Raw genomic sequence first — 57,671 nt, 5'->3', positions numbered from 1 at the left:
CGCGTCGGTGCCCCGCAGGTCGACGAAGAGCTGCCCGTCGGGGAAGCGTGTGCTCAGGCCGTGTGCCACGTGCACGGCGAGAGCGGTCTTGCCGACACCGCCCATACCGCTCACGGCGCTGACGGCCACGACCCGGCCGTGGTCCAGCGCGGTGCGCAGGTGGTGGATGGTGTCCTCGCGCCCGGTGAAGTCGGCGGTCCCCGGCGGCACGCGGAGGGCCGTCAGGCCCCCGGCCGTCGCGGGGGCCGCGGCTCCGGTGAGGATGCGCCGGTGGATCCGCTCCAGCCTGGGGCCCGGCACCGCGCCCGCCGCACGCAGCGCGCGGCGGGCGCGGGCGTGCACCTCGAGGGCCTCGGCCTGCCGGCCCGCCTCGTACAACGCCGTCATCAGCAGTTCCTGCGTCCGCTCCCGCAGCGGATGGTCATCTGCCAGGGCTTGCAGCGGGCTGATCGCCGCGGCGTGCCCGTCCAGCTGGAGTTCCGCTTCCCAGCGCGCCTCGACGGCGGCGAGGCGCCGCTCGGTGAGCCGGGCCCGCTGGGCGGCGGCGTACGGACCGGGTACGCCCGACAGGGGCTCGCCGCGCCACAGTTGAAGTGCCGCGTCCAGCAGGGAGCGCGCTTCCTGCGGCCGGCCGGCGGAGCGCGCCCGCTCGGCCGCGTCCGTCAGCCGGTCGAACTCCGCGAGGTCGAGGGCACCCGGCTCCAGCCGCAGCGCGTACCCCTCGCCGTGGGAGACCAGGATCCGGGCCGGGGTGCGCGCGGCGCGCCCGGGCTCCAGCATCCTGCGCAGGCGGGACACGTGGGTGCGCAGTGCGCCGAGCGCGTGCGGCGGCGCGGCGTCTCCCCACACGTCCTCGATGAGCGCCGACGCGGAGCCGGGCCGTCCTTGCCGCAGCAGCAGAGCGGCCAGGACGGCAGCGCACAGTGGCGGCCGGATGTCGGTCTCGGCGCCGTCGGTGACGGTCTGTACGGGGCCCAGAACGCGGAAGGAAAGCTGGGGCCGCGGGTCATGGGCGGTGCGGGTGGGGGCGGGATGGGGCACGTCGAACTCCGGATCGCTGGGGTGGTGCGGGGACGGGAGGCCCGCCCGTGGTGTCGGCCTCCGGGCCCGCCACGTTGGGGGACCTACTGGAGGGGGCGTCTCCCAGGGCCTGCCTGATGGTCAGGGGCGGAAGGCTCCTAGGAGGCGCAGTCGGTGCACGAAGCCCACTCGGACGGTGCGGCCGGGCGCGAGGGCGTCGGGCGTGGCATCGCCTCGCACTCGGAGCGGACTCGCGCGGCGGCGCGCGCGTACCGCACCGCGTTGAGCCGGTGGCTGCGCGGGATGCGCCGGACCGGGGCGGCAGCAGGCGGCCCGGGGGCGGGATACCGCCGCCCGGGGTCGGCTGCCGCGTGCACACCGGTGTCGTCGTCGGCCCGGGTGCGGGCGAACTCGGCCAGCAGGCTGTGGAAGCGGTACCGGCCGGGCTCCGGTGACTCCAGGAGGCTGAGGTCGACCAGCGACTCGCACAGCTCTTCAGCGCCCTGCGGAGATCTGCCGAGGGAGGACGCGATGCCGGCGGCCCGGAAGGCGGCGTCCGGCTTGTCGGCCGGCGGGAGCAGCCGGAAGGCCCGCCGCAATGGCTCGGGCAGCTGTCCATACTCCCGCCGGAAGACCTCTTCCACGGCGAGGCCGCCGACCTTGAGCTCGGCCAGTCGTCCTTCCCCGTCCGCCATGCGTGCAACGAGCGAGGCGACGGTCCACGAGGGGCGGGTGGCCAGGCGAACGGCCATGATGCGCACGGCCAGCGGCAGGTGGCCACACCTCTCCACGAGCCGGGCGCACTCCTCCGGCTCGGCGGCGGCCCGCTCCGGGCCGACCACCCGCCCGAGCAGAGCCAGTGCCTCGTCGGGCGCCATGGCGTCGAGGTGTACGAAGCGGGTGCCGGGCAGCCCGGCCGGCTTGGGGCCGCTGGTGACGAGGACGGTGCTGGAGGCGGTGCCGGGGAGCAGGGGGCGGATCTGGTCGGTCCCGGCGGCGTTGTCCAGGACGACGAGCATGCGCCGGCCCGCCATCCGGGCGCGGAAGAGGGAGGTGCGCTCGGCGGTCCCGGCGGGGATGTCGGCGTCGGCGACGCCGCATGCCCGCAGGAAGGATTCGAGTGCCGTGGCCGGGGCGACGGGGTGACCGCACGGGTGCCGAAGGTCCGCGTACAGCTGCCCGTGCGGGAAGCCCGCCCGCGTCCGGTGCGCGGCGTGCAGGGCCAGCGCGCTCTTGCCGACCCCGGCCAGGCCGGACACCGCCACCACGGCGGCTCCGGTTTCCGCGGGCGCGGCGAGCAGTTCGCACACCGCGCGTACCGCACCGGCGCGACCCGTGAAGTCCGCGATATCGCCGGGGAGCTGGGCGGGGCAGGGGAGGCGGTCCGGCTCCCCGCCCTCCCGATCGGCAGGGTGCGACGACGCGAGGGTGCCGTCGGCGGCGATGTCCCGGGCGAGGGCGGCCAGCTCGTGCCCGGGGTCGAGGCCGAACTCCTCGGCCAGGGCACGGCGTATGCGCGCATAGGCGGCCTGCGCCTCGTCCGGCCGGCCGCAGAGGACCAGTGCCCGCATCAGCAGCGCGTACAGCGGCTCCCGCAGCGGGTGTTGTTCCGCGAGCGCCGCCAGCTCGCTCAGCACGGCGGTGTGCCGGCCCAGTTCGAGGTCGAGTACGAGCCGGCTCTCCAGCACCGCCAGCCTGCGGTCGGCGAGCCGGGCCCGCTGTGCCTCGATGCCGGGCCCGGCCAGCCCCTGCAAGGGCTCCTCGCCCCACAGCGCGAGGGCAGAGCCCAGCAGGTCACGGGCCCCGGCCGAGCGGCCGGCTAAGCGCTCGCGCTCGGCGGCGGCCACGAAGGACTCGAACTCCCCCAGGTCCAGGGCGTCCTGTGGTGTGCGGACCGCGTAGCCGTCGGAGACCGAGACGAGGACGCTCGGGGCCGACCCCGCATCCCGCTCGGGCTCCAGGAGCTTGCGTAACCGCGACACGTACGTGCGCAGCGTGCCCTCAGCCCGCGCCGGTGCGTCCTCCCCCCACACCTCGGCCACCAGCCCACTGATCGTCACCGGCCGGCCCTGCCGCAGCAACAGCAGCGCGAGGAGGGTCCGCTGCTGCCGTGAGCCGAGCTCCAGCTCGCTGTCGCCACGCCAGGCCCGTAGCCGACCGAGCACGGCGAAGCGCACCATGCCGACTGTCATGACTCTCGCCCCTGTCCTCCCCGTCGTGCAGCGCGGCGCGCGCTACGGCGGCCGCCCCCTCATCAGTATCATCAAACAATCCTTCTCATCGGTTTTCTTTCGGCCGTCTTCGTGGCGCGAGCGGATGGGACCGTGCTCAGGACGGGGCCGGTCAGCGAGGTGCGGCGTTCTCCAGATCGGCGCTCCCCGGCTCGGCACCTGGCCCCGGCCCGGCACCGGGTCCCAGCGCCGAGTGCAGCCGGGCGTAGGCCCCTTCGGCGGCCAGGAGCTGGTCGTGGGTGCCGCGCTCGACGATGCGGCCGCCTTCCATGACGAGGATGAGGTCCGCGTCGCGGATGGTGGAGAGCCGGTGGGCGATGACGAAGCTGGTGCGGCCCGCGCGCAGCGAGTGCATCGCGCGCTGGATGAGGGCCTCCGTGCGGGTGTCGACGGAGCTGGTCGCCTCGTCCAGGAGCAGGATCGAGGGCCGGGCCAGGAAGGCGCGGGCGATGGTGAGGAGTTGCTTCTCACCCGCGCTGACACCGGCCGACTCCTCGTCCAGGACCGTGTCGTAGCCGTCGGGCAGGGTGCGGATGAAGCGGTCGGCGCAGGTGGCGCGGGCGGCGGCCACGATGTCCTCGCGGGTGGCGTCGGGGCGCCCGTAGGCGATGTTCTCGGCGATGGTGCCGGAGAACAGCCAGGCGTCCTGGAGCACCAGGCCGATGTGGGAGCGCAGCTCTTCGCGGGCCAGGGTGGTGATATCGGTCCCGTCCAGGAGAATCTGGCCCTCGTCGGTCTCGTAGAACCGCATGAGGAGGTTGCCCAGGGTGGTCTTGCCCGCGCCGGTCGGACCGACGACCGCCACGGTCTGGCCGGGTTCGACGGTGAGGGAGAGGTCCTCGATGAGGGGGGTGTCGGGGGAGTAGCGGAAGCAGACATTCTCGAACCGGACGTGTCCGCGGGTGTTCTGGAGCCGTGCGGGGCGATCGGGGCCGGGGCGTTGTTCGTCGGCGTCCAGGAGGTCGTGGATCCGCTCCGCGGAGGCGAGGGCGGACTGCAGGCGGGCGGCGATACCGGCGACCTCGACGATCGGATGACTGAACTGCCGGGAGTAGAGGATGAACGCCTGGACGTCGCCGATGGACAGGGCGCCGGCGACCACGCGCAGCGCACCGATGACCGCCACGACGACATAGCCGAGGTGGGAGACGAACGTCATCAGGGGTTCGATGGCGCCGGAGACGAACTGGGCCCGCGCGCCGGCGCGGTACAGGGCGTGGTTGTGCTCGTCGAAGGCCCGCTCGGCCTCCTCGCGCCGTCCGAAGCCCTTGACCAGCGCGTGTCCGGTGTAGACCTCCTCGACCTGGGCGTTCAGCGCTCCGGTGGCGGACCACTGCTGCGCGAACCGCGGCTGTGCGCGCTTGCCGACCAGGGCGGCGAGCACGGCCGACACCGGAACGCAGGCCAGCATGACCAGAGCCAGCAGCGGCGAGATGACGAACATCAGCACCAGCATGGTCAGCACGGAGAACGCCGCCGTGATCAGCTGGCTGAGGGTCTGCTGGAGGGTCTGCTGGAGGTTGTCGACGTCATTGGTCACCCGGCTGAGCACCTCGCCCGCCGGGTGGCGGTCGAAGTACCGCAGCGGCAGGCGGGCGAGTTTGGCGTCCACGGACCGGCGCAGGGTGAACACCGCACGCTGGACGACGGCCGCGACCAGCCGCCCCTGGAGGAGGGTGAGGAGGGATCCGGCGCCGAAGAGCGCGAGCGCGATCAGCAGTACCCGCGCGATACCGTCGAAGTCGACTCCCCCGGATCCATGGGTGTGCCGGATACCGTCGAAGACGAGGTCCGTGGCCCTGCCCAGGAGCATCGGGCCCGACGCGTTGAGCGCGACACCGCCGATGCCGAGGACGACCGCCACGCTCACCCGGGCACGGTGCGGGCGCAGCAGTCCCAGCGTGCGGCGGATGGGGCCGGGCGGCCGCCCCCGGCTGGCGCGGACGGGACCGCGTCGCCCACGGCTAGTGTCCGCCGGGACCATGGACAACCTCCTGAAGAGTCGTGGCGGCTCCGGCATCCGGGCCGGAGCCGCGGTAGCGGCCGGTGAGCGTGGTGAGTTGGGACCGGGCGATCTCCTGGTACGTCGTACTGGTACGCAGCAGTTCCTCGTGTGTTCCGGTGGCGGCCACCCGCCCCGCGTCCAGGACCACGATGCGCTGTGCGTGCCGGACGGTGCTGACGCGCTGGGCGACGGTGAGCACCGTCGCCCGGGAGAGCTCCGGCTCCAGTGCGGCCCGCAGCGCGGCGTCCGTGACGTGGTCCAACGCGGAGAAGCAGTCGTCGAAGAGGTAGATGTCCGGCCTGCGCAGCAGGGTGCGAGCGATCGCCAGGCGCTGCCGCTGTCCGCCGGACACATTGGTGCCGCCCTGGCTGATCGGCGAATTCAGCCCCTCGGGCAGGCGCTGGACGAAATCCCGGGCCTGGGCGATCTCCAGCACGCGCCAGAGTTCGTCGTCGGTGGCGTCCGGATCGCCGAAACGCAGATTGCCGGCGACGGTGCCGGAGAAGAGGTACGGCCGCTGCGGTACGAAGCCGACGGTGCGGCGCAGGACCTCCGGTGCCAGTGCGCGGACGTCGACGCCGCCTACGCGGACGGAGCCGCCGGTGGCGTCGAAGTGCCGGAGCACCAGATTGAGCAGGGTGGTCTTGCCGCTTCCGGTGCTGCCGAGGATCGCCACCGTCTCGCCGGGACCGGCGCTCAGATCGATCCCGCTCAGCACCGGCTCCTTCGCTCCCGGATAGCGGAACTCGGCTCCCTGCAAGGACAGTTGGCCGATCGCCGGCATGGCGTGTACGGGCTCGGGCGGCGCCGACACGCTCGGCTCGGCCGCCAGCACCTGCTGGATGCGCTCGGCCGAGACCCGCGCCCGCGGCATCGCCAGACACACGAAGGTCACCATCACCACCGACATCAGGACCAGCATCAGGTAGTTGAGAAACGCGCTGAGCGCGCCGAACCGCAGCGCCCCGGCCTCGACGCGGTGGGCTCCGAACCACAGCACGGCCACCATGAAGGCGTTCAGGGCCAGCAGTACGACGGGAATGACGGTGGCCAGAAGCCGGCCGACGCGCAGTGAGATGTCGCGCAGTTCGGAATTGGCGCGGCCGAATCTCGCGCTTTCATGGGAATCGCGCACAAAGGCCCGTACGACGCGGACTCCGGTAATGCGCTCGCGCAGGAGCCCGTTGATGTGGTCCAGGTATTTCTGCATACGGGCGTAGAACGGATCGGTGCGGCCGAGAATGAGTCCGAAGGACATTCCGAGGACCACCACCAGTGCCACCAGGAGGAGAGCGAGTTCGATGTCCTGCTGGAGTGCGAGCGCGACGCTGCCCAGACACATCAGGGGTGCCGATACGGCGACGCCGAACGCGGAGAGCGCCAGCATCTGAACCTGCTGCACATCGTTGACGGTCCGCGTCATCAGCGACGGAGTGCCGAACTGCCCGACCTCGCGGGCCGAGAAGTCCAGCACCCGGCGGAAGACGGCCGAGCGCAGGTCGCGGCCCATCGCCATGGCCGTACGGGCGCCCAGCGACACCGCGCCCACAGACGCCGCGATCTGGACGAGCGCCACGGCCAGCATGGCCAGGCCGGTCCGGGTGATATAGCCGCTGTCGGCCTTGACCACGCCGTTGTCGATAACCGCGGCGCCCAGTGTCGGCAGGGCCAGCGTGGCCAGGATCTGCACCAGTTGCAGGAGTCCCAGCAGGGCGAGGGAGCGCCGGTGGGGCCGCAGGTGGATTCGCAGAAGTCTGAACAGCACCGGGCGACGCTCCAGGAGACGGGCAGGCTCGTCCGGCGGCGGGGATGAGGGCGCCGGCCGGGCCTACGGGGGCACACCCGGACAGTGCAGCGCACCGCACACCCGAAATCCCCTAGTGTCCCGTCGGCGGGGTGTCTTTTTGCCGGGCCGTACCGGGTCCGGCGGTTCGGCGTGGCCCGGCAGCGGTCTCAACAACCGGCAGTGAAACGGTGGTTGGGACTCAGGAATTCCCTAGTGTGCCCGGAATTTCTTGACATCGCGACCGGCCGCTTGGAAGCGTGCGATTACCCAGCGTCCGGACCGCGGCGTTTTCGATGCCACCCGATGCCAAGAGGCCACGTAGCCGACTCGGCTCTGCGTTTGGGCGGTCTGTTCTATGCGGAGGAGAGGAATGAGATGTCCAAGCGTGCGCTGATCACCGGCATTACCGGGCAGGACGGCTCGTATCTGGCCGAGCACCTGCTCGCGCAGGGGTACCAGGTGTGGGGCCTGATCCGAGGGCAGGCGAACCCACGGAAGTCGCGGGTCAGCCGGCTCGTCTCCGAACTGTCCTTCGTCGACGGCGACTTGATGGATCAGGCAAGCCTGGTCTCCGCCGTCGACAAGGTGCAGCCCGACGAGATCTACAATCTCGGTGCGATCTCCTTCGTACCGATGTCCTGGCAGCAGGCCGAACTCGTCACCGAGATCAACGGCATGGGTGTCCTGCGTATGCTCGAGGCGATTCGCATGGTCAGCGGCCTGAACGGCTCGCGCGGCGCCGGCAGTGGCCAGATGCGCTTCTACCAGGCCTCCTCGTCGGAGATGTTCGGCAAGGTCGCCGAGACCCCGCAGTGCGAGACCACCATCTTCCGGCCACGCAGCCCCTACGGCGTGGCGAAGACCTACGGGCACTTCATCACCCGCAACTACCGCGAGTCCTTCGGGATGTACGCGGTCTCCGGCATGCTGTTCAACCATGAATCCCCGCGCCGCGGAGCGGAGTTCGTGACCCGGAAGATCTCCCTCGCGGTGGCGCGTATCAAGCTCGGCTACCAGGACAAGCTCTCCCTGGGCAACCTCGACGCCGTACGTGACTGGGGCTTCGCCGGAGACTACGTCCGCGCCATGCACCTGATGCTCCAGCAGGACGAGCCGGGCGACTATGTGATCGGAACCGGTGAGATGCACTCGGTCCGCGACGCCGTCCGTATCGCCTTCGAGCACGTGGGCCTGAACTGGGAGGACTACGTCAGTATCGACCCCTCGCTGGTGCGCCCGGCCGAGGTGGAGATCCTGTGCGCGGACGCCGAGCGCGCCCGCAACCAGCTGGGCTGGGAGCCCAGCGTCGACTTCCCCGAACTGATGCGCATGATGGTCGACTCCGACCTGCGCCAGGCGTCCCGCGAGCGCGAGTACGGGGACCTGCTGCTGGCCGCCAGCTGGTAGCCGGGCACACGGGACACCCGGATTCCCGGGTGACGGCAGGGCCCGGCCCGGGTGTATCCCGTACGGCTCCGGCCCGGCGGGCCCGCCGTCACGCGGACCACGGACGCTACGGAGCACGGACACTGCGGACCACGGACGCTATGTACCACGGACACTAGGTGATTTCCCGCATTCCTCCTTGTGGAATGGGTGTGGACCACAGGCGCGGTGACCGGCCGCCGTATCCCGGCGGACCGGTCCGGCGCCCTCACGAGGAGGAGGAACCCGCACCATGACGACGACCACGGCGGAAGGGCTCTGGGCCCGGTGCTACCACCCCGCGCCGGACCGCCCGCGCCAGCTCGTCTGCTTTCCGCACGCGGGCGGTTCGGCCCCCTTCTTCTTCCCCGTGTCGGCAGAGCTCTCGCCCGTGGCGGAGGTGCTGTCGGTGCAGTACCCCGGCCGCCAGGACCGGCGTGCCGAGACCAGCCCCGGCGACATCGCGGCCATGGCCGATCAGGTGTACGCGGCCCTGCGGGGCCGGCTCACGTCGCGGCCGACGGCGTTCTTCGGGCACAGCATGGGCGCGATGGTCGCGTTCGAGGTGGCCCGGCGGCTGGAGGCCGACGGCGGCGAACTGACCCATCTCTTCGCCTCGGGGCGGCGTGCCCCCTCGCGCTACCGCGCGGAGAGCGTGCACCGGCGCGACGACGACGGGATCGTCGCCGAGCTGAAGCTGCTCTCCGGTACGGACGCCTCGCTGCTCGGCGACGAGGAGCTCCTGCGCATGATCCTCCCGGCGATCCGCAGCGACTACACCGCGGTGGAGACCTACCGCTGCGACCCCGGGGCGGCGATCAAGGCGCCGATCACCGCGTTGACCGGTGACAACGACCCCAGGACCACGCTGGAGGAGGCCGAGGACTGGCGCGCACACACTACGGGCGCGTTCGACCTCCGGGTCTATCCGGGCGGTCACTTCTTCCTCAGCTCCCAGGCCCCCGCCGTACTGGCGCTGCTGCGTGAACGCCTCACCGCTTCGGAGGAGTTCACCCAGGAGGGCACGCACTGACCTGCCTTCCTGGCCACCGAGTCTGTTGATCATGTACTCTGGCGCACGTCGGACATCACTCTTTAGGGTGATTTACAGCACGATGTGGTGAGCTTTCGTCGCATCCGTTGTGTCCCGAGGTGCGAGGAGCCAGCCCTATGGTGCGAGACCGGAGCGCGAATTCCTCGTTAGACAGCCCTTTGTCGGACGGAACCCGGTTGGACGGCGCCTTGGTCGGCCGGACCGACGACGTGGGGACACTCAATGAGCTTGCCCGCGCGGCACGTTGGGGAAGCGCGAACTCGGTAGTTGTGACCGGTCCGACCGGAATCGGCAAGTCTGCCCTCCTGAGTACCTTCCTGGGTGGGGACGCCTGCCGACACGCGACGGTTCTGCACGGGGTCTGCGCGGAGGGCACCTCGGATGACTCTTCGGATGACTCCTTAAGTGGCGTACGCACCCTGCTCGGCCCCGTCGCGACCGTGCGGGACGCCTCCCCCGAAGGTGCCGCCCGCGACGCCCTCCTCGCCCTCACCCCTGGCGTACTGGCCGGCGAGCCGCCGCACGCCCCCGCCGTCCAGCGCGCGTTCCACGACTTGTACCGCCTCGCGGCGGACGAGCTGAGCCGCCGCCCGCTCGTCCTGGCCCTGGACGACGTCCACCACTGCGACGAACTCTCCCTGCGCTGGCTGGACTTCCTGCTGCGCCGGGCCGACGGCCTCCCGCTGCTCGTCGTCCTCACCCAGCGGACCGAGGCCGCCGCCCTCGCGCCCGGTGCCCCGGCCCACCGCGCCCTGACAGACCTCACCGCCCACCGTCGCACCACGACGCTGCGCCTCGGGCCGCTGACCGAGACAGATGTCGCCGAGGCCGTACGGCAGTTCTTCCCGGCACCCGCCGCCCTCGCCTTCGTCACCCGCGCCCGTGCCGTGACCGGTGGCAACCCCCGCCTGCTGGGCCGCCTGCTGCGCGAACTGCGGGCCGAGGGCGCCGGTTCGGGCGTGGGCGGCGCCGACCGGATCGCCGAGACCGGCGGTCGCGTACTGGCCCACTGGGCACGTGAACTCCTGGACCGCCGGCCGCCCTGGGTCGGTGAGGTCGCGCGGGCGGTGGCGGTCCTCGGCGAGCGGGGTGCCGACCACATCGGCCCCCTGGCTGCCGTCCCCGCCGAGGTCGTCGAGGACGCCCTGACGGTGTTGCGGGAAGCCGGCCTGCTGATGCCCGGCGCCAGGCACCTGGCGGACGGCGCGGTGCGCGCCGCGGTGCTGGAACCCTTGGACACCCAGGCGCTGTCGGGCCTGCGCACGCGGGCGGCCCTGCTCCTGAGCGACGCCGGCCGGCCCGCCGAAGCGGTCGCCGAACACCTCCTGCCGCTGCCCTCCCTCTCCGCACCATGGATGCCCGGCGTCCTGCTGGAGGCCGCCGCCCGGGCCGGGGCGCGCGGCGCGCCGGAGACCGCGGCCCGTTACCTGTACCGGGTACTGGAGGTGGATCCCGACAGCGTGGAGGTGCGCGTACGGCTGGCCGGAGCGCTGGCCGAGACCGACCCGCCCGAGGCCATCGGCCTGCTCCGCGGAGCGCTGGCGCCCGGCGTCGACATCCGTACCCGGGCGCGGATCGCCGCGCAGTTCGGCACGACCTGCCTGGCCGCGCGCGAAAGCTGCACGGCCCTGGGCATGCTCGAAGACGTCCTGGCCGCTCTCGACGCCGAACTCGGCCCCGACCCCCTGCCCGCCGACCGGGAACTGTGCACGCTGCTCGAGTCGGTGCTGCTGATCGTCGGCTCACACGGCCGCAGCACGATCGCCGCGACCCGGGAGCGGGCCGCGGCGATGACCGTGCCCGAGGGCGACACCCCCGCCCAGCGCCAGAAGCTGGCCGCGATGGCCGTACTGACGGCGCTCGGCGACCAGGCCCCCGAACCGGCGGTGAAGTGGGCCCTGCGCGCGGCCTGCTCACCCCAGCTTCCCCTGAAGAGCTGGTCCCTGATCAACTCCGCCTTCGTCCTGGGCCTCGCCGACCGCACCGAGGACGCGCTGCACGTGCTGGACCGTCTCCTGCGCCATGGCCGGGAGAACTCCGCCGTATGGACCTACTCCGTGGCCCTCTCCACCCGTGCCCTGCTCCTGCACGGCCTGGGCGCGCTCCCGGACGCGCTCGCGGACGCCGGGACGGCGGTGCAGATCAGTGGCGCGGAGCGGTGGGGCGAGCGGCTGGTCCTGCCGCGGGTGGCCCTGGCGGGCGTCCTGGTGGACCGGGGCGAGGCCGCGCGTGCCGAGAAGCTGCTGACCAGCACCGGACCCGCCGGGCGTGATCAGTACGTGTGGACCTACCACCGCTACCTCATGGCCCACGGCCGTGCCCGCCATGCCTTGGGGGACGCGGAGGGCGCGCTGGCGCTGTTCCGCGAGTGCGGCAGGTCACTGGCGGAGGCCGAAGTACACCACGCGGCATACCTGCCCTGGTGGGTGGAGGCGTCCTGCGTGCTCGCGGAACTGGGCCGCACCGAGGAGGCCCGGGAACCCGCCGCGCACGGCACGCGGCTCGCACGGCGCTGGGGCACCCCCCGCGTCCTCGGCCTGGCCGCCCTGGCCCGCGGCGTGGCCGCCCCCGGCGAGGAGGGCGTCGAACTGCTGGGGGAGGCGGTGCGGGAGCTGTCCGCCTCACCGGCCCGCGTCGAACACGCCCGTGCCGAACTCGCCCTGGGGCAGGCGCTGCTGGCGGCCGACGACCGCCCCGCCGCGCGGGAGCACCTGCGCGCCGCGGCCGACCTCGCCCAGCGCTGCGGCGCCCTCGCGCTGGGCCAGAACGCCCGCGGCGCCCTGCTGGCGGCGGGCGGCCGCATGCGGAAGATGACCGCCTCGCCCCTGGACCTGCTCACCAGTATGGAACGCAAGGTCGCCGGCCTCGCCGCGGGCGGCGCCGGAAACCGTTCGATCGCCCAGTCGCTGTATGTCACCGTACGGACGGTCGAGACCCATCTGACCAACGTGTACCGCAAGCTGGACATCGCCGAGCGCGCCCAGCTCGCCGCGGTTCTGCGCTCCCCGGGCGTCCGCGGGGCGGGGGCGCCATGGCAGGCGCCGCGGCCGCGCGGACAGCGCTGAGGGGCGGCCAGGTGACATCTGCGAAGGGGCTGAAGGGTGAGCAGCTATACGCTGGGTTTATACTGGAGGGGCCTCGACGCACCGACCCGCCCCTGCTCGAACGCGAGGAGGAACAGGCCGAGTTGAGGCGCGTGGTGGTCGCGCTCGGCGAAGGCCGCCCCGCCGTGGTCTCCGTGACCGGCCGCCCCGGCTTCGGGCACAACGCCCTGCTGCGCTGGACCGCCCGCCTCGCCGAGGAGCGCTCGGTACGCGTCCTGCGCGTCACCGGCTCCCTGGTCGAACGCGACCTGCGCCACGGAGCGGTGGCCCAACTCCTCACCCCGCTGGGCGAGGTGGCCGAACGCTCCCTGCGGGTCCTGCGCGGGCCCCGCGAGCCGGACGGCCTGCCGGGCCTGCCGGAACTCCTGCACACCGCCCGCCGCACCCCCACGCTGGTGACGGTGGAGGACGCGCAGTGGCTGGACGCGGCCTCCCTGCACTGGCTCCAGGCCCTGGTACGCCGCCTGTCCACCGGCATCCCCCTCGCCCTGCTCATCGGCCGCACCGGCCTGGATCCGCACGGCCCCGACTGGCTGGCCGACGCCGCTCCCTCCGCGCGGCTGACCCGCCACCTCACCGTCCGTCCACTGAGCCCTCGCGCGGTCGCCGTCCTCGCCGAGCAGATCTGCGGCACCCCCTGCGACGAGGCGTTCGCCGCCGCGGCCAGCCAGGCGTCCGGCAGCCCCGCCGTGGTGCACGCGGCCCTGCGCTGCTTCGCCGACGCCGGCCACCGCCCGACCGCCGACCGCGTCCCGCAGCTGCGCACCCTGATCACGGCCATCATCGGCGACCGTGCGGGGCGCGCCCTGCGGGGGCTGACCGACGAGACCACCGCCGTGCTGCGCGCGCTGGCCGTCGGCGGCGACCTGCTGGACTTCTCCCTGGTCTGTGCGCTGGCCGGGCTGCGCACCGTACGCGAATCCCGGCTGCGCGCCGCGCTGGAAGCGGCCGGCTTCACCGTCCCCGACGGCTCCTACGAACGCATCCGCCTGCCCGTCGTCCGGGACCGCGTCCTGGAGGACACGCCCGCCGCCGAACGCGCCGCCCTGCACGCCGATGCCGCCCGCCTCGCCTACCGGGCCGCGGCCGACGACGAGGACATCGCCCGCCTGCTCCTCCAGGCACCGCCCATCGGCGAGCCCTGGGCGGTCCACACCCTGCGCGGCAGCTTCGGCGCGGCCCTGCGCCGCGGCGACTTCACCCGCGCCGCCAGCTACCTCCACCGCGCACTCGACGAGCCCCAGGACCCCCTGCAACGCGCACACCTCGGCCTCGACCTGGCCTGCGCCGAGGCAGCGGCCGCCCCCGAAGCCGGCGACCGCAGGCTCACCGCCCTCATCCACGCCCCGGGCGAGGGCGAACCCTGGGCCCAACTGCGCGTACGCGCCCTGGACGTGGGCCTGGCCCGCGGCGACGAGACCTGGGGGCGCCGCACCGCCGCCCAGGCCCTCGCCACCGCCCACGGCAGCGAGCGCGACGATCTGATCGCGCTCTACTGGTACGCCGCCCGGACCGAGCCCGAGGTCACCGAGGTCCCCGCCCCCGGCGTCCCCGCCCTGCCCGAACATCCCCGCGCGCCCGCCCAGGCCGGTATCCGCGCCTGGCAGCTCGCCGCCCGCGGCCGGGACCGCGCACGGTCCGCGGAGCTGGCCCGCCAGGCGCTGACGGCAGGCGGCGCCGCACCCGTGATGCCCCGCCTGGTCGCCGCCAGGGCGCTGTGGCTCACCGACGCCGCCGTCGAAGCCGAGGACCGCCTCGCCGCCCTCGTCGCCGAACTGCGCCGCCGCCACTGCCAGCCCCCTCTCGCCCGCGCCCTGGTCCTGAGCGCTGAACTGCACCTGCGCGGCGGCCGCGTGGACGCCGCCGAACGCGCGGTGGACGCCGCCGAACGGGCACTGCCCGCCGCCGCCTGGCACCCCTTGGCCGTCCCGTACCTCATGGCCGTACGCACCCTCATCGCCCTGGAGACCGGCCGCCGCGACGACGCCCGCGCCCTGGTCGGCACCCCCATGCCGCCCGGATCCGAATATGGCGCCCACTGGCCCTCCCTGCTGTATGCCCGCGCCCGTGTGGCCACCGACGAAGAACGCTGGGACCAGGCCGTCGAACTGTTCAAGGAGAGCGGACGCTGGCTGCTGCGCAAACAATGGGCCAACCCCGCCGTGCTGCCCTGGCGTTCGCTGGCCGCCCGCGCCTGTGTCGCACTCGGCGACCAGGAACAGGCCCAGCGCCTGATCCGCGAGGAACTCACCCTCGCCCGCCACTGGGGCGCCCCCAGCGCACTGGGCCTGGCGCAGCTGTGTGCCGGATTCCTCGCTCACCGGGAACCGGGCGCCGGCGTCCGCACATCCCCCCGCGTCCCCCGCGAGCTGCCCGCCCGGCTCGGCTACACCTGGGCCCTGGCCGAACTCGCCACCGAGGAGACCACCAAGGGTGACCACGCCACCGCGGCCCGCCTGCTGACCGAACTGTCCCGCCTCACCGGCACCCACACCTCCCGTCGCCTCGCCGAACGCGTACGGTGGCTGACCACCCGGCTGGAACAGCCCACCACCCCCGACGACGCCCCCCTCCCCGAGGAGTGGGCCGCCCTGTCGCCCGCCGAGCGGCGGACCGCCGAACTGGCCCGCCGCGGCCTGGGAAACCGAGAGATCGCCGAACAGCTCGCGGTGAGCCGGCGCACCGTCGAGCTCCGGCTGAGCAGTACGTACAAGAAGCTGCGCATCACCTCACGCAAGGAACTCCGCGCGCGGAGCCTGCCGACGAAAGGGATGTAACGGATGCTGTATGAGCGGGAATCCGAACTGGCCCGTATCGACGCCGCGGTACATCGGGCCCGGGCAGGCCGCTCCTCGGTAGTGCTGCTGACCGGCCCCCTGGGCATCGGCCGGTCCACGCTCCTCCAGGAGGCCGGCGCCCACCCCGCCGACACCCTACGGGTCTTACGGGCCAACGCCGCCTCCATGGAGCAGGACTTCGCCTTCGGCATCGTCCACCAGCTCCTCGGACCCCTGGTGGCCGGTGACCTCACCGTCCCCGGCGACCAGGACGCGGGCGGCGCCGCCCCGCCGGGCCCCACCGGCCGCCTCCCCGCTCCCGGAGACCAGGACGACCCCGCCTCCGAAGCCGTCCTGCACGATCTGCGGTCCCTGCTGGCCGAAGCCTGCGCCACCGCCCCCGTACTCCTCCTCGTCGACGACCTTCAGTGGGCCGACCTCCCCTCCCTGCGCTGGCTCGCCTACCTGGCCCGGCGCCCGCACGGGCTGCGGGCCGTCCTCGTATGCACCCTGCGCGACGGCGACCCCCGCGCCCAGCACCCGCTCATCCGCGACCTCGCGGACGCCGCCGACGTCCTGCGCCCCGCCCCGCTCTCGCTCGACAGCACCCGGGCCCTGATCCACCGCCACCTGGGCGAACCCGCCGACGACAGCTACGCCCACGCCTGCCACGACACCTGTGCCGGCAACCCCCTCTTCCTCCAGTCCGTCCTGCGCGAGCTGGCCCTCAGCGGCCACCCTCCCACCGCCGAACACGCCGGCCGGGCCCGCGCGCAGCGCCCCGCCCAGCTCCGCGACCGCCTGGCCGGCTGCCTGTACACCCAGCCCGGCCCCGTGCGCGACCTGGCCGCGGCCATCGCCGCCTTCGGCGACCACGGCGAGCCCGACCTCATCCGGCGCCACGCGCGACTGGACACCATCGGATACCAGCAGGCCCTGCGCACCCTGCACCACCTCGGCCTGCTTGCCGCCCAGGACACCCCGCGCTTTGTCCACCGCGTCGTCCGCGACGCCGTCGAATCCGCCCTCACCGTCGCCGAACGCGAACGCGCGCGGGACGCCGCGGCCGAACTCCTCCACCAGGCCGGCCGCCCCGCCGAACACGTCGCGGACCTGCTGATGGCCGTCACCGCCACCCAACGCCCATGGGCCGTAGGCGTATTGCGCACGGCCGCGGAAGCCGCGCTGCGTCGCGGCGCGCCGGATACGGCCGCCCGCTGTCTGCGGCGTGCCCTGCTGGAGAGCACCGGGGGCGACGGCGAACGAGCCCGTCTGCTGATCGAGCTGGCCAACGCCGAGCGCGGCATCGACCCCGCCGCCTGTGAACGCCACATCAGCCAGGCCGTCCGCCTCCTGCCCTCGGCCACCGACCGGGCCGCCGCCACCCTGCGCATCCCGCCCAGCTTCCTGGGGGAGGGCCCCGCTTCGGCGGTGGACCTGCTGCGCCACGTCTCCGAAGACCTCGACCCCATGGCGCCGCACCAGGGGTGTGCCCGCGAAATCGCCCTGCGTCTGGAAGCACGCCTGTGGCACGCCGGGCACGAGAACCCGGCGGAACTGACCGGTGCGGTGGAACGGCTGCGCGCACTGGGCGCCCCGCCCCCCTTGGATACCGGCGGCGCCCGCGAACTGGCGGCCGTCCTGATCAACGCGGGGGTCCTCTCCAGCGCCTTGTCGGCACCCGAGGTCGCCGACCTGGCGGGACAGATCCTGGAACGCGAGCCGGTGACCTCCGCACGGGCCTGCACCGCTCTCCCGCTGGTCGCGGTGGCCCTGTACGCCGCCGACACCGTGGCGGGCATCAACACCCGCCTCTCCTGCGAGCAGCACTCCGACCGCCCGCACGCGGTGGTGCACGCCGAGAACGCCCTGATCCAGCTGGCCTGCGGCCGCCTGATCCAGGCCCGTGAACAGGCCGACCGGGCCGCCGCGTTGGCCGATGCGGACTGGCGCGAGCCCACCGCCGCCGTCCGGGCCGCGGTGGCCATGGAGTCCGGCGACATCCAGCTGATCGAACGTCTCCTCGCGGACGCCGGGCAGCGCTGGCCGGACAGCCTCGCCCTGACGGCGATGCTGCAACTCCTCAAAGCCTCACTCGACGCCCGCCGCGGCCGCGGCTCCGACGCCCTGCAGTCGCTCCTGGCCTGCGGCCGCCAGCTGGAAGCGGTCGGCTGGCGCAACTCCGCCCTCTTCCCCTGGCGGCCGCGCGCCATCGTCCTCCACCACCGCCTGGGCCGGCCCCGCTCGGCCCTGGCCCTGGCGGAGGAAGAGCTGGCCTGGGCGCGGCAGTGGGCGGCCCCCGCCGCTCTCGGGCGCGCCCTGCGCCTGAAGGCCCTCCTGCCCGGCGGAGGGGGCGTCCCCACCCTGCGCGAGTCCGTCGCGATCCTCCGCACGTCCGCCCACCGACTCGAACTGGCCCGTACGCTCCTCCAGTTGGGCCGGTCCCTGGAGGACGGCAAGGAATCGAGGGTGGTGCTGCGCGAGGCCGTCGATCTCGCCACCGCCTGCGGCGCCCCCTGGCTGACCGAACGCGCCTGCGCGGCCCTGGGGACCGCTGCCCCGGGAGTGGAGGCGTCGCTCACCCACAGCGAGCGCAAGGTCGTCTCGCTGGTGGGCCGGGGCCTGACCAATCAGGAAATCGCCGATGAACTGGGTGTGAGCACCCGTGCGGTGGAGAAGCATCTGACGTCGTGCTACCGGAAGTTGGGTGTGGTGGGGCGCCGGGAGCTGCTGGGAGGCCGGAGTGCGGGCGGGGCGCTGGTCCCGCGCTGAGTACGCCGTGTCGAATGCCCGCTGACGGTACGGCTTACCGGCGGTAAGCAATGCGGGATCTTCGAGGGGGCCGAAAGGGCAACGGCGGGGCATTCTGGGGGGCCGAAAGGGCAATGGCGGGGCGGGGTGTTCGGGGGGACCGAAAGGGTGGTGCGGGACCGTACCGTGGGGGAGTGCGACCACAGGTTTAGCGGCAGGGGCCTGGTGAGCGTTGACGCTTGTCCGGATCGCTCCTTAGTGTCGTATGCGTCGGGGAGATCGCAATTCTCTCCCGACGGTTTCCGGGCCCTCGGATTCTCGGCCCGATGTATTCCCCGGATTTCTCTTTCTCACTCGATCTCTTGATTGCTGGTTTGCAGACGGGGGGTTGGAAAGGATGACGGTCCCTTGAAGTCTTCTGCTCTGATGGATTCTCCGCGTATTTCCACGGACCGGAGTGCGAGTGCGGCGGGACGGGGGGAAGCGCGGCCGTCGCCCGACCAGCCGGGCGTGTGCATGGCCGTACTGGACACGGGGCTGACGATACGTCAGGCCAACCAGGACTTCTTCCGCCACTTCGCGACCCCTGCCGCGGCTTCCGCCGACGTGCTCGCCGCTTCCCCCTCCGAATCCTCGACCACGGCACCCGACGTCTGCGGGCGCAGTTTCCGCGATCTGGTGCATCCCAGTGTGCGGCAGCCGCTCATGCGGCAGTTCGAGCGGCTGCTGAAGGGCCGCCGCGACCGGTTCGCCGCGGATGTAGTGGCACTGCGGCCCACAGGTGACCCGTTCACCGGCAGCCTCACGGCCGCCGCCGTGAGCGGCTACGCCCCCGACCCGGCAGCGGTTCTCGTGCTGATGCGGTCCGGGCAGAGCGCGGAGGGCGACGCGGTGCTGGCGCCGCGGAAGAAATTGCTCAGCGAGATCGACGCGCGCATTCTGGAGGGGATCGCGGCGGGTCTGTCCACGATTCCGCTGGCATCCCGGCTGTATCTCAGCAGGCAAGGGGTGGAGTATCACGTCACCGGACTGCTGCGGAAACTGAAGGTTCCCAACCGTGCGGCTCTGGTATCCCGCGCGTACGCGATGGGGGTGCTGACGGTGGGCACCTGGCCACCCCGTGTCGTGGACGACTTCATCAAGTAACACACTCGCAAACACCCGGAATCCCGAGGTTCGCCGCACGGACTCGCGGCGCGAGGCCTGCTTTTCGGACCTTTCCCTGTCCGGAAGCGAACCCAGGGGACACAAGGCGCCGGGGGCGCCGCGGACCATCCGCGGCGCCCCCGGCGCCTCGGCGTACGGCCGGCCCCGGGTCCGGCCGACACTAGGGAATTCCATGGCCATCCCCGTCGAGACTGAACGTGTGGCGTGCGGAAGTCGAGCTGCCTCGTGCAGGGCACGCAGATAACTCAGTCGCTGTGGAACGCCGTCCCCAGTGCCGGATGCCCACATCGAAATCCTCTGCTGTCCGCCGGTCTTGAGATGGGTTGGGTTGAACGTGGCGAAGATGGACCAGGAACAGAAACTCCGCGACTACCTGAAGCGGGCCAGCGCCGATCTGCGGCGCTCCCGGCAGCGGGTGGGCGAGCTGGAGGCGGCGGCCCGCGAGCCGATCGCGATCGTGGGCATGAGCTGCCGCTTCCCGGGAGGGGTGCGCAACCCCGAGGAGCTCTGGTCCCTGCTCGTCGCCGACGGGGACGGCATCACGGGCGCCCCTGCCGACCGCGGCTGGGAGCAGGCGGCCGAGGACGCCGGGGAGTTCTCCGGCGGATTCCTGCACGACGCGGCCGAGTTCGACGCCTCCTTCTTCGGAATCTCCCCCCGTGAGGCGCTCGCCATGGATCCGCAGCAGCGACTGCTGCTGGAGTCCTCCTGGGAAGCCTTCGAACGCGCCGGCATCGACCCGGCGGCGGTCCGGGGCACCAGGACGGGCATGTTCGTCGGGGCGATGCCCCAGGAATACCGGGTGGGCCCGGACGACGACGTCCAGGGCTTTGCCCTCACGGGCACCACCACCAGCGTCATCTCGGGCAGGCTCGCGTACTTCTTCGGCGCCGTCGGCCCGGCGGTCACCGTCGACACCGCCTGCTCGTCCTCCCTCGTGGCCCTGCATCTGGCCGCCCACTCCCTGCGCCAGGGGGAGTGCTCCCTGGCGCTGGCCGCCGGTGTCACCGTGATGTCCAGCCCCACCACCTTCGTGGAGTTCAACCGCCAGGGCGGGCTCTCCGCCGACGGGCGCTGCCGTTCCTTCGCCGACTCCGCGAACGGCACCGGCTGGGCCGAGGGCGTGGGCGTCCTGGTCCTGGAACGCCTCTCGGAGGCCCGTCGCAACGGGCACGAGATCCTGGCCGTCATCCGGGGCTCCGCCGTCAACCAGGACGGCGCCTCCAACGGACTGACCGCACCCAACGGCCCCTCGCAGCAACGGGTCATCGAGCAGGCGCTGGTCAGCGCGCGGCTCTCGGCCGACGAGGTCGACGCCGTCGAGGCGCACGGCACCGGCACCACCCTGGGCGACCCGGTCGAGGCCCAGGCGCTGCTGGCGACCTACGGCCAGGGCCGCGACGCCGACCGTCCGCTCCTGCTGGGCTCCGTCAAATCGAACCTCGGCCACACCCAGGCGGCGGCCGGTATGGCCGGCGTCATCAAGATGGTGCTGGCCATGCGGCACGGCCTGCTCCCGCGCACCCTCCACGTGGACGCGCCGTCCTCGCACGTGGACTGGACACAGGGAGCGGTGCGCCTGCTCACCGAGCAGGCCCCGTGGCCGCAGGGCGAGCGGCCGCGCCGGGCCGGCGTCTCCTCGTTCGGGCTCAGCGGCACCAACGCGCACACGATCCTGGAGGAGACCCCGGCCGCCCCCGAGGAGGACACGGAGCCGGACGCGGCCGAACCCGTGGCGGCGGGCGCCGTCCCGTGGCTCCTCTCCGGCCGTACCCGCGAGGCGCTGCGCGCCCAGGCGGCGCAGCTCCTCGAACACCTCACGTCCCGCCCCGGCCCGGCACCCGTGGACGTGGCCTACTCCCTGGCCACGGCCCGTTCCGGCCTGGAGCACCGCGCCGCGTTCACCGCGGCCGACCTGGACCGGGCCCGCGCCGCCCTCACCGCGCTCGCCGACGGCGCGCCGGCCTCGGGCCTGGTCCAGGACACCGCCCGGACCCGTTCCAAGCTCGCCTTCCTCTTCGCGGGACAGGGCTCCCAACGGCCGGGCATGGGGCGTGAACTGGCCGCCCGCTTCCCCGTCTTCGCCACCGCCCTCGACGAGGTCCTCGCCCACCTCGACCAGGGTCTGGAACGGCCCCTGAAGGACGTGCTGTTCGCCGCCGAGGGTACGCCCGAAGCCGCCCTGCTCGACGAGACCGGCTACGCCCAGCCCGCGCTGTTCGCGATCGAGGTCGCGCTGTACCGGCTCGCCGAGTCCTTCGGCATCAAGCCGGACTTCCTCGCCGGGCACTCCATAGGCGAGATCGCCGCGGCGCATGTCGCCGGCGTCTTCACCGTGGCCGACGCCGCGGCACTGGTGCTCGCCCGCGGCCGCCTCATGCAGGCACTGCCCGAAGGCGGCGCCATGATCTCCCTCGAAGCGACCGAGGACGAGGTCCGGCCCCTGCTGGAGGACCGGCCGGACCGCGTCTCGATCGCCGCGGTCAACGGGCCGGCCGCCGTCGTGGTCGCCGGTCGGGCCGACGACGCCACCGCCGTTGCCGAGCACTTCGCCGCGCTGGGACGCAAGACCAAGCGGCTGCGGGTCTCGCACGCGTTCCACTCCCCGCTCATGGAGCCCATGCTGGAGGAGTTCCGCGCCGTCGTGTCCCGGCTCACTCCGCGGGCACCCGTGATCCCGGTCGTCTCCGGCCTGACCGGCACCCTCGCCACGGTGGAGCAGCTGACCTCCCCCGACCACTGGGTGGACCACGCCCGCCACGCGGTACGGTTCGCCGACGCCCTCGCCTGGCTCGACGGCCACGGCGCCGCCACCTTCCTGGAACTGGGCCCCGACGGCGTCCTGTCCGCCATGGCCCAGACCTGCCTGACCGCCGCCGACGGAGCCTCCGGACCCGCCACCGAGATTGCCCCCGAATCCGCCGACGGTGTTCCCGCGACGCTCGCCGTGCTGCGGCCGGGCCGCCCCGAGGCCGAGACCCTCACCGCCGCGCTGGCGGGGCTGCACACCCGCGGCGTGGCCGTCCAGTGGGAGCCGTACTTCCAGGGCACCGGCGCCCGGCGCACCGACCTGCCCACCTACGCCTTCCAGCGCCGCCGCTACTGGCCCAAGGGCGGGCCCGCGGCGGGCGGTGACATGCGCGCCGCCGGCCTGGGCGCGGCACACCACCCGCTCCTGACGGCGGCCGTGTCGGTCGCCAACTCCGACGGCCTGCTGCTGACCGGCCGGCTGGCGCGGCGCACCCACCCCTGGCTCGCCGACCACGCCGTGCGCGGCACCGTACTGTTGCCGGGCACCGCCTTCCTGGAACTGGCCGTGCGCGCCGGGGACGAGGCCGGCTGCGGCAGAGTGGAGGAACTCACCCTGGCCGCCCCGCTGGTGCTGCCCGAGGAGGGCGGCGTCCAGGTGCAGGTGTGGGTGGGCAGCCCGGACGAGTCCGGCCGCCGCGCTGTGAGCGTCCACTCCCGCCCCGACGGGCCGGAGGAACTCCCCTGGACCCAGCACGCCGCCGGCACCCTCGTCGCCGACGAGCACCGCGCCGCCTTCGACGCCACCGTCTGGCCCCCCGCCGACGCCCGCCCGCTGGACCTCGCCGGCTTCTACGACCGCATGGCCGGCACCGGCTTCGGATACGGCCCGCTGTTCCAGGGCCTGTGTGCCGCCTGGCGCAGCGGCGACGACGTCTACGCCGAGGTGACGCTCCCTCAGGCCGACGGCGCCGACACCGCGTCCGCCGAGTCGTCTGCGGCGTTCGGGATCCACCCGGCCCTGCTGGACGCCGCGCTGCACGCCGCGGTCTTTGTGGACCTGGGCGAGGACGCCCGCGGCGGCCTGCCCTTCTCGTGGCAGGACGTCACCTTGCACGCGAGCGGGGCGAGCACCGTCCGCGTGAAGTTGACCCCGGCCGAGGACGACGCGGTGGCCATCGCCGTCGCCGACACCACCGGCGCCCCCGTCGCCTCCATCGGCTCGCTGGTCCTGCGCACCCTGCCAGACGAGCAGATCGACACGGCCAACTCCCTTGTCCGCGACGCCCTGTTCGCGCTGCGCTGGAGCGAACCGCGCCAGGCCGTCCAGGCGGCGCCCGCCTCGGCCGCCGTCCTCGGCCCTGACCTCTTCGGCCTGGAGCGGGCCCTTGCGCCGACGGACCTCACGGTCACGGCGCTGCCCGTCCCGGACGCGGCCACCCATGCCCCGGACGTGGTCCTCGCCCCCGTGGAGGGCGCGGCCGAGGGCGACGTCGTCACTTCCGTCCACGCCCGCACCGCCCACGTCCTGGAGCGGCTGCGGACCTGGCTGGAGGACGAGCGGAACACCGCGTCCAGGCTGGTCTTCGTCACCCGTGGCGCGGTCGCCACCGACGACCGGCAGGCACCCGACCCGGTGGCCGCCGCCGTCTGGGGCCTGGTGCGGGCCGCGCAGAGCGAACACCCCGGCCGCTTCGGGCTGCTGGACCTCGACCCCGACACCGCCGAGCCCGCCGCGGAGCCGGTGCTGCGGGCCCTGGCCCTGTCCTCGGACGAGTCGCAGACCGCCGTCCGCGGCACCTCGGTGCTCGCCGCGCGGCTCGCCCGCGCCCAGGCATCGCCGACCGGTACGGAGTGGGACCCCGAGGGCACCGTGATCCTCACCGGAGCCACCGGCGGCCTGGGCCGCGTACTGGCCCGGCACCTGGTCGCCGAGCGCGGCGTACGGCACCTGCTGCTCGCCGGCCGCCGCGGCGCCGACGCCGACGGCGCCAGGGAACTCGTGGCCGAACTGGCCGGGCACGGCGCGCAGGTGGCCATCACGGCATGTGACCTGGCCGACCGGGACGCCGTGCGGCGGCTGCTGGCCGGAGTGCCCGCCGAGCACCCCGTCACCGCCGTCGTGCACAGCGCCGGCACCCTCGACGACGGCGTGATCGAGTCGCTCACCCCCGAGCGGATCAGCGCGGTCCTGCGGCCCAAGGCCGACGCCGTCTGGCACCTCCACGAGGCCACCCGGGACCTGGATCTGGCCGCCTTCGTCGTCTTCTCCTCCCTCTCCGGCACCGTTGGCGCGGCCGGCCAGGGCAACTACGCCGCCGCCAACTCCTTCCTCGACGCGCTGGCCCAACTGCGCCGCGCCCAGGGCCTGCCCGCGCTCTCCCTGGCCTGGGGCCCGTGGGAGCCCACCACCGGAATGACCGGCGGCCTGACGGACGAGGACCTCGACCGCCTGGCCCGTATGGGCACGCCCGCGCTCACCGTGGAACAGGGCATCGCCCTCTTCGACGCGGCCACCGCCACGGACGCCGCCGTCCTGCTGCCGACCCGGCTCGACCTGTCCGTCCTGCGCGCCCAGGGCCTTCAGAGCCTCCAGGGCGAAGTAGCGCCGCTGTGGCGCGGCCTGATCCGCACGCCCGCCCGCCGCGCGGTGGTCTCGGGCGCGGAGACCGCCGTCCCCCTCGTACAGAAGCTGTCCCGGCTGGCGGAGACCGACCGCCGCGAGGTCGTGCTCGACCTCGTGGCCGGCCAAGTGGCCGCCGTACTCGGCCACGCCGACACCGCCGACATCGACGCGCGGCGCCCGCTGCGGGACCTGGGTTTCGACTCGCTCACCGCCGTGGAACTGCGCAACCGGCTCAGCGCGGCCACCGGCCTGCGCACCGCCGCGACGGTCGTCTTCGACTACCCGACCGTCGACGCCCTCGCCGGGCACCTCCTCACCGCACTCATGGGCTCCGAAGCCGCCGCCGCGGCCGACGCGCCCCGTAGCGCGGCGGACGACGACCCCGTCGTCATCGTCGGCATGAGCTGCCGCTACCCGGGCGGCGTCGCGTCGCCGGAGGACCTGTGGCGGCTGGTCAGCGAGGGCACCGACGCCATCTCGGGCCTGCCCGCCGACCGCGGCTGGGACCTGGACGCGCTCTACGACCCGGACCCGGACCGCACCGGCACCTCCTACTCCCGCTTCGGCGGATTCCTGCACACCGCCGCCGACTTCGACCCCGCCTTCTTCGGCATGAGCCCCCGCGAGGCCCTGGCCACCGACTCCCAGCAGCGGCTGCTCCTCGAAGCGTCCTGGGAGGCCGTCGAGCGGGCGGGCATCGACCCGGTGTCCCTGCGCGGCAGCCAGACCGGCGTGTTCGCGGGCGTGATGTACAACGACTACGCCACGGTGCTCTCCGGCGGGCAGTTCGAGGGACACCAGGGCAGCGGCACCGCCCCGAGCGTCGCCTCCGGGCGGGTCTCGTACACCCTCGGGCTCGAAGGCCCCGCCGTCACCGTCGACACCGCGTGCTCGTCCTCGCTGGTCGCCATGCACTGGGCGATGCAGGCCCTGCGCGCGGGGGAGTGCTCGCTCGCGCTGGCCGGCGGTGTCACGGTGATGTCGACGCCGGGCGCCCTCATCGAGTTCTCCCGGCAGCGCGGCCTGTCCCCGGACGGCCGCTGCAAGGCGTTCTCCGACGGCGCCGACGGCGTCGGCTGGTCCGAGGGCGTGGGCGTCCTCGTCCTGGAACGCCTCTCCGACGCCCGCCGCAACGGGCACCGGGTCCTGGCCGTCGTACGCGGCTCCGCCGTCAACCAGGACGGCGCCTCCAACGGCCTGACCGCACCCAACGGCCCCTCCCAGCAGCGAGTGATCCGGCAGGCGCTGGCCGCCGCCGGCCTGTCCGCCACGGACATCGACGCGGTCGAGGGCCACGGCACCGGCACCACCCTCGGCGACCCCATCGAGGCCCAGGCCCTGCTCGCCGCCTACGGCCAGGACCGCGACCCGGACAGCCCGCTGCTGCTGGGCTCCGTCAAGTCCAACATCGGCCACACCCAGGCCGCGGCCGGCGTCGCCGGTGTCATCAAGATGGTCATGGCCCTGCGCCACGGCGTGCTGCCCCGCACCCTGCACGCCGACGAGCCGTCCTCGCACGTGGAGTGGGACAGCGGAGCCGTACGCCTGCTCACCGAGGAGACCCCCTGGCCGCGGGCCGGCCGGCCGCGCCGCGCCGCCGTCTCCTCCTTCGGATTCAGCGGTACCAACGCCCACCTCATCGTCGAGGAGCCGCCGGCCGCCCCCGAGCAGCGCGAACAGCCGGCGCTCACCCCGGCCGTCGTGCCCTGGACGCTGTCGGGCAGGAGCCGGGCGGCGCTGCGGGACCAGGCCGCCCGCCTGCGGTCCTTCCTCGACGAGCGCCCCGCCCTCGACCCGGCCGGCGTCGGGCTCTCCCTCGCCACCACCCGCACGGCCTTCGAACAGCGCGCCGTCGTCATCGGCGGCGACCGCGACGAACTGCTGCGCGCCCTCGCCGACCTGGCCGCCGACCGGCCGGGCTCCGCGCTCACCGAGGGCGAGGTCGGCGGCGCGGGCAAGCTGGCCATGGTGTTCTCAGGGCAGGGCAGCCAGCGCCCCGGCGCCGGACGTGAACTCGCCGCCCGCTTCCCGGCCTTCGCCCAGGCCCTCGACGAGGTGACCGCCGTCCTGGACCCGCACCTGGACCGGCCCCTCAAGGACGTCCTGTTCGCCCCGGAGGGCAGCCCCGAGGCGGCGCTGCTGGACCGCACCGAGTGGACCCAGCCCGCGCTGTTCGCCTTCGGGGTGGCGCTCCACCGGTTGTTCGCCACCTGGGGCATCCGCCCCGACGTGCTGATGGGCCACTCCATCGGCGAGATCACCGCCGCGCATGTCGCGGGCGTCCTGTCGCTGCCCGACGCGGCCCGCCTGGTGATCGCGCGGGGACGGCTGATGCAGGCGCTGCCCGCCGACGGCGCGATGATCTCCGTTCAGGCCGCCGAGGACGAGACCGCGCCGCTGCTCGCCGGGCGCGAGCACGAGGTCTCCCTCGCCGCCGTCAACGGCCCGCGCAGCGTCGTGGTCGCCGGAGACCTGGCCGCCGCCGAGGAGATCGCCGCCCACTTCGCCGCCCAGGGCCGCAAGACCAAACGCCTGCCGGTCAGCCACGCCTTCCACTCGCCGCTCATGGGGCCCGCGCTCGACGGGCTGCGCGAGGTTGCCGCCGAGCTGACCTACCATGCGCCGGACGTGACCGTGATCTCCGGTCTCACCGGACGGGCCGCCACCGGCGACGAACTGCGTTCCGCCGACTACTGGGTCGCGCACGCCCGTGGCGCCGTCCGCTTCGCCGACACCCTGCGCGCCGCGCACGACTGCGGCGCCGGCACCTTCCTCGAACTCGGCCCCGACAGTGTGCTGTCGGCCGCCGCCCAGGAGGCCCTCGGCGACGACGCGGACGCGTCCATCGTCCCGCTGCTGCGCGCCGGGCGCGGCGAGGAGCGCTGCGCGGCCACCGCGCTGGCCCGCCTGCACGTCCGCGGCACGGCCGTCGACTGGCCGGCGTACCTCGCCGGTACCGGAGCACGCACCACCGACCTGCCCACCTACGCCTTCCAGCACGAGCGCTACTGGCCCGAGCCGGCCCCGGCCCGCCTCGCGCAGGCCGCCGCCGACCCCGCGGACGCCGAGCTGTGGGGCGCCGTCGAACGCGGCGATGCCACGGAACTGGCCGCGCTCCTGGGACTGCGAGACGAACAGCACGCCTCCCTGTACGCGCTGCTGCCCGCGCTGTCCTCCTGGCGCCAGCACCGGCACGAGAAGGCGCTGCTGGACTCCACCCGCTACCGCGTCACCTGGCGCCCCGTGCAGGCCGCCGCCGCGCCCGTCCTCGACGGCACCTGGCTGCTCGTCACCACCGACGGCATCGACAGCGACGAGATCCTCGACGCGCTGCGCGGCCACGGCGCCCAGTTCGAGACCCTCGTCCTGGACGACGCCTGCCGCGACCGCGCCCACCTGGCCGGCCGGCTCGCCGCCGTACGGGACCAGGACCGGCCGCTGACCGGCGTGCTGTCCCTGCTCCCGCTCGCCGACCGCCCCAGGGCCGAGACCGGCGCCGAGACCGGGGCCGAGCCCTCCACCGGGCTCGCGCTCAGCCTCGTGCTGATCCAGGCGCTCGCCGACACCGACCTCGCCGCGCCCCTGTGGACCCTGACCCGCGGTGCCGTCACCACCGGTGCCGACGACCCGCTCACCCACCCCCTCCAGGCCGCGGTCTGGGGTCTGGGCCGGGTCGCCGCCCTGGAGCACCCGCAGCTGTGGAGCGGCCTGATCGACCTGCCGCCCGTCCTCGACGCCCCCGCCACCCAGCATCTCGTCAGCGCGCTGGCCGCCGAGGGCGGCGAGGACCAGATCGCTCTCCGCGCCACCGGGGCGCTCGCCCGCCGACTGGTGCGCCACCCGCAGGCCGAACTGCCCCCGGCCGACGCCTTCACCGCGCGCGGCACCGTACTCATCACCGGCGGCACCGGAGCACTCGGCGCCGAGGCCGCCCGCTGGCTCGCCCGCAGCGGCGCGGAGCACCTCCTCCTCACCAGCCGCCGCGGCCCCGACGCCCCCGGCGCAAGCGAACTGGCCGCCGAACTCGAGGAGTTGGGCGCCCGCGTCACCCTCGCGGCCTGCGACACCGCCGACCGCGCCGCACTCGCCGCGCTGCTGGACTCCGTACCCGACGAGCACCCGCTGACCGGCGTCGTGCACGCGGCCGGTGTCGGCCAGGCGGCCGCCCTCGCCGACACCCCGCTGGCCGACGCCGCCCAGGCGATGGCCGCCAAGCTGCTCGGCGCGGCCCACCTCGACAGCCTCCTGGACGGCCACGACCTGGACTTCTTCATCCTGGTCTCGTCGATCGCCGGAGTCTGGGGCAGCGCCGGGCAGAGCGCCTACAGCGCCGCCAACGCCTACCTCGACGCCCTCGCCGAGCACCGCGCGGCCCGCGGCCTGCCCGCCACCTCCGTCGCCTGGGGCCCCTGGGCCGAGGCCGGTATGGCCACCCACGAGGCCGTCACCGACGAACTGCGCAAGCGCGGACTGCGCTTCCTCGCACCCGCGACCGCCCTCGCCGAACTGCGGCGCGCCGTCGTCCAGCAGGACGTCACCGTCACGGTCGCCGACATCGACTGGGAGCGCTACCACCCCGTCTTCACCTCCACCCGCCCCAGCGCGCTCTTCGACGAACTGGCCGAGATCCAGGCCCTGACGCGCGCCGAGAGCGAAAGCGCCGCGCCGGAATTCGCCGCGCGCCTGCGAGGCCTGGACGAGGACGGGCAGGAGCGGCTGCTGACCGACCTGGTGCGCGCCGAGGCGGCCATCGCCCTCGGCCACGACTCCGCGGACGCCATCGCCGAGCGGCGTGCCTTCCGTGACGCCGGCTTCGACTCGCTGACCGCCGTGGAGCTGCGCAAGCGGCTGGCCGCCCTCACCGGCCTGGCCCTGCCCGCCACCCTCGTCTTCGACTACCCGACCCCCGCCGTCCTCGCCCGCCATCTGCGCGAGGAACTCCTGGGCACCGGCGGTGCCCAGGCCGCTCCCGCGGCGGTGTCATCGGGCGGCTTCGACGAGCCCATCGCCATCGTCGGTATGAGCTGCCGCTTCCCCGGCGGCGTCCGCTCCCCGCGGCAGTTCTGGGAGCTCGTCTCCGAAGGCGTCGACGCGATCACCGACTTCCCCGTCAACCGCGGCTGGGACACCGGCCTCTACCACCCCGACCCGGACAACCCCGGCACGACGTACTCCAGCCAGGGCGGCTTCCTGCACGACGCGGGCGAGTTCGACGCCTCCTTCTTCGGCATCTCGCCGCGCGAGGCGCTGTCCATGGACCCCCAGCAGCGGCTGCTGCTGGAGACCACCTGGGAGGCGTTCGAGCACGCCGGTATCGACCCCACCACCGTCCACGGCTCCGCGACCGGCACCTTCATCGGCTCCACCTACCAGGAGTACGGCCTCGGCGTCGAGGACGGCTCCGCCGGCCACCTGGTGACCGGCACCAGCCCCAGCGTGCTCTCCGGGCGCTTGGCCTACCTCTTCGGCCTCGAAGGACCGGCCGTCACCGTCGACACCGCCTGCTCCTCGTCCTTGGTCGCGCTGCACCTGGCCTGCCAGTCGCTGCGCAACGGCGAGAGCTCCCTGGCCCTGGCCGGCGGCGCGACCGTGATGACCCACCCCGACCCGTTCGTCGCCTTCAGCCGGCAGCGGGCCCTGGCCGACGACGGCCGCTGCAAGGCGTTCTCCGACGGCGCCGACGGTATGACCCTCGCTGAAGGCGTCGGTGTCCTCGTCCTGGAGCGCCTCTCGGACGCCCGGCGCAACGGGCACGAGATCCTCGCCGTCGTCCGAGGCTCGGCCATCAACCAGGACGGCGCCTCCAACGGCCTGTCCGCCCCCAACGGCCCCGCCCAGCAGCGCGTCATCCGCCAGGCCCTGGCCAACTCGGGGCTGACCCCGGCGGACATCGACGCCGTCGAGGCCCACGGCACCGGCACCGCCCTCGGCGACCCCATCGAGGCCCAGGCCCTGCTCGCCACCTACGGCCAGGACCGCGACCCGGACAGCCCGCTGCTGCTCGGCTCCGTCAAGACCAACATCGGCCACACCCAGTCGGCGGCCGGCGTCGCCGGTGTCATCAAGATGGTCCTGGCCCTGCGCCAGGGAGAGCTGCCGCGCACCCTGCACGCGGACACCCCCTCCCACCACATCGACTGGACCCCTGGCACCCTCGCCCTGCTGCACGAACCCGCCGACTGGCCCGAGGGCGAGCGCCCGCGCCGCTGCGCCGTCTCCTCCTTCGGCATCAGCGGGACCAACGCCCACACCATCCTCGAAGAGGCCCCCCGCCCCCAAGAGGCGGCCCCCGCGCGGCCGGTGCCCCCGGCAGGTGGCGTCGTCCCCTGGGTGCTGTCCGCCCGGACCCCGGGCGCGCTGCGCGCCCAGGCAGCCGCCCTCGCCGCCCACCTCGACGGCGAGCAGGCACCCGGTGCGCTGGACGTCGGCCACAGCCTGGTGGCCTCGCGCACCCTCTTCGACCACCGCGCCGTCGTCGTCGGCACCGACGACCGGACCCGGCGCGCGGCCCTCGACGCCCTCGCCGCCGGCGGCTCCGCACCCGGCGTCGTCCAGGGCACGGCCGACACCGACGGCAGGACCGTCTTCGTCTTCCCCGGCCAGGGCTCCCAGTGGGCCGGCATGGGCGCGCGGCTCCTCGACGAATCCCCGGTCTTCGCCGAGCGCCTGGCCGAATGCGCCACCGCCCTCTCGGAGTTCGTCGACTGGTCCCTGCTCGACGTGCTGCGCCAGACCGACGGCGCGCCGACCCTGGACCGCGTCGACGTCGTCCAGCCCGCCTCCTTCGCCGTCATGGTCTCCCTGGCCGCGCTGTGGACCTCCCACGGCATCACCCCCGACGCCGTGGTCGGCCACTCCCAGGGCGAGATCGCCGCGGCCGCCGTCGCCGGGGCGCTCTCCCTCGAAGACGCGGCCCGCGTCGTCGCACTGCGCAGCCAGGCCATCGCCCGCGGGCTGGCCGGATCCGGCGGCATGCTGTCGGTCCCGCTGCCCGCCGCCGACGTCGAACAGCGCCTCGCCGCGTACGAGGACCTCTCGATCGCCGCCGTCAACGGCCCCCGGTCCCTCGTCGTCTCCGGCGCCACCGCGCCGCTGGACGCCCTCCAGGCCGAGCTGGTCGGCGAGGACATCCGCGCCAAGCGCATCGCCGTGGACTACGCCTCGCACTCCGCGCAGGTCGAGCGGGTGCGGGACGAACTGCGCACCGTCCTCGCGCCGGTGCGCCCGCGCCCGGCGCAGGTGCCCTTCTTCTCCACCGTCACCGGCGACTGGCTGGACACCACCGGCATGGACGCCGACTACTGGTACACCAACCTGCGGCAGACCGTCCGCTTCCAGCCCGCCGTCGGCGAACTCCTCGCCCAGGACCACCACTTCTTCATCGAGGTCAGCTCCCACCCCGTCCTCGCCATGGGCATCCAGGCGACCGCCGAGGAAGCCGGCGCCACGGCCGCGGTGCTCGGCACGCTCCGGCGCGACGCGGGCGGCACCGACCGCTTCCTGACCTCCCTCGCCGAGGCCTTCGTACGGGGCGCGAGCGCCGACTGGGCCGGTGTTCTCGCCGGCACCGGCGCCCGCCGCGTGCCGCTGCCCACGTACGCCTTCCAGCGCGAGCACCTGTGGGCGATCCGCGACCGGTCCCAGAACTCCGGGTCCGCGGCGGACCCGGCGGACGCGGAGTTCTGGACGGCGGTCGAGGAGGAAGACGTCGACACCCTCGCCGCCAGCCTGCGCCTGGACCGCACCTCCCTGGCCCCGGTCCTCCCGGCCCTCTCCCACTGGCGCAAGCGCCGCCGCGACCTGTCCACCGTGGACTCCTGGCGCTACCGCGCCACCTGGAAGCCGCTGACCAGCCTGCCCACGGCGGCCCTGACGGGCACCTGGCTCGTCATCGCCCCCGAAGGGACCGACACCGACAACCTCACCGGTGTCCTCGCCGCCCACGGCGCCGACCCGTGCGCCCTCGTCCTGGACGACGCCTGCGCCGACCGCGCCACCCTGGTCGCGCGCCTGACCGGCCTCGGCGACCCGGCGGACCTCACGGGCGTGGTGTCCCTGCTGGCCGAGGCCGAGGGGCACAGCGCGGTGCACCCGGCGCTCACCCGCGGGCTCGCCCTGAGCCTCGCGCTCGTCCAGGCGCTCGGCGACGCCGGAATCGGCGCACCCCTGTGGTGCCTGACCCGAGGAGCCGTCTCCACCGGCCGCGCGGACCGGCTGACCCACCCCGAGCAGGCCCCGATCCTCGGCCTCGGCTGGACCGCCGCCCTCGAACACCCGCAGCGCTGGGGCGGCCTGGTCGACCTGCCCGAGCAACTCGACCAGCGGGCCGGTGAGCACCTGGCCGCCGTCCTGACCGGCCGCACCGGCGAGGACCAACTCGCCCTGCGCACCTCGGGTGTCCTCGCCCGGCGCGTCGTACGCGCCACCGGTGCGGCCCCCGCCCCGGCGAGCCCCTGGACGCCGAGGGGCACCACCCTCGTCACCGGCGGCACCGGCACGCTCGCCCCGCACCTGGCCCGCTGGCTCGCCCAGCAGGGCGCCGAGCACATCGTGCTGACCAGCCGCCGCGGCCCGGCGGCACCCGGCGCCGCCGAACTCATACAGGAACTGGCCGAGTTGGGCTGCGAAGCCGAGGCCGTCGCCTGTGACCTCACCGACCGCGACGCGGTCGCGCAGATGCTGGCCGCACTGGAGGCCGAGGGCCGCACCGTACGGACCGTCGTGCACACCGCCGTCACCATCGAGCTCGCGCCGCTGGACGAGACGACCCCCGACGACTTCGCCAAGGTCATGGACGCCAAGGTCACCGGCGCCCGGCACCTGGACGAACTCCTCGGCGACGGCCTCGACGCCTTCGTCCTGTACTCCTCCACCGCCGGTATGTGGGGCAGCGGCGCCCACGCCGCCTACGTCGCAGGAAACGCCTACCTCAACGCCCTGGCCGAACACCGCCGCGCCCGCGGCGCCCGTGCCACCGCCGTTTCCTGGGGCATCTGGGCCGACGACCTCAAGCTCGGCCGCGTCGACCCCGGCCAGATCCGCCGCAGCGGACTGGTCTTCATGGACCCCCAGCTGGCTCTCACCGGCCTGCGGCAGGCCCTCGACGACGACGAGACGGTCCTGGCCATCGCGGACGTGGACTGGGAGCGCTACTACCCCGTCTTCACCGCCGCCCGGCCCACCCCGCTCTTCGACGACCTCCCCGAGATCAGGGAGGCGGCACAGCAGGGCACCGAAGGCCCGGACTCCGGAAACGAGTTCACCACCCGGCTGCTGGGCCTGGCCGCCGTCGAGCAGGACCGCATCCTGCTCGACCTGGTCCGCACCGAGGCGGCCACCGCACTCGGCCACGCCTCACCCGACGTGCTCTCCGAACACCGCGCCTTCCGCGACGTCGGCTTCGACTCGCTGACCGCCGTCGACCTGCGCAACCGGATCGCCGCCGTGACCGGGCTCGCCCTGCCCAGCACCATGGTCTTCGACTACCCCAACCCGCTCGCCCTCGTCGCCTTCCTGCGCGAGTCCCTCGCCGGTTCCGCCACGGGCACCACCGCCACGATCACGACCACGAACACCGCCACCGCCGACGACGAGCCCCTTGCCATCATCGGCATGAGCTGCCGCTACCCCGGCGGCATCGGCTCCCCCGAGGACCTGTGGCGCCTGGTCGTCGAAGGCGGCGACGCCACCGGCGAGTTCCCCGCCGACCGCGGCTGGGACACCGAGGGCCTGTACGACCCCGACCCCGACCGGGCCGGCCACACCTACTCGACCCGGGGCGGCTTCCTCCACGACGCCGCCGACTTCGACGCCTCCTTCTTCGGCATCTCGCCCCGCGAGGCCCTGGCCATGGACCCCCAGCAGCGCCTGCTGCTGGAGGCCTCCTGGGAGGCGATGGAGCGCGCCGGGATCGACCCCGCCACCCTGCGCGGCAGCAGCACCGGTACGTTCATCGGCGCCAGCTACCAGGACTACGGAGCCTTCGGCACGAGCCCGGAAGGCACCGAGGGACACCTGATCACCGGCACCATCTCCAGCGTCCTGTCCGGCCGGCTCTCCTACACCTACGGCTTCGAGGGCCCGGCCGTCTCCCTCGACACCGCCTGCTCCTCGTCCCTGGTCGCCCTGCACCTGGCCTGCCAGTCGCTGCGCAACGGCGAGAGCACCCTGGCCCTCGCGGGCGGCGTCAGCATCATGTCCACCCCCGGTGCGTTCGTCGGCTTCAGCCGGCAGCGCGCGATGGCGGCCGACGGCCGCTGCAAGGCGTACTCCGACCAGGCCGACGGCATGAGCCTGGCCGAGGGCGTCGGCCTCGTCCTCGTCGAGCGGCTCTCCGACGCCCGCCGCAACGGCCACCAGGTCCTGGCCGTCATCCGGGGCTCCGCCGTCAACCAGGACGGCGCCTCGAACGGCCTGACCGCGCCCAACGGTCCGTCCCAGCAGCGCGTCATCCGCCAGGCCCTGGCCAACGCCAAGGTGGACCCGGACGGCATCGACGTCATCGACGGGCACGGCACCGGCACCGCCCTCGGCGACCCCATCGAGGCCCAGGCCCTGCTGGCCACCTACGGCCAGGGCCGCGACCCCGAGCACCCGCTCCTCCTGGGCTCCGTCAAGTCCAACATCGGCCACACCCAGATGGCGTCCGGCGTCGCCAGCGTCATCAAGATGGTCATGGCCATGCGCCACGCCACCGTGCCGCGGAGCCTGCACATCGACCGGCCCTCCTCGCACGTCGACTGGAGCTCCGGCGCCATCCACCTGCTCACCGAGCCGCTGCCCTGGCCGACCACCGGACACCCGCGCCGTGCGGGCGTCTCCTCCTTCGGACTCAGCGGCACCAACGTCCACACCATCCTCGAACAGGCCCCGGAGGACCGGCCCGAGGAAGACACCGACACAGGCACCGCACCGGCCCTCCCGGCCGACCCGGCCCCCGTTCCCCTGATCCTGTCCGGACGCACCGAAGCGGGCCTGCGCGCCCAGGCCGGACGGCTCCTGACCCACCTCGCCGACCACCCCCGACTCCCGCTCACCGACCTCGCGTTCTCCCTCACCACCTCCCGGGCCGCCCTGGAACACCGCGCGGCGGTCGTCACCGACGACCCCGACACCCTCACCCGCGCCCTGACCGCGCTGCGCGACGCGACCCCCGACGGCGGCCTGCTCACCGGCCGCCCGGACCGCGGCCGACTGGCCTTCCTCTTCACCGGCCAGGGCAGCCAGCGTCCCGGAATGGGCCGCGAGCTCTACGACCGCCACCCGGTCTACGCCCAGGCCCTGGACGCCGTACTGGCCCGATTCGACCTCGAACTCGACCGCCCGCTGCGGGACATCCTCTTCGCCGGCCCCGGCACCCCCGAGGCCGCACTCCTGGACGACACCGGCTACACCCAGCCCGCCCTCTTCGCCCTCGAAGTGGCGCTGTTCCGGCTCGCCGAGTCCTGGGGCCTGCGCCCCGACTACGTCGCCGGCCACTCCATCGGTGAGTTCGCCGCCGCGCACGCCGCCGGAGTCCTCTCCCTGGAGGACGCCTGCTCCCTGGTCGCCGCCCGCGGCCGGCTGATGGCCGCACTGCCCTCGGGCGGCGCCATGGCCTCCGTCGAGGCCACCGAGGAAGAGGTGGCCGCCGTGCTCGCCCCCTACGAGGGACGGGCCGCGGTCGCCGCCGTCAACACCCCGGCATCCCTGGTCGTCTCGGGCGACGAGGACGCGGTACTCGCCGTGGCGGCCCACTTCCAGGAGCTCGGCCGCCGCACCAAGCGGCTGCGCGTCAGCCACGCCTTCCACTCGCCGCACATGGACCCGATGCTGGCGGACTTCGCCCGCGCCGTCGGGGCCGTCACCTGCCACGAACCCACCGTGCCGCTGGTGTCCACCGTCACCGGCGCACTCCTCACGCACGACGAGCTCGCCGCGCCGGAGTACTGGACCGGACAGGTCCGCGGCACCGTCCGCTTCGCCGACGCCGTACGGCACCTCACCGAGCACGGTGTGACGACCTTCCTCGAACTCGGCCCGGACGCCGTCCTCAGCGGCGCGGTGCGCGAGAGCACCGCCGAGCAGATCAGCGGTGAGCAGATCGCTGGTGAGCAGACCCACGCCACCGCCATCCCGGCACTGCGCCGCGACCGGCCCGAGGCCCCGGCACTGACCACCGCACTGGCCCGGCTCCACCTCCACGGGGTACGAGTCGACTGGGACGCCGTGTTCGCGGGCAGCGGTGCCCGGCGGACCGACCTGCCCACCTACCCCTTCCAGCGCGAGCGCTACTGGCCCGAGGCAGCCGCCGAAGCCGCCGCACCCGCACACCCCGCAGACACGGCGGACACGGAGTTCTGGTCGGCCGTGGAGCGCGCGGACCTGCGCTCCCTGAGCTCCTCGCTGGACCTGGACGACGACACCCTCACCGCCGTCGTGCCCGCCCTCTCCTCCTGGCGGCGCAAGAGCCGGGAACGCTCCGCAGTCGACGGCTGGCGCTACCGGACCACCTGGAAGCCCCTCACCGGCACGGCCGCCGCCGGACATCCGGCCGGGACCTGGCTGGTGCTCGCACCGGCCGACGGCGAGCGGGCCTGGCTGGACCCGGTCGTCGGCGCCCTGGGCGCCGGCGCCGACTCCGTACGGGTCGACGTCACCGCCCCGCAGCGCCGGGAGCTGGCCGAGCAGCTGGCCGAACTGGCCGCCGAACACGGTGAGTTCACGGGAGTCCTGTCCCTGCTGGCAACGGCCGGCGAAGGGGCTGAGGACACTGAGAACGCCGAGGGCGCGGAGGGTGACGAGGATGCCACGACCGCGGGCCTGCTGCTGACGGCGACCGCCCTCCAGGCCCTCGGCGACGCGGGCATCGAGGCCCCCATGTGGTGCGTGACCCGCACTGCCGTGGCCGTCGACCGCGCCGAACACCCGGCCCGGCCCGGCCAGGCCGCCGTCTGGGGCCTGGGCAGAGTGGCCGCACTGGAGCACCCGCAGCGCTGGGGCGGCCTCGTCGACCTCCCCGACGAGCTCGACGGCACCACCCTGCGCCGCCTGACTACCGTCCTCACCGACAGCGGCGGCGAGGACCAGCTCGCCCTACGCACCACCGCGACCTTCGTCCGCCGCCTGGCACACCACCGCACCGCACCGGCCCCCGAGACGGGCACGTTCAGCCCCACCGGAACTGTGCTGGTCACCGGCGGCACCGGCGCCCTCGGCGGCCACGTCGCCCGATGGCTGGCCGAAGCGGGCGCCCGGCACCTGCTGCTGGTCAGCCGCCGCGGCGCCGAAGCCCCGGGATCCGGTGAACTGGCCGCACAGATCGATGAGTTGGGCGCCGAGGTCACCCTCGCGGCGTGCGACACCGCCGACCGCGACGCGCTCACCGCCGTCCTCGCCGCGATCCCCGACGAGCACCCGCTCACTGCGGTGTTCCACACCGCCGGCATCGTCGACGACGGCACCCTGGACACGCTCACTCCCGAGCAGTTCCGCTCCGTCCTGCGCGCCAAGGTCACCGCCACCCTCAACCTGCACGAGACGACCCGCGACCGGGACCTGACCGCCTTCGTGCTCTTCTCCTCCGTCGCCGGCACCCTCGGCGCACCCGGCCAGGGCAACTACGCCGCCGCCAACGCCTTCCTCGACGCCTTCGCCGAACACCGCCGTGCCCACGGCCTGCCCGCGACCTCGCTGGCCTGGGGCCCCTGGGCCGAGACCGGAATGGCGGCCGACGGCACCGGCATCCAGGACCGCGTCCGCCGCGGCGGCTTCACCCCCATGGCACCCCGACTCGCCCTCACCGCCCTGCGGCAGGCGATCGAGCACGGAGCCACGACACTGACCCTCGCGGACATCGACTGGCAGCGGTACGTGGACGTGTTCGCCGCCACGCGCCCCGCCCCCTCCGTCGGCGACCTGCCCGAACTGCGCCGGGCCACCCCGCCCGCCGGGACGCCGGGAGCCGCCCTGCCGGAACCGGCCCTGCGCCGGCGCCTCGCCGGACTCTCCCCGGCCGCGCGCCCGCGCCTCGTCCTGGACCTGGTACGCACCCAGGTGGCCGCGGTCCTCGGACACTCCGGCACTGCGGACATCGGCGCCGAACGCGCCTTCAGCGACCTCGGTTTCGACTCGCTGACCACCGTCGAACTCCGCAACACCCTCACGGCCGCCACCGGCCTGAAACTGCCCGCGACCCTCGTCTACGACTACCCGACCCCGGCCGCCCTGGCCGCGTTCCTGCTCACCGAACTCCTGGGCGCCCTGCCCGAGTCCGGCACCGGCACCCCGGCCCCCGCGGCCCGGGCGGCGGACGACGACCCCATCGCCATCGTCGGCCTGAACTGCCGCTTCCCCGGCGGCGTACGGTCCCCCGAAGACCTCTGGCAGCTGCTGAGCCGGGGCGAGGACGCGATCAGCGGATTCCCGGCGGACCGCGGCTGGGACCTCGACGCGCTCGCCCGCGGCGCCTCCGCCACCCTCGAAGGCGGATTCCTCGACGGCGTCGGCCTCTTCGACGCCCCCTTCTTCGGCATCGCGCCCCGCGAGGCCCTGGCCATGGACCCCCAGCAGCGCCTGCTGCTGGAGACCACCTGGGAGGCGTTCGAACGCGCCGGAATCGACGCGACCACCCTGCGCGGCAGCCGCACCGGCGTCTTTGTCGGCACCAACGGCCAGGACTACGCCACGCTCCTGCGCCAAGGCACCGGCACCACCGACGTACGCGGCCACGTCGCCACCGGCAACAGCGGCAGCGTCCTGTCCGGCCGCCTCTCCTACGCCTTCGGCCTGGAAGGCCCGGCCGTCACCGTCGACACCGCCTGCTCCTCCGCGCTGGTCGCCCTGCACATGGCCGCCAACGCCCTGCGCAACGGCGAGTGCACCCTCGCACTGGCCGGCGGCGTCTCGGTCATGTCCAGCCCCGGCTCCTTCACCGAATTCACGGTCCAGGGCGGGCTGGCCCCCGACGGGCGGTGCAAGCCGTTCGCCGAGGCGGCCGACGGCACCAGCTGGTCCGAGGGCGTGGGCGTGCTCGTCCTGGAACGGCTCTCCGACGCCCGCCGCAACGGCCACGACGTATGGGGCATCGTGCGCGGCACCGCCGTCAACCAGGACGGCGCCTCCAACGGGCTGACCGCGCCCAGCGGACGGGCCCAGCAGCGCGCCATCCGCCAGGCCCTCGCCGACGCCGACCTCGCCCCCGCCGACGTCGATGTCGTCGAAGCCCACGGCACCGGCACCACCCTCGGCGACCCCATCGAGGCACACGCCCTCATGGCCGCCTACGGACAGGACCGGCCGGAGGACCGCCCGCTGCTGCTCGGCGCCGTCAAGTCGAACCTGGGCCACACCCAGGCCGCCGCCGGCGTCGCCGGCACCATCAAGATGCTCCTGGCCATGCGCCACGGCGTCCTGCCCAAGACCCTGCACACCGACTCCCCGTCCTCGCACGTCGACTGGACGGACGGCACGGTCTCGCTCCTCACCGAGCAGCGGGAGTGGCCCGAGACCGGGCACGCCCGGCGGGCCGGCGTCTCCGCCTTCGGCGTCAGCGGCACCAACGCCCACGTCATCATCGAGCAGGCGCCGGAGGCGGCCGAGGAGCCCGTCGTACCGGACCCCGCCACGGTGCCGGGCATCGTGCCCTGGCCGGTGTCGGCCAAGTCCGAGGCCGCGCTGGCTGCACAGATCGAGCGGATCTCGACGCTGACCGGCCCGTCAGGCCCGTCCAGCCCGTCCAGCCCGTCACCGGTCGACGTGGGCCACACCCTCACCACCGGCAGGGCGGCGTTCGCCCACCGCGCGGTCCTCGCGGCCGACGGACAGGGAGCAGTACGGGAACTCGCCCGCGGCGTCACCCAGGAGGTCGACGGGAAGCTCGCGGTGTTGTTCTCGGGTCAGGGTGCGCAGCGGGTGGGGATGGGTCGGGAGTTGTACGGCCGGTTCCCGGTGTTCGCCGAGGCGTTGGATGAGGTGCTGGGGCACTTCGACGCGGGGCTGCGGGAGGTGATGTTCGGTGCTGCGGAGGGCCTGGACGAGACCGGGTTCACTCAGCCTGCGCTGTTCGCCGTTGAGGTGGCGCTGTTCCGTCTGGCGGAGTCCCTGGGTGTTCGGCCGGACTTTGTGGGCGGGCATTCGGTCGGTGAGGTCGCTGCGGCGTATGTGGCCGGGGTGTTCTCGTTGGCGGATGCGTGTGTGCTGGTGGCGGCTCGTGCGCGGTTGATGCAGGCGCTGCCGGCTGGTGGCGCGATGGTCGCGGTCGAGGCGGCGGAGAGCGAGGTGGCGGGTCGGCTGGTTGAGGGGGTGTCGCTGGCGGCGGTCAACGGGCCGGATTCGGTGGTACTAGCGGGGGAGGAGTCTGAAGTCCTGCGGATCGCTGATGAATTGGCGTCCCAGGGGCGTAGGACGCGTCGTCTGTCGGTGAGTCATGCTTTCCACTCGCCGTTGATGGATCCGATGCTGGAGGAGTTCCGGCGGGTGGCTGAGGGGCTGTCGTACGGGGCTCCGCAGATCCCGGTCGTTTCGAACGTGACCGGCGAACTGGCCACCGAGGAGCTGCTGTGCTCCGCGGAGTACTGGGTGCGGCATGTGCGGGAGACCGTGCGCTTCGCTGACGGTGTGCGTGCCCTGGCCGCCGAAGGAGCCGCCGTCTTCCTGGAGTTGGGTCCGGATGGCGTGTTGACGGCGATGGCCCAGCACAACCTGGACGGCGGCGTGACCGCTGTTCCGGCCCTGCGCAAGGACCGGTCCGAGGAGAGCGCACTGGTCACCGCGCTCGCCCACCTGCACGTCGTGGGTGTCGGGGTGGACTGGTCCGGGATCTTCGCCGGTACCGGCGCCCGCCGCGTCGACCTGCCCACTTACCCCTTCCAGCACCAGTGGTACTGGCCGGACGGCGCGCCCGCCGAGGACGCGCGGGCCGGTGCGCAGGACCCGGTGGACGCCGCGTTCTGGGACGCGGTGGAGCGCGAGGACCTCTCGTCGCTCTCGGCCGATCTGGAGCTGGGGCTGGACGATGCCGCGCTGTCGGCGCTCGTACCCGCCCTGTCGGCCTGGCGCCGCAAGCGCCTCGAGCGCTCGACGGTGGACGGCTGGCGCTACCGCGTGACCTTCAAGCCCCTGCCCGGCACGGCGCCCGGCGCTCTCACCGGATCGTGGCTGGCGCTCGTTCCGGAGGGCGGCGCCGAGGACGAATGGACCGCCGCCGTGCTCGCGGCGCTCGGCGGGTCGGCCGTCACGGTCGAAGCCGACCCGGCCGACCGCGACGCGCTCGCCGGAAGCCTCTCCGAACTCGCCGCACAGGACAGTGAGTTCACCGGAGTGGTCTCCCTTCTCGCGACCCCGTACGCCGACGCCCTCCCCTTCGGGCCCGCCTGGCCCGACGAGGCGCTGCGGGCACTGGCGGACGCCGGAATCGATGCCCCGCTGTGGTGCGTCACCCGCGGCGCGGTGTCGGTGGGCCGCTCGGAGACCGACGTCAGCGTCGCCCAGGCGGTGGTGTGGGGGCTCGGCAGGGTCACTGCCCTCGACCACCCGGACCGCTGGGGCGGCCTGGTCGACGTATCGCAGGTGCTCGACCGGCGCTCGGCCGAAAGGCTGTGCGCCGTGCTGTCCGGCGCCGGCGACGAGGACCAGGTGGCGCTGCGGCCCTCCGGAGTCTTCGGGCGACGACTGGTGCGCGCCATGGACGACACCCCCGCGACCCCGTGGCAGCCGGCCGGCACTGTCCTGGTCGTCGGCCCGGCGTCCGGCACCGGCGGACACTGCGCCCGCTGGCTCGCCGAACAGGGCGCCCGGCACCTGGTGCTGGCCGATCCCACGGCAACCGACCCCACGGCAACCGACCCCACCGCACCGGACGCCGCACACCTGTGTGCCGAACTCGACGCCCTGGGCGTGGCGGTGACGGTGCTCGACTGCGCACCGGCCGACGGTGAGGCGCTGCTGACTGCGCTCGCCGCACTCCCGGCCGAGGAGCCGCTGACCGCCGTGATCTACGCGATGGTCTCCGCGGACGGGCCGTCCGACACCGACACCGACACCGACACCGACGCCTACGGACCCGCCACCGCCGAGGAGCCCGGCGCCGCCCTGGCCGCGCTGCGCGCCGACGTGGAGAACCTTGCGGCCGTGGCCGAGGCGGCGACCGGCGACCGCCCCCTGGACGCGTTCGTCCTCTTCTCCTCGATCGCCGGGACCTGGGGCGCCGGAGGCCGGGGTGAAGAGGCGGCTGCCGGAGCCCAACTCGACGCACTCGCAGGCCTCTTGCGTGCACGCGGACTGCCTGCCGCGACGGTCTCGTGGGGCGGCTGGGCCGACACCACCTCCGACAGCCTGGCCGCCCACCTGAGGGCCAACGGACTGCCCGCGATGGACCCCGCACGGGCCCTGACCGCGCTCGCCCGCTCCTTCGGCACCGACACCTCGGTGACGGTCGCCGACGTGCGGTGGGACGGGTTCGCGCCCGCCTTCACCCGCAACCGGCGCAGCGCCCTCTTCGCGGAGCTCCCCGAGGCCCGCGAGGCGCTGGCGGAGTCGGGCGGCGGCACCGAGCCGGGAACGGCGGACACCGCGACCGGCCTGCGGGCCGAACTCGCCACCCGCCCGGACGCGGAACGCAGCGAAGTCCTGCTGGCCCTGGTCCGCGCCAAGGTGGCCGCGGTGCTCGGGTTCGCGGACGCCGACGCCATACCCTCCGGCCAGGCGTTCAAGGACCTCGGCTTCGACTCGCTGACCGCGGTCGACCTGCGTAACCAGCTCGCCACCGCGACGGGTCTGGCCCTGCCCGCCACCCTCGTCTTCGACCACCCCACGGCCGACGCGCTCGTCGGTCACCTGCGGGCCGAGCTCCTCGGCGAGGGCGGGACGGACACGGAGGCACTCCCCGCGGCGGTGCGGGCGAAGAACGCCGACACCGCCGAGGACCCGGTCGTCATCGTCGGTATGAGCTGCCGCTACCCGGGCGGGATCCGCTCGCCTGAGGACCTGTGGCAGCTGGTCATGGACGAGGCGGACGCCATCGGAGGCTTCCCCGCCGACCGCGGCTGGGACCTGGACGGGCTGCGGCACGGCGACCGGGACGGCCGCGGCCGGACCGTCACCAGCGAAGGCGGATTCCTCTACGACGTGGCCGACTTCGACCCCGGATTCTTCGGGATCGCACCACGCGAGGCGATGGTGATGGACCCGCAGCAGCGCATTCTTCTGGAAGCCACCTGGGAGGCCCTGGAGCGTACCGGCATCGACCCCGCGCAGCTGCGTGGCGGCGACACCGGCGTCTTCATCGGCGGCGGATCGGGCGACTACCGGCCCGAGGCCGGACAGCTGGGCCACGCGCAGACCGCGCAGTCGGCGAGCCTGCTCTCCGGCCGGGTGGCCTACCACTTCGGCCTGGAAGGCCCCTCCGTCAGCGTCGACACGGCGTGCTCGTCGTCCCTGGTGGCACTCCACCTGGCCGCCCAGGCCCTGCGCAACGGCGAGTGCTCCCTCGCGCTCACCGGCGGTGTGACGGTGATGTCCAGCCCGGTGAACTTCGTCGAGTTCGGGGAGATGGGAGCCCTCGCGCAGGACGGCCGCTGCCGGCCCTTCGCCTCCGCGGCGGGCGGCACCGGCTGGTCCGAGGGCGTGGGCGTCCTCGTCCTGGAACGGCTCTCGGACGCCCGCCGCAACGGGCACGAGGTTCTCGCGGTGCTGCGCGGCTCGGCCATCAACCAGGACGGCGCCAGCAACGGCATCACCGCGCCCAACGGACCCTCGCAGCGCCGCGTCATCCAGCGGGCGCTGGCCAACGCGGGGCTGGTACCGGCCGACGTGGACGCCGTGGAGGCGCACGGCACCGGCACCACCCTGGGCGACCCGATCGAGGCGCAGGCGCTGCTGGCCACGTACGGCCAGGGCCGCGACCCTGAACTGCCGCTGCGGCTCGGGTCGGTGAAGTCCAATATCGGCCACACCCAGGCGGCCGCCGGCGTCGCCGGTGTGATCAAGATGGTGCTGGCGATGCGCCACGGCGTGCTGCCCAGGAGCCTGCACATCGACGAGCCCTCGGCACATGTCGACTGGACCACCGGAGCCGTCGAACTGCTGGCGGAAGCGGCCGACTGGCCGCGTACGGGCCGCGCGCGCCGGGCCGGAATCTCGGCCTTCGGTGCCAGCGGCACCAACTCCCACGTGATCATCGAACAGCCCGCGGAATCCCCGGCGGACGAGCCCGAGCCTGAGCACACCGTGGAGGCAGGCGGCCCGCTGCCGGTGCCCGTGTCGGGCGCCGTGCCGGAGGCGCTGCGCGCCCAGGCCCGGCAGCTGCACGCCTACGTGGCCGCGCGGCCCGACCTCACCGTCGCCGAGTTCGCGCGGTCCACGGCCACCACCCGGTCGGCCTTCACCCACCGGGCCGCCGTCCTCGCCGAAGGCCGCGAGGAGCTGCTCACGGGCCTGGCCGCGCTCGCCGACCGGCTCGACACCCCGCAGGTCCTGCGGGGCGAGGCGGCGGAGCGGCGCGGCAAGCTCGCGGTGCTGTTCTCCGGCCAGGGATCGCAGCGCGTGGGCATGGGCCGGGAACTCCACGCCCGCTTCCCGGTGTTCGCCGAGGCCCTGGACGCCGTGACGTCACGCCTGGACGCGGAACTGGAACTCCCCCTGCGGGACGTCATGTTCGAGGACGCGGAGCGGCTGAACGAGACGGGCTACACCCAGCCCGCGCTGTTCGCCCTCGAGGTGGCGCTGTTCCGCCTGGTCGAGTCCTGGGGCATCCGCCCGGACTTCGCCGCCGGACACTCCATCGGCGAGATAGCGGCCGCGCACGTGGCCGGGGTCTTCTCCCTGGACGACGCGTGCCGGCTGGTGGCCGCCCGCGCGCGGCTGATGAACGCCCTGCCCACGGGCGGCGCCATGGTCGCCGTACAAGCCACCGAGGAGGAGGCCCGGGCGCACCTGACCGACGGCGTCTCCCTCGCCGCGGTCAACGGACCGCGGTCGGTGGTGCTTTCCGGCGACGAGGCCGCCGTACTCGGCCTCGCGGAGAAGTTCACCGCGGACGGGCGCAAGACTAGGCGTTTGCGGGTGAGCCATGCATTTCACTCACTCCACATGGACGCCATCCTCCAGGACTTCCGGCGAGTCGCCCACAGCGTCACCTACGACGCCCCGGCGATCCCGCTCGTGTCCAATCTGACCGGCGAGGCGGCGACCGAGCAGCAGGTGTGCTCCCCGGACTACTGGGTGCGCCACGTCCGCGAGGCCGTCCGCTTCGGCGACGGCGTCCGCACCCTCGCCGAGCGCGGCGTGACCGCGTTCCTGGAGCTCGGCCCCGACGGCTCGCTGTGCGCCATGGCCCAGGACACCCTGGACACCCTGCCCGCGCAGGCGGTCACCGTACCGGCGCTGCGCAGGGACCGCGGTGAGCAGGAGAGCGTGGTCACCGCGCTCGCCCGGCTGCACGTCGACGGAGTGAACCCGCACTGGTCCGCCGTACTCACCGGGACCCGGGCCACGCCCCGCCGCCGCACCGATCTGCCCACCTACCCCTTCCAGCACCAGCGGTTCTGGCCGGACACCCAGCCCGCCACCGACCCCGCCCCGGCGACCGCCGCGGACGACGGATTCTGGTCGGCGGTACGGGAGGCGGACTTCGGCGCACTCGAAACGACGCTCGACGTCGAGCGCGACGCGCTGGCCAAGGTGCTCCCCGCGCTCGCGGACTGGCGCCGCAGGCGCGAGGCGTCCGGCACGGTGGACGGCTGGCGGCAGCAGATCACCTTCACACCGCTGACCCGCACGCCCGCCCCCACTCCGGCGGGCCGCACCGCGGGCACCCGTCTCGCCGTGATCCCGGCAGGACACGACGACGACCCGTGGGTCGCCGGCGTCGTCACCGCCCTGGGCCCGGACACCGTGCGCCTCACGGTGCCAGGCGCCGACCGCGCCGCCCTGGCCGAGACGCTGCGCCAACAGACCGCCGAAGGACCCGAGTTCACCGCCGTGGTCTCCCTGCTCGCCCTCGCCACGGAGCCCGCCCGCTCGGAAGCCGCCTACTCGGAAGCCGCCCGCTCGGAAGGCGCCCACCCGGCGCACGCCCCCGAGGCGCTGGCCCTCACCACCACCCTGATCCAGGCGCTCGGCGACGCGGACCTCGCCGCACCCCTGTGGTGCGTCACCCGCGGCGCGGTCGCCGCCACGCCCAGTGAGCCGGTGCCCGGCCCCGCCCAGGCCGCCGTCTGGGGACTGGGGCGGGTGGCCGCCCTGGAGCACCCGCAGCGCTGGGGAGGCCTGATCGACCTGCCCGGCACCCTCGACGACCGGTCCGCGGCCCGCCTCGCCGACGTGCTCGCCGCCCCCGGCGGCGAGGACCAGATCTCGATCCGGCCCTCCGCCGTCCTCGGCCGCCGGCTGGTACCCGTACCGGCCGGGCGGGACACCCAGGAGTGGAACCCCACCGGAACCGTCCTGATCACCGGCGGTACCGGAGCACTGGGCGCCCACGTGGCACGCGACCTGGCCCGGGCGGGCGCACCGCACCTGCTGCTGCTGAGCCGCCGCGGCCCGGACGCGCCCGGTGCCGACGCACTGCGGGCCGAACTCACCGCGCTCGGCGCGGACGTCACCCTCACCGCGTGCGACGCCGCCGACCGCGACGCGCTCGCGAAGGTGCTGGCGGACATCCCCGAGGAGGCACCCCTGACCGGCATCGTCCACACCGCCGGCATCATCGACGACGGCGTCCTGGACAGCCTCACTCCGGACCGCTTCGAGGACGTCTTCCGCGCCAAGGCCGCCTCGGCCCTGGCCCTGCACGACCTCACCAAGGACCTGGACCTGGCGGTGTTCGCCCTGTTCTCCTCGTCCTCCGGAGCGGTCGGCAACGCCGGCCAGGCCAACTACGCCGCCGCCAACGCCTTCCTGGACGCGCTCGCCGAACACCGCCGGGCCCAGGGCCTGGCCGCGACCTCCCTCGCCTGGGGCGTGTGGGGCGGCGGCGGAATGGCCGCCGACCACCGGGCGGCCGACGTGGCGCGGCGCATCGGAATCCGCCCGCTGAACCCGGACCTCGCCGTCGTGGCGCTGCGCCGGGCCGTGATGGACGGGCGTCCCACCGAGGTCGTCGCCGATATCGAACGCGACCGGTTCGTCCGCTCCTTCACGGCCGTACGGCCCAGCCCGCTGCTCGGCGAGCCGACTGCCGACGCCGAGCACCGGGCGGCGGGGGACACCGGCGAGGACACCACGGGCGACGCGCTGCGCGAGAAGCTGACGGGCCTGCCGCCCGCCAAGCGCTCCGAAGCCGTGCTGGACCTGGTCCGCACCCGGTCCGCGGCCGTACTGGGACACCCCACAGCCGACGCCGTAGGCGCCGACCGGGCCTTCCGCGACCTCGGCTTCGACTCCCTCAGCGCAGTCGAACTGCGCAACCAACTGGGCGCCGCCACCGGACTGACCCTGACCGCCACGCTCGTCTTCGACCACCCCAACCCCCGCGATCTGGCCGCTCACCTCCTGAGCCTGCTCCTCCCGGAGGACGGCACGCGGGAGGCGGCCGGTGCCGACGACCTCGACCAGGCCGGCATCAGGGCCCTGCTCGCCTCCGTCTCCGTGGCCCGGCTGCGCGAGATCGGCGTGCTCGAACCCCTGCTGAAGCTCGCCGCCGAGCAGACCGCGGCGTCCGGAGCCGAGGCCGCCGCCGCGACCGAACCGGACGCCTACGAAGAGTCGATCGACGCGATGGACATCGCCGACCTGGTGCAGGCGGCCTTCGACGGCAACTCCCCCCAAGAGCGCTGAGAGAGCGGAAAGAGCGGACCACCATGACCACATCCAGTGAAACCGTCGTCGCAGCCCTCCGCGCCTCGCTGAAGGAAGCCGAGAGCCTGCGCCGCCAGAACCGCAAGCTCGTCGCCGCGGCCACGGAACCGATCGCGATCGTGGCGATGGCCTGCCGCTACCCCGGCGGCGTGCACTCGCCCGAGGACCTGTGGGAGCTGCTGACCGTGGGCAAGGACGCGATCGGCGCGTTCCCCACGGACCGCGGCTGGGACCTGGACGCCCTGCGGGGCGCCGGGGTCGACCAGCGCGGCAACGCCGTCAGCCAGGAAGGGGGCTTCCTCGACGGCGTGGGGGACTTCGATGCCGGCTTCTTCGGCATCTCGCCCCGTGAATCCGTCACCATGGACCCGCAGCAGCGCCTGCTGCTGGAGACCTCCTGGGAGGCCGTCGAGCGCGCCGGGATCGACCCGACCACCCTGCGCGGCAGCCGCACCGGCGTGTTCATCGGCACCAACGGCCAGGACTACGCCTACCTGCTCGTACGCTCCCTGGCCGACGCGACGGGCGACATCGGCACCGGAATAGCCGCCAGCGCCACCTCCGGCCGGCTCTCGTACACGCTGGGCCTGGAGGGCCCGGCGGTGACCGTCGACACGGCATGCTCGTCCTCGCTCGTGGCCCTGCACACGGCGACCCACGCCCTGCGGGCCGGCGAGTGCTCGCTGGCCCTGGTCGGCGGGGTGAACGTCATGTCGTCCCCCGGTTCCCTGATGGAGTTCAGCAGGCAGGGCGGGCTGGCGGCGGACGGCCGGTGCAAGGCGTTCTCGGACGCGGCCGACGGCACCGGGTGGTCCGAGGGCGTGGGTGTCCTGGTCGTGGAGCGGCTGTCCGACGCCCGCCGCAACGGGCACCCAGTCCTGGCGGTCGTACGGGGTTCGGCGATCAACCAGGACGGTGCTTCCAACGGCTTCACGGCTCCCAGCGGTCCTTCCCAGCAGCGGGTGATCCGGCAGGCGCTGGCGGCGGCCGGTCTGTCGGGCTCGGATGTGGATGTGGTCGAGGCGCACGGTACGGGCACGCCGCTCGGGGACCCGATCGAGGCCCAGGCGCTGCTGGCCACGTACGGCCAGGATCGTGACCCCGAGCGCCCTCTGCTGCTCGGGTCGGTGAAGTCCAACCTCGGCCACACACAGGCAGCGGCCGGTGCGGCGGGGATCATCAAGATGATCCTGGCGATGCAGCACGGCGTGTTGCCGAAAACGCTGTACGCGGATGTGCCGTCCTCGCACGTGGACTGGACGTCCGGCGCGGTGGAGCTGCTGACGGAGTCCCAGGAGTGGCCCAAGGCCGACCGGCCGTGGCGGGCCGGGGTGTCCTCGTTCGGGATCAGCGGCACCAACGCACATGTGATCGTCGAGCAGGCGGAACCGGACGAGGAGCCGGTGGCAGAGCCGGGTGTGGTGCCCACCGTGGTGCCGTGGCCGGTGTCGGCCAAGTCCGAGGAGGCGCTGGCGGTACAGATCGAGCGGATCTCCTCGCGCAGGGGTATGGCGTCACCGGCGGACGTGGGGTTCTCGCTCGCCTCGGGCCGTTCGGTGTTCGAGCACCGCGCGGTGCTGCTGGCACAGTGCCCCGATGGCGAACTGTCCGAGGCGGCCCGGGGCCGCGCGGAAGCGGGCCGCCCACTCGCGGTGTTGTTCTCGGGTCAGGGTGCGCAGCGGGTGGGGATGGGTCGGGAGTTGTACGGCCGGTTTCCGGTGTTCGCCGAGGCGTTGGATGAGGTGCTGGGGCACTTCGATGCCGGGCTGCGGGAGGTGATGTTCGGTGCTGCGGAGGGCCTGGACGAGACCGGGTTCACTCAGCCTGCGCTGTTCGCTGTCGAGGTGGCGCTGTTCCGTCTGGCGGAGTCTTTGGGTGTGCGGCCGGACTTTGTGGGTGGGCATTCGGTCGGTGAGGTCGCTGCGGCGTATGTGGCCGGGGTGTTCTCGTTGGCGGATGCGTGTGTGCTGGTGGCGGCTCGTGCGCGGTTGATGCAGGCGCTCCCGGCTGGTGGCGCGATGGTGGCCGTTGAGGCGGCGGAGAGCGAGGTGGCGGGTCGGCTGGTTGAGGGGGTGTCGCTGGCGGCGGTGAACGGGCCGGAGTCGGTGGTGCTCGCGGGGGAGGAGTCTGAAGTCCTCCGGATCGCTGATGAGTTGGCGGCTGGGGGGCGTAGGACGCGTCGTCTGTCGGTGAGTCATGCTTTCCACTCGCCGTTGATGGATCCGATGCTGGAGGAGTTCCGGCGGGTGGTCGAGGGGCTGTCGTACGGGGCTCCGCAGATCCCGGTCGTTTCGAACGTGACCGGCGAACTGGCTACCGAGGAGCTGCTGTGCTCCGCGGAGTACTGGGTGCGGCATGTGCGGGAGACCGTGCGTTTCGCCGATGGTGTGCGTGCTCTGGCGGGCGAAGGAGCCTCTGTCTTCCTGGAGTTGGGTCCGGATGGCGTGCTGACGGCTATGGCCCAGCACAACCTTGACGAGACAGCGGTGACTGTCCCCGCCCTGCGCAAGGACCGGTCCGAGGAGAGCGCGCTGCTCACTGCCCTCGCGCGGCTGCACGTGGCGGGTGTCGGGGTGGACTGGTCCGGGATCTTCGCCGGTACCGGCGCCCGCCGCGTCGACCTGCCGACGTACCCCTTCCAGCACGAGCGGTACTGGCCCCGGCTGGCCGCGCTGAGCGGCGATGTGACCGGTGCGGGCCTGCTGCCCGCGGAGCACCCGTTGCTCGGGGCGACGCTCACCCTCGCGGAGTCCGGTGAGGTGGTGCTGACGGGCAGGCTGTCGCTGCAGACGCATCCGTGGCTGACGGACCACGCCATTGGCGGCAGCGTCTTCTTCCCGGGAACCGGCTTTCTGGAGTTGGCGATGCGCGCCGCTGACCAGGCGGGCTGCGACCGCGTCGAGGACCTTGTCCTGATGGCGCCGCTGGTGCTCGCGGAGGAGCGCGCCACGCAGGTCCAGGTGCTGGTCGGGGCCGCCGACGAGGCGGGGACCCGCACGATCTCCGTACATGCGCGCCCCGACGGTGACCCCGGTCGACCGTGGATGCAGCACGCGGGCGGCACGCTGACCAGCGGAGAGCGGATCGTGGACTTCGGTTCTGCGGTCTGGCCGCCGCAGGACGCGGTGGCCGTCGACCTGGAGGGCTTCTACGAGGGGACCGGTTACGGTCCCGCGTTCCAGGGCCTGCGCTCGGTGTGGCAGTGCGCGGACGGGGCCTTCGTCGAGGTGGCGCTGCCGGACCAGGTTGCCGGGGAGGCCGGTTCCTTCGGGCTGCACCCGGCGCTGCTGGACGCGGTGCTGCAGTCGCACCGCATCGCCGGGGTCGGCAGTGCGGACGACCAGTTCCTGCCCTTCGCCTGGCGGGGTGTGTCGCTGCATGCGGGCGGTGCCTCAGTCCTGCGGGTCCGGGTGGTGAAGACCGGTGACGACTCGATGTCCATCGCGGCCGTCGACGTCGAAGGCGCGCCCGTACTGTCCGCCGAGGCGATGGTGATGCGCGCCTACCGCGACCCCGGCGGCAGCCCGTCGGCGGTGCGGCGTGGTGCGGAGCGCGATGAACTGCTGTCGTTGGAGTGGGTGCCGGCTCCCGAGGTGCAGTCTGCCGAGGTGCGGTGTGTGTCCCTGGGCACGCTGGGCACGGATGAGCTGGGTGCGGACGGGCTGGGAGTGGGGGCGTCGGTCGCGTCCCTGGCGGATCTCACCGGCGACGAGGATTTCGTGGTGGTCCCTGTGTCGTCCGGTGCGGGCGGCGATGTGCCCGCCCGTACACACGAGTTGACGGGCCGGGTGCTGGGTGTACTTCAGGAGTGGGCCGGCCTGGAGGAACGTGCCGGCGCGCGCCTGGTGTTCGTCACTCGCCACGCGGTCTCCGCCGACGAGGGGGAGTCCGTACGGGATGTGGCCGCGGGTGCGGTGTGGGGTCTGGTGCGTTCGGCGCAGTCGGAGCACCCGGGTCGGATCGCGCTGGTGGACCTGGACGACCTGGAGGGCCTGGAGGATGGTGCCGGGGGTTTGGCGGATGTGCTTGGGGGGCTGCCGGGTCTGCTGGCTTCGGGGGAGGGCCAGTTTGTGGTGCGGGCGGGTGCTGTGCGGGTGGCGCGGCTGGCTGAGCTGGGTGCGGGTTCGGGTGCGGGAAGAGTGTCGCCGCGGGCTTGGGATGTGGACGGTACGGTGCTGATTACGGGTGGTACCGGGGGTCTGGGGCGTGAGCTGGCCCGGCATCTGGTCGCCGAGCGTGGTGTGCGGCATCTGCTGCTGGTCAGCCGGAGTGGAGCTTCGGCGCCCGGTGTGGGGGAGCTGTGTGAGGAACTGACCGCTTACGGTGCCGAGATCGATGTCCGTGCGTGTGATGTGGCGGACAGGGCGGCGGTGGAGGCAGCTGTTGCCTCGGTGGATGCTGTGCATCCGTTGACCGCCGTGATCCATACGGCGGGTGTGCTCGATGACGGTGTGATCGCCTCGCTGACGCCGGAGCGGCTGTCGGCGGTCCTGCGTCCGAAGGTGGATGCCGCCTGGAATCTGCACGAGGCGACGAAGGGTCTCGACCTGGCCGCGTTCGTGCTGTATTCGTCGATCTCCGGGGTGCTTGGTGCTCCCGGACAGGGCAACTATGCGGCGGGCAATGTGTTTTTGGATGCGCTGGCCTGGCACCGTATGGCACAGGGTCTGCCCGGGCAGTCGCTGGCGTGGGGTGCCTGGGAGCAGGGTGGCGGGATGACCGCCGGCCTGTCCGAGGCGGATATGCAGCGGATGGCCTCGTATGGGACCGTGCCGCTGAGCCCGGAGCGGGGCCTGGCGTTGTTCGATGCCGCTACTGCAAGCGGCGTGGCGCACCTTGTCGCGGTCGGTCGGGTCTCCGGGCCGGTGCGGGCCCAGGGTCCGGTTGTCCCGTCCGTGCTGCGCGGCCTGGTCAGGGGCGTCCGCCGGACGGCCGCCGGTGCTGCCAGGGGCGGTGCCGAGGCGTCCGTGGCGCTCGCCGACCGGCTGCGGGCAGCGCGCCCGGAGGAGCGGACACGGCTGATGACCGACCTGGTCCGCGCCGAGGCCGCCGCCGTACTCGGACACGTCTCGGCCAAGAACGTCGACGCCCGGCGGGAGTTCAATGAGCTGGGCTTCGACTCGCTGACCTCCGTCGAACTGCGCAACCGGCTCTCCGCCCTCACCGGACTGCGGCTGAGCGCCACCCTCGTCTTCGACTACCCCAACCCCACGGCACTCGCCGACCACTTCGTCTCGGAGCTCGTGGACGAGGCCGCCACGAGCCCGGCCCTGCTGGCGGAACTCGAACGGCTTGACTCCGCACTCGCTGCCAGTGAGCCCGACGCACCTACCAGGGCCGCTGTCACCGGCCGTCTGACGCAGATCCTGGACAACTGGCGGAGCGCCCAGGTGGAGAAGGACGACGCAGCAGTCGCCGAGCGGATCGAAGCCGCCAGCACCGATGAGATCTTCGCCTTCATCGACAACGAGCTCGGCCGTGACACCGAGCTGGGCCGCCAGAGCGAGCTCGGCCGTCACAGCGAACGCTGAGTCCCCGGCCCCGGCCCCTTATTCACACGGAAGGTTCCACGGCATGCCGAACGACAAGAAGCTCGTTGACTACCTCAAGTGGGTAACGAACGACTTGCACCAGACCCGCCAGCGGCTTCGGGAAGTCGAGTCCGCCAAGCAGGAGCCGATAGCCATCGTCGGGATGTCCTGCCGGCTGCCGGGCGGCGTGCGATCGCCGGAAGAATTCTGGGAGTTGTTGCAGGACGGCCGGGACGGCATCTCGGCGTTCCCCACGGATCGCGGCTGGGACCTCGACCTTCTCGCCGGCGACGGAAGCGGTAGCAGCGCGACCACCGAAGGCGGCTTCATCGACGCCGCCTCGTTCGACGCGGACTTCTTCGGCATCTCGCCCCGCGAGGCCGTGACGATGGACCCCCAGCAGCGAGTCCTGCTGGAATCCTCCTGGGAGGCCCTGGAGCGGGCCGGCATCGACCCGGTGTCCCTGCGGGGCACCGAGACCGGTGTCTTCGTGGGCACGAGCGGTATCGACTACATCAACACCGTGATGAACTCCCGCGAGGACATCGAAGGCCACGGCAGCACGGGCCTCATCGCCAGCATCCTGTCCGGCCGGGTCTCGTACAGCTTCGGCCTGGAGGGCCCGGCCGTCACCGTCGACACCGCATGCTCGTCCTCGCTCGTCTCACTGCACCTGGCGGCCCAGGCGCTGCGTTCCGGGGAGTGCTCGCTGGCCCTGGCCGGAGGGGTGACGGCGATATCGACGCCGATGAGCTTCGTCGGATTCACCAGGCAGGGCGGGCTGGCGCCGGACGGCCGCTGCAAGGCGTTCTCCGACACGGCCGACGGCACCGCATGGTCCGAGGGCGTGGGTGTCCTGGTCGTGGAGCGGCTGTCCGACGCTCGCCGCAACGGGCACCCTGTCCTGGCGGTCGTACGGGGTTCGGCGGTCAACCAGGACGGTGCTTCCAACGGCCTGACGGCCCCCAGTGGGCCTTCCCAGCAGCGGGTGATCCGGCAGGCGTTGGCGGCGGCCGGTCTGTCGGGCTCGGATGTGGATGTGGTCGAGGCGCACGGTACGGGCACGCCGCTCGGGGACCCGATCGAGGCCCAGGCGCTGCTGGCCACGTACGGCCAGGATCGTGACCCCGAACGTCCCCTGCTGCTCGGGTCGGTGAAGTCCAACCTCGGCCACACACAGGCAGCGGCCGGTGCGGCGGGGATCATCAAGATGATCCTGGCGATGCAGCACGGCGTCCTCCCCAAGACGCTTCATGTGGCGGCGCCGTCGTCGCACGTCGACTGGTCGTCCGGCGCGGTGCAGCTGCTGCTGGAGCCTCAGGAGTGGCCCAAGGCCGACCGGCCGTGGCGGGCCGGCGTGTCGTCCTTCGCCATCAGCGGCACCAACGCACACGTCATCCTTGAGCAGGCGCCGGCCGTCGAGGACCCCGAGCCCGAGGCCGAGGCCGAGGACGAGACCGAGGAAGGGCTGTGTACTCCGCCGTCGGTCGTGCCCTGGCTGGTCTCTGCGAAGTCCGAAGAGGCACTGGCCGCGCAGCTTGAGCGGATCTCCGCACTGACCGACCGGTCGCCGCTCGACCTGGGGTTGTCGCTGGCGACCACCCGGGCGCACTTGGAGCACCGTGCGGTGCTGCTGTCCGAGGGCGACGAAACCGTCGAGGTGGCGCGCGGCTTGGCCGAGCACACCGACGGGAAGCTCGCGGTGTTGTTCTCGGGTCAGGGTGCGCAGCGGGTGGGGATGGGTCGGGAGTTGTACGGCCGGTTCCCGGTGTTCGCCGAGGCGTTGGATGAGGTGCTGGGGCACTTCGACGCGGGGCTGCGGGAGGTGATGTTCGGTAGTGCGGAGGGCCTGGACGAGACCGGGTTCACTCAGCCTGCGCTGTTCGCTGTCGAGGTGGCGTTGTTCCGTCTGGCGGAGTCTTTGGGTGTTCGGCCGGACTTTGTGGGCGGGCATTCGGTCGGTGAGGTCGCTGCGGCGTATGTGGCCGGGGTGTTCTCGTTGGCGGATGCGTGTGTGCTGGTGGCGGCTCGTGCGCGGTTGATGCAGGCGCTCCCGGTTGGTGGCGCGATGGTGGCCGTCCAGGGCACGGAGGGGGAGGTGGCGGGTCGGCTGGTTGAGGGGGTGTCGCTGGCGGCGGTCAACGGGCCGGAGTCGGTCGTGATCGCTGGGGACGAGGGCCAGGTTCTCCGTATCGCAGAGGGGTTTGCCGCTGAGGGGCGTAAGACGCGTCGTCTGTCGGTGAGTCATGCTTTCCACTCGCCGTTGATGGATCCGATGCTGGAGGAGTTCCGGCGGGTGGCCGAGGGGCTGTCGTACGGGGCTCCGCAGATCCCGGTCGTCTCGAACGTGACCGGCGAACTGGCCACCGAAGAGCTGCTGTGCTCCGCGGAGTACTGGGTGCGGCACGTACGGGAGACCGTGCGCTTCGCCGATGGTATTCGTGCCCTGGAAGCCGAAGACGTAGACACTTTCCTGGAGTTGGGCCCGGACGGTGTGCTGACCGCGATGGCTCAGCACACTCTGGACAGTGCCAGTCCGGACCGTGCCGGTGACCGGGTGGTGGTATCGGCTCTCCGCAAGGACCGGTCCGAGGAGAGCGCGCTGCTCACCGCGCTCGCGCGGCTGCACGTGGCGGGTGTCGGGGTGGACTGGTCCGGGATCTTCGCCGGTACCGGCGCCCGCCGCGTCGACCTGCCGACGTATCCCTTCCAGCACGAGCGGTACTGGCCCCGCCCGGCCGCACTGTCCGGCGATGTGACGGGTGCGGGCCTGCTGCCCGCGGAGCACCCGTTGCTGGGGGCGACGCTCACCCTCGCGGAGACCGGTGAGGTGGTGCTGACGGGCAGGCTGTCGCTGCAGACGTACCCGTGGCTGACGGACCACACCATGGGCGGCAGCGTCCTCTTCCCCGCCACCGGCTTTCTGGAGCTGGCGATGCGCGCCGCCGACCAGGCCGGCTGCGAACGGGTCGAGGAGTTCGTCCTGATGGCGCCGCTGGTGCTCGCGGAGGAGCGCGCCACGCAGGTTCAGGTGCTGGTCGGGGCCGCCGACGAGACGGGGAGCCGTTCCGTCTCGGTGTACTCGTGCCCCGATGGTGACCCCGACCAGCCGTGGGTACAGCACGCGGGCGGCACGCTGACCAGCGGTGAACGGATCAAGGACTTCGGTTCTGCGGTCTGGCCGCCGCAGGACGCGGTGGCCGTCGACCTGGAGGGCTTCTACGACACGACGGGTTACGGCCCTGCCTTCCAGGGCCTGCGCTCGGTGTGGCAGTGCGCGGACGGGGCCTACGTGGAGGTGGCGCTGCCGGACGGGGTCGCCGAGGACGCCGGGGCCTTCGGGCTCCATCCGGTGCTGCTGGACGCGGTGCTGCAGTCGCGTCGGATGGCCGGGGTCGGTGCTGCGGGGGACAAGCTCCTGCCCTTCGCCTGGCGGGGTGTGTCGCTGCATGCCGGGGGCGCGTCCGTGCTGCGGGCCCGGGTGATCAGGACCGGTGAGGACACGGTGTCCATCGTGGCCGTCGACGTCGAAGGCGCACCCGTTCTGTCCGTCGAGGAACTCGTCCTGCGCGCCCAACTAGCCGATACGGGCGACTCATTGACGGACCGGCGTGGCACGGCGCGTGACGCCCTGCTGTCGTTGGAGTGGGTGCCGGCTCCCGAGGCGGAGC

At 73.4% G+C, this 57,671-nt stretch carries 12 protein-coding genes and 1 pseudogene (2 of these 13 running past the window's edge); 9 read left to right on the top strand and 4 right to left on the bottom strand.

What is annotated here, in order from left to right; translation table 11 throughout:
• The 4 genes from ACFY12_RS27575 to ACFY12_RS27560 all read right to left on the bottom strand — a co-directional run.
• Positions 1 to 1,041 carry the start of a BTAD domain-containing putative transcriptional regulator gene (locus ACFY12_RS27575; RefSeq protein ID WP_390718600.1) on the bottom strand. The gene continues 1,872 nt to the left of window position 1, outside the view, so 1,041 of the gene's 2,913 nt are visible here — the first part of the coding sequence; its start codon is at positions 1,039 to 1,041; its stop codon lies beyond the left edge, outside the window.
• A gap of 137 nt (positions 1,042 to 1,178) precedes the next feature.
• On the bottom strand, positions 1,179 to 3,212 hold the full coding sequence (locus ACFY12_RS27570; protein WP_390718599.1) for a BTAD domain-containing putative transcriptional regulator: 2,034 nt from the start codon (positions 3,210 to 3,212) through the stop codon (positions 1,179 to 1,181).
• A 151-nt stretch (positions 3,213 to 3,363) separates the two neighbouring features.
• Positions 3,364 to 5,271, bottom strand: a complete 1,908-nt coding sequence (locus ACFY12_RS27565; RefSeq protein WP_390718598.1) for an ABC transporter ATP-binding protein — start codon at positions 5,269 to 5,271, stop codon at positions 3,364 to 3,366.
• A complete protein-coding gene (locus ACFY12_RS27560) occupies positions 5,216 to 7,021 on the bottom strand; it encodes an ABC transporter ATP-binding protein (RefSeq protein ID WP_390718597.1) in 1,806 nt (601 codons plus the stop codon). The genes ACFY12_RS27565 and ACFY12_RS27560 overlap by 56 nt, the downstream gene beginning before the upstream one ends.
• Before the next feature lie 396 nt (positions 7,022 to 7,417).
• Between ACFY12_RS27560 and ACFY12_RS27555 the strand changes: the two genes are divergently transcribed.
• The 9 genes and pseudogenes from ACFY12_RS27555 to ACFY12_RS27515 all read left to right on the top strand — a co-directional run.
• A complete protein-coding gene (locus ACFY12_RS27555) occupies positions 7,418 to 8,449 on the top strand; it encodes a GDP-mannose 4,6-dehydratase (RefSeq protein WP_390718596.1) in 1,032 nt (343 codons plus the stop codon).
• A 271-nt stretch (positions 8,450 to 8,720) separates the two neighbouring features.
• Complete coding sequence (locus ACFY12_RS27550) at positions 8,721 to 9,500, top strand: thioesterase II family protein (RefSeq protein ID WP_390718595.1); 780 nt, start codon at positions 8,721 to 8,723, stop codon at positions 9,498 to 9,500.
• Between the two features lie 137 nt (positions 9,501 to 9,637).
• Positions 9,638 to 12,586 carry an AAA family ATPase gene (locus ACFY12_RS27545; RefSeq protein ID WP_390718594.1) on the top strand — a complete coding sequence of 983 codons (2,949 nt, stop codon included), beginning with the start codon at positions 9,638 to 9,640 and terminating at the stop codon, positions 12,584 to 12,586.
• Positions 12,587 to 12,597: 11 nt separating this feature from the next.
• The gene (locus ACFY12_RS27540; protein ID WP_390718593.1) at positions 12,598 to 15,402 is read left to right on the top strand and encodes an AAA family ATPase; all 2,805 of its coding nucleotides are present in this window, start codon (positions 12,598 to 12,600) and stop codon (positions 15,400 to 15,402) included.
• Positions 15,403 to 15,405: 3 nt separating this feature from the next.
• Positions 15,406 to 18,174 (top strand): ATP-binding protein, encoded by a 2,769-nt coding sequence (locus tag ACFY12_RS27535; RefSeq protein ID WP_390718592.1) that lies wholly within the window; start codon positions 15,406 to 15,408, stop codon positions 18,172 to 18,174.
• A gap of 405 nt (positions 18,175 to 18,579) precedes the next feature.
• Positions 18,580 to 19,299 (top strand): LuxR C-terminal-related transcriptional regulator, encoded by a 720-nt coding sequence (locus tag ACFY12_RS27530; protein WP_390718722.1) that lies wholly within the window; start codon positions 18,580 to 18,582, stop codon positions 19,297 to 19,299.
• A 364-nt stretch (positions 19,300 to 19,663) separates the two neighbouring features.
• Complete coding sequence (locus tag ACFY12_RS27525; RefSeq protein ID WP_390718591.1) at positions 19,664 to 48,448, top strand: type I polyketide synthase; 28,785 nt, start codon at positions 19,664 to 19,666, stop codon at positions 48,446 to 48,448.
• Between the two features lie 53 nt (positions 48,449 to 48,501).
• A pseudogene (locus tag ACFY12_RS27520) lies at positions 48,502 to 54,000 on the top strand (type I polyketide synthase); the annotation flags it as partial.
• Positions 53,912 to 57,671: the 5' portion of a type I polyketide synthase gene (locus ACFY12_RS27515; RefSeq protein WP_390718590.1), read on the top strand. Its footprint extends 2,534 nt past the window's final position; only the first 3,760 of its 6,294 coding nucleotides appear in the window; its start codon is at positions 53,912 to 53,914; its stop codon lies beyond the right edge, outside the window. The pseudogene ACFY12_RS27520 and the gene ACFY12_RS27515, both read left to right, overlap by 89 nt.

Origin of the sequence: Streptomyces sp. NPDC001339 (genome assembly GCF_042895955.1) — a bacterium.
GTDB lineage: Bacteria > Actinomycetota > Actinomycetes > Streptomycetales > Streptomycetaceae > Streptomyces.
This window is presented reverse-complemented; position numbering and strand designations above follow the sequence as displayed.

Excerpts from the sequence above, each read along its gene's own strand:
- ACFY12_RS27570 (WP_390718599.1), bottom strand. The coding sequence starts at position 3,212 with ATGACAGTCGGCATGGTGCGCTTCGCCGTGCTCGGTCGGCTACGGGCC.
- ACFY12_RS27545 (WP_390718594.1), top strand. The coding sequence starts at position 9,638 with ATGGTGCGAGACCGGAGCGCGAATTCCTCGTTAGACAGCCCTTTGTCG.
- ACFY12_RS27555 (WP_390718596.1), top strand. The coding sequence starts at position 7,418 with ATGTCCAAGCGTGCGCTGATCACCGGCATTACCGGGCAGGACGGCTCG.
- ACFY12_RS27550 (WP_390718595.1), top strand. The coding sequence starts at position 8,721 with ATGACGACGACCACGGCGGAAGGGCTCTGGGCCCGGTGCTACCACCCC.
- ACFY12_RS27565 (WP_390718598.1), bottom strand. The coding sequence starts at position 5,271 with ATGCCGGAGCCGCCACGACTCTTCAGGAGGTTGTCCATGGTCCCGGCG.
- ACFY12_RS27530 (WP_390718722.1), top strand. The coding sequence starts at position 18,580 with ATGGATTCTCCGCGTATTTCCACGGACCGGAGTGCGAGTGCGGCGGGA.
- ACFY12_RS27525 (WP_390718591.1), top strand. The coding sequence starts at position 19,664 with ATGGACCAGGAACAGAAACTCCGCGACTACCTGAAGCGGGCCAGCGCC.
- ACFY12_RS27535 (WP_390718592.1), top strand. The coding sequence starts at position 15,406 with ATGCTGTATGAGCGGGAATCCGAACTGGCCCGTATCGACGCCGCGGTA.